This is a genomic window from Oxyplasma meridianum (assembly GCF_038024865.1).
Taxonomy (GTDB): domain Archaea; phylum Thermoplasmatota; class Thermoplasmata; order Thermoplasmatales; family Thermoplasmataceae; genus Oxyplasma; species Oxyplasma meridianum.
The window spans coordinates 1,321,821-1,379,491 of record NZ_CP133772.1 but is presented as its reverse complement, the minus strand read 5'-3'; the positions used below and the strand labels follow the sequence as shown (position 1 = coordinate 1,379,491).

General features: G+C 41.6%; 46 protein-coding genes, 1 tRNA gene and 1 pseudogene (2 of these 48 cut by a window edge). 21 read left to right on the top strand and 27 right to left on the bottom strand.

Translation table 11 applies throughout. The annotated features are described in order from the left end of the window. The 3 genes from OXIME_RS07220 to OXIME_RS07210 all read left to right on the top strand — a co-directional run. Nucleotides 1-1,046, top strand: the 3' portion of a protein-coding gene (locus OXIME_RS07220) for an RtcB family protein (protein WP_393971172.1). 403 nt of this gene lie to the left of the window's left edge; 1,046 of the gene's 1,449 nt are visible here — the last part of the coding sequence; its start codon lies off the left edge, out of view; the stop codon is at nucleotides 1,044-1,046. Continuing rightward, nucleotides 1,043-2,077, top strand: coding sequence for an amidohydrolase family protein (locus OXIME_RS07215; protein ID WP_393971171.1), 1,035 nt, complete (start codon nucleotides 1,043-1,045; stop codon nucleotides 2,075-2,077). Before OXIME_RS07220 ends, OXIME_RS07215 begins: the two co-directional genes overlap by 4 nt. 171 nt (nucleotides 2,078-2,248) lie before the next feature. Continuing rightward, entirely contained in the window at nucleotides 2,249-5,179 is a 2,931-nt protein-coding gene (locus OXIME_RS07210) for a CARDB domain-containing protein (RefSeq protein ID WP_393971170.1), read from the top strand. 24 nt (nucleotides 5,180-5,203) lie between these two features. Here OXIME_RS07210 and argS read toward each other — a convergent pair whose 3' ends face one another. The 5 genes from argS to aroB all read right to left on the bottom strand — a co-directional run bounded on the left by argS (nucleotide 5,204) and on the right by aroB (nucleotide 10,957). Further along, on the bottom strand, nucleotides 5,204-6,862 hold the full coding sequence (gene argS, locus OXIME_RS07205; RefSeq protein ID WP_393971169.1) for an arginine--tRNA ligase: 1,659 nt from the start codon (nucleotides 6,860-6,862) through the stop codon (nucleotides 5,204-5,206). 68 nt (nucleotides 6,863-6,930) lie between these two features. Then, nucleotides 6,931-8,202 (bottom strand): 3-phosphoshikimate 1-carboxyvinyltransferase, encoded by a 1,272-nt coding sequence (locus tag OXIME_RS07200; RefSeq protein WP_393971168.1) that lies wholly within the window; start codon nucleotides 8,200-8,202, stop codon nucleotides 6,931-6,933. Continuing rightward, on the bottom strand, nucleotides 8,199-9,041 hold the full coding sequence (locus OXIME_RS07195) for a shikimate kinase (RefSeq protein ID WP_393971167.1): 843 nt from the start codon (nucleotides 9,039-9,041) through the stop codon (nucleotides 8,199-8,201). The genes OXIME_RS07200 and OXIME_RS07195 overlap by 4 nt, the downstream gene beginning before the upstream one ends. After that, nucleotides 9,028-9,864, bottom strand: coding sequence for a shikimate dehydrogenase family protein (locus tag OXIME_RS07190; RefSeq protein WP_393971166.1), 837 nt, complete (start codon nucleotides 9,862-9,864; stop codon nucleotides 9,028-9,030). Before OXIME_RS07190 ends, OXIME_RS07195 begins: the two co-directional genes overlap by 14 nt. 1 nt (nucleotide 9,865) lies before the next feature. Continuing rightward, the gene (aroB, locus tag OXIME_RS07185; RefSeq protein WP_393971165.1) at nucleotides 9,866-10,957 is read right to left on the bottom strand and encodes a 3-dehydroquinate synthase; all 1,092 of its coding nucleotides are present in this window, start codon (nucleotides 10,955-10,957) and stop codon (nucleotides 9,866-9,868) included. Nucleotides 10,958-11,385: 428 nt separating this feature from the next. Here aroB and OXIME_RS07180 point away from each other — a divergent pair, with 428 nt between their 5' ends. The 4 genes from OXIME_RS07180 to OXIME_RS07165 all read left to right on the top strand — a co-directional run bounded on the left by OXIME_RS07180 (nucleotide 11,386) and on the right by OXIME_RS07165 (nucleotide 16,038). Next, nucleotides 11,386-13,257 (top strand): glycoside hydrolase family 15 protein, encoded by a 1,872-nt coding sequence (locus OXIME_RS07180; protein WP_393971164.1) that lies wholly within the window; start codon nucleotides 11,386-11,388, stop codon nucleotides 13,255-13,257. Between the two features lie 98 nt (nucleotides 13,258-13,355). Further along, nucleotides 13,356-13,808 (top strand): hypothetical protein, encoded by a 453-nt coding sequence (locus tag OXIME_RS07175; protein ID WP_393971163.1) that lies wholly within the window; start codon nucleotides 13,356-13,358, stop codon nucleotides 13,806-13,808. Further along, complete coding sequence (locus OXIME_RS07170; protein WP_393971162.1) at nucleotides 13,790-14,032, top strand: hypothetical protein; 243 nt, start codon at nucleotides 13,790-13,792, stop codon at nucleotides 14,030-14,032. The genes OXIME_RS07175 and OXIME_RS07170 overlap by 19 nt, the downstream gene beginning before the upstream one ends. Further along, complete coding sequence (locus OXIME_RS07165; protein ID WP_393971161.1) at nucleotides 14,029-16,038, top strand: type B DNA-directed DNA polymerase; 2,010 nt, start codon at nucleotides 14,029-14,031, stop codon at nucleotides 16,036-16,038. Before OXIME_RS07170 ends, OXIME_RS07165 begins: the two co-directional genes overlap by 4 nt. Here OXIME_RS07165 and OXIME_RS07160 read toward each other — a convergent pair. The 7 genes from OXIME_RS07160 to OXIME_RS07130 form a co-directional block, all read right to left on the bottom strand. Continuing rightward, nucleotides 16,019-17,134 (bottom strand): Cdc6/Cdc18 family protein, encoded by a 1,116-nt coding sequence (locus tag OXIME_RS07160; protein WP_393971160.1) that lies wholly within the window; start codon nucleotides 17,132-17,134, stop codon nucleotides 16,019-16,021. The two genes, OXIME_RS07165 and OXIME_RS07160, sit on opposite strands and share 20 nt — an antisense overlap. 76 nt (nucleotides 17,135-17,210) lie before the next feature. Next, nucleotides 17,211-18,890: a B12-binding domain-containing radical SAM protein gene (locus tag OXIME_RS07155; RefSeq protein ID WP_393971159.1), complete on the bottom strand. Its 1,680-nt coding sequence runs from the start codon at nucleotides 18,888-18,890 to the stop codon at nucleotides 17,211-17,213. A 157-nt stretch (nucleotides 18,891-19,047) separates the two neighbouring features. Further along, nucleotides 19,048-19,200 (bottom strand): hypothetical protein, encoded by a 153-nt coding sequence (locus OXIME_RS07150; RefSeq protein ID WP_393971158.1) that lies wholly within the window; start codon nucleotides 19,198-19,200, stop codon nucleotides 19,048-19,050. Between the two features lie 197 nt (nucleotides 19,201-19,397). Beyond that, complete coding sequence (locus OXIME_RS07145) at nucleotides 19,398-20,399, bottom strand: alcohol dehydrogenase catalytic domain-containing protein (protein ID WP_393971157.1); 1,002 nt, start codon at nucleotides 20,397-20,399, stop codon at nucleotides 19,398-19,400. A 92-nt stretch (nucleotides 20,400-20,491) separates the two neighbouring features. Further along, the gene (locus tag OXIME_RS07140; RefSeq protein WP_393971156.1) at nucleotides 20,492-21,421 is read right to left on the bottom strand and encodes a phosphotransferase family protein; all 930 of its coding nucleotides are present in this window, start codon (nucleotides 21,419-21,421) and stop codon (nucleotides 20,492-20,494) included. Between the two features lie 430 nt (nucleotides 21,422-21,851). Then, the gene (gene merA / locus OXIME_RS07135) at nucleotides 21,852-23,282 is read right to left on the bottom strand and encodes a mercury(II) reductase (protein WP_393971155.1); all 1,431 of its coding nucleotides are present in this window, start codon (nucleotides 23,280-23,282) and stop codon (nucleotides 21,852-21,854) included. Further along, complete coding sequence (locus OXIME_RS07130) at nucleotides 23,279-23,512, bottom strand: heavy-metal-associated domain-containing protein (protein WP_393971154.1); 234 nt, start codon at nucleotides 23,510-23,512, stop codon at nucleotides 23,279-23,281. Before OXIME_RS07130 ends, merA begins: the two co-directional genes overlap by 4 nt. A gap of 146 nt (nucleotides 23,513-23,658) precedes the next feature. On the opposite strand from OXIME_RS07130, the gene OXIME_RS07125 reads away from it, so the two are divergent. The 4 genes from OXIME_RS07125 to OXIME_RS07110 all read left to right on the top strand — a co-directional run bounded on the left by OXIME_RS07125 (nucleotide 23,659) and on the right by OXIME_RS07110 (nucleotide 26,536). Further along, nucleotides 23,659-24,039, top strand: coding sequence for a winged helix-turn-helix transcriptional regulator (locus tag OXIME_RS07125; protein ID WP_393971153.1), 381 nt, complete (start codon nucleotides 23,659-23,661; stop codon nucleotides 24,037-24,039). 257 nt (nucleotides 24,040-24,296) lie between these two features. Beyond that, entirely contained in the window at nucleotides 24,297-25,346 is a 1,050-nt protein-coding gene (gene asd, locus OXIME_RS07120; RefSeq protein ID WP_393971152.1) for an aspartate-semialdehyde dehydrogenase, read from the top strand. Nucleotide 25,347: 1 nt separating this feature from the next. Next, nucleotides 25,348-26,262, top strand: coding sequence for a hypothetical protein (locus OXIME_RS07115; protein WP_393971151.1), 915 nt, complete (start codon nucleotides 25,348-25,350; stop codon nucleotides 26,260-26,262). 82 nt (nucleotides 26,263-26,344) lie between these two features. Next, nucleotides 26,345-26,536: a 4Fe-4S binding protein gene (locus OXIME_RS07110; protein WP_393971150.1), complete on the top strand. Its 192-nt coding sequence runs from the start codon at nucleotides 26,345-26,347 to the stop codon at nucleotides 26,534-26,536. An 822-nt stretch (nucleotides 26,537-27,358) separates the two neighbouring features. Here the strand turns inward: OXIME_RS07110 and OXIME_RS07105 are convergent. Next, nucleotides 27,359-27,529, bottom strand: a complete 171-nt coding sequence (locus tag OXIME_RS07105) for a hypothetical protein (RefSeq protein WP_393971149.1) — start codon at nucleotides 27,527-27,529, stop codon at nucleotides 27,359-27,361. 117 nt (nucleotides 27,530-27,646) lie between these two features. Between OXIME_RS07105 and OXIME_RS07100 the strand changes: the two genes are divergently transcribed. Together OXIME_RS07100 and OXIME_RS07095 are read left to right on the top strand one after the other, a co-directional pair. Continuing rightward, nucleotides 27,647-27,922, top strand: coding sequence for a hypothetical protein (locus OXIME_RS07100; protein ID WP_393970714.1), 276 nt, complete (start codon nucleotides 27,647-27,649; stop codon nucleotides 27,920-27,922). Nucleotides 27,923-28,010: 88 nt separating this feature from the next. Continuing rightward, nucleotides 28,011-28,502 (top strand): annotated as a pseudogene (locus tag OXIME_RS07095) (transposase). A gap of 68 nt (nucleotides 28,503-28,570) precedes the next feature. Here OXIME_RS07095 and OXIME_RS07090 read toward each other — a convergent pair. Further along, nucleotides 28,571-29,725, bottom strand: coding sequence for a citrate/2-methylcitrate synthase (locus OXIME_RS07090; protein ID WP_393971148.1), 1,155 nt, complete (start codon nucleotides 29,723-29,725; stop codon nucleotides 28,571-28,573). Between the two features lie 139 nt (nucleotides 29,726-29,864). On the opposite strand from OXIME_RS07090, the gene OXIME_RS07085 reads away from it, so the two are divergent. Then, nucleotides 29,865-30,242 (top strand): NifB/NifX family molybdenum-iron cluster-binding protein, encoded by a 378-nt coding sequence (locus tag OXIME_RS07085; RefSeq protein ID WP_393971147.1) that lies wholly within the window; start codon nucleotides 29,865-29,867, stop codon nucleotides 30,240-30,242. Nucleotides 30,243-31,519: 1,277 nt separating this feature from the next. On the opposite strand, the gene OXIME_RS07080 is transcribed toward OXIME_RS07085, so the two are convergent. The 6 genes from OXIME_RS07080 to OXIME_RS07055 form a co-directional block, all read right to left on the bottom strand. Beyond that, nucleotides 31,520-31,594 (bottom strand) — tRNA-Glu (locus tag OXIME_RS07080). Between the two features lie 78 nt (nucleotides 31,595-31,672). Next, nucleotides 31,673-32,737 carry an mRNA surveillance protein pelota gene (locus OXIME_RS07075; protein ID WP_393971146.1) on the bottom strand — a complete coding sequence of 355 codons (1,065 nt, stop codon included), beginning with the start codon at nucleotides 32,735-32,737 and terminating at the stop codon, nucleotides 31,673-31,675. Then, nucleotides 32,724-33,200: a Mut7-C RNAse domain-containing protein gene (locus OXIME_RS07070; RefSeq protein ID WP_393971145.1), complete on the bottom strand. Its 477-nt coding sequence runs from the start codon at nucleotides 33,198-33,200 to the stop codon at nucleotides 32,724-32,726. Before OXIME_RS07070 ends, OXIME_RS07075 begins: the two co-directional genes overlap by 14 nt. Continuing rightward, nucleotides 33,193-33,750, bottom strand: coding sequence for a UbiX family flavin prenyltransferase (locus OXIME_RS07065; protein WP_393971144.1), 558 nt, complete (start codon nucleotides 33,748-33,750; stop codon nucleotides 33,193-33,195). The genes OXIME_RS07070 and OXIME_RS07065 overlap by 8 nt, the downstream gene beginning before the upstream one ends. Nucleotides 33,751-33,863: 113 nt before the next feature. Continuing rightward, nucleotides 33,864-34,424 carry a hypothetical protein gene (locus OXIME_RS07060; RefSeq protein WP_393971143.1) on the bottom strand — a complete coding sequence of 187 codons (561 nt, stop codon included), beginning with the start codon at nucleotides 34,422-34,424 and terminating at the stop codon, nucleotides 33,864-33,866. Between the two features lie 59 nt (nucleotides 34,425-34,483). Beyond that, on the bottom strand, nucleotides 34,484-38,224 hold the full coding sequence (locus OXIME_RS07055) for a hypothetical protein (RefSeq protein WP_393971142.1): 3,741 nt from the start codon (nucleotides 38,222-38,224) through the stop codon (nucleotides 34,484-34,486). Nucleotides 38,225-38,390: 166 nt separating this feature from the next. On the opposite strand from OXIME_RS07055, the gene OXIME_RS07050 reads away from it, so the two are divergent. The 3 genes from OXIME_RS07050 (at nucleotide 38,391) to OXIME_RS07040 (ending at nucleotide 41,152) form a co-directional block, all read left to right on the top strand. Continuing rightward, nucleotides 38,391-39,407, top strand: coding sequence for a type II glyceraldehyde-3-phosphate dehydrogenase (locus tag OXIME_RS07050; RefSeq protein WP_393971141.1), 1,017 nt, complete (start codon nucleotides 38,391-38,393; stop codon nucleotides 39,405-39,407). A gap of 1 nt (nucleotide 39,408) precedes the next feature. After that, the gene (gene radA, locus OXIME_RS07045) at nucleotides 39,409-40,386 is read left to right on the top strand and encodes a DNA repair and recombination protein RadA (RefSeq protein ID WP_393971140.1); all 978 of its coding nucleotides are present in this window, start codon (nucleotides 39,409-39,411) and stop codon (nucleotides 40,384-40,386) included. Nucleotides 40,387-40,636: 250 nt separating this feature from the next. Continuing rightward, entirely contained in the window at nucleotides 40,637-41,152 is a 516-nt protein-coding gene (locus OXIME_RS07040) for a regulator (RefSeq protein WP_393971139.1), read from the top strand. Between the two features lie 20 nt (nucleotides 41,153-41,172). Here OXIME_RS07040 and OXIME_RS07035 read toward each other — a convergent pair whose 3' ends face one another. From OXIME_RS07035 to OXIME_RS07025, 3 genes are read right to left on the bottom strand one after another with little or no spacing between them, the layout of a single operon-like run. Continuing rightward, complete coding sequence (locus OXIME_RS07035) at nucleotides 41,173-42,264, bottom strand: 5-(carboxyamino)imidazole ribonucleotide synthase (protein ID WP_393972263.1); 1,092 nt, start codon at nucleotides 42,262-42,264, stop codon at nucleotides 41,173-41,175. A gap of 15 nt (nucleotides 42,265-42,279) precedes the next feature. Beyond that, entirely contained in the window at nucleotides 42,280-42,753 is a 474-nt protein-coding gene (purE, locus tag OXIME_RS07030) for a 5-(carboxyamino)imidazole ribonucleotide mutase (protein WP_393971138.1), read from the bottom strand. A 28-nt stretch (nucleotides 42,754-42,781) separates the two neighbouring features. Then, nucleotides 42,782-43,876 (bottom strand): L-threonylcarbamoyladenylate synthase, encoded by a 1,095-nt coding sequence (locus OXIME_RS07025; protein WP_393971137.1) that lies wholly within the window; start codon nucleotides 43,874-43,876, stop codon nucleotides 42,782-42,784. 798 nt (nucleotides 43,877-44,674) lie between these two features. On the opposite strand from OXIME_RS07025, the gene OXIME_RS07020 reads away from it, so the two are divergent. The 4 genes from OXIME_RS07020 to OXIME_RS07005 all read left to right on the top strand — a co-directional run bounded on the left by OXIME_RS07020 (nucleotide 44,675) and on the right by OXIME_RS07005 (nucleotide 52,637). Beyond that, nucleotides 44,675-45,205 (top strand): transposase, encoded by a 531-nt coding sequence (locus OXIME_RS07020; protein WP_393971136.1) that lies wholly within the window; start codon nucleotides 44,675-44,677, stop codon nucleotides 45,203-45,205. Nucleotides 45,206-45,759: 554 nt separating this feature from the next. Then, entirely contained in the window at nucleotides 45,760-48,144 is a 2,385-nt protein-coding gene (locus tag OXIME_RS07015; protein WP_393971135.1) for a M1 family metallopeptidase, read from the top strand. Nucleotides 48,145-48,377: 233 nt separating this feature from the next. Further along, entirely contained in the window at nucleotides 48,378-50,753 is a 2,376-nt protein-coding gene (locus tag OXIME_RS07010; protein WP_393971134.1) for a M1 family metallopeptidase, read from the top strand. Nucleotides 50,754-50,981: 228 nt separating this feature from the next. Next, nucleotides 50,982-52,637, top strand: a complete 1,656-nt coding sequence (locus OXIME_RS07005; RefSeq protein WP_393971133.1) for an APC family permease — start codon at nucleotides 50,982-50,984, stop codon at nucleotides 52,635-52,637. 433 nt (nucleotides 52,638-53,070) lie between these two features. Here the strand turns inward: OXIME_RS07005 and OXIME_RS07000 are convergent, their stop codons facing one another. The 4 genes in view from OXIME_RS07000 to OXIME_RS06985 are tightly spaced (at most 40 nt apart) and all read right to left on the bottom strand, a layout consistent with a single transcriptional unit that may run on beyond the window. Next, nucleotides 53,071-53,967 carry a mechanosensitive ion channel family protein gene (locus tag OXIME_RS07000; protein WP_393971132.1) on the bottom strand — a complete coding sequence of 299 codons (897 nt, stop codon included), beginning with the start codon at nucleotides 53,965-53,967 and terminating at the stop codon, nucleotides 53,071-53,073. Nucleotides 53,968-54,007: 40 nt separating this feature from the next. Then, nucleotides 54,008-55,363, bottom strand: a complete 1,356-nt coding sequence (locus OXIME_RS06995; RefSeq protein WP_393971131.1) for a metallopeptidase TldD-related protein — start codon at nucleotides 55,361-55,363, stop codon at nucleotides 54,008-54,010. Then, the gene (locus OXIME_RS06990; protein ID WP_393971130.1) at nucleotides 55,315-56,700 is read right to left on the bottom strand and encodes a TldD/PmbA family protein; all 1,386 of its coding nucleotides are present in this window, start codon (nucleotides 56,698-56,700) and stop codon (nucleotides 55,315-55,317) included. Before OXIME_RS06990 ends, OXIME_RS06995 begins: the two co-directional genes overlap by 49 nt. Continuing rightward, a protein-coding gene (locus OXIME_RS06985) for a CBS domain-containing protein (protein ID WP_393971129.1) crosses the window boundary here: on the bottom strand, nucleotides 56,701-57,671 show its 3' portion. It continues 130 nt past the right edge of the window; only the last 971 of its 1,101 coding nucleotides appear in the window; its start codon lies off the right edge, out of view; its stop codon occupies nucleotides 56,701-56,703. It lies immediately after the preceding gene.

Below are 57,671 nucleotides of genomic sequence, written 5' to 3'. Positions count from 1 at the left end.
GGAAGGCATCGTTTAAGATAAACGACCATCAGATGGATGAGATTCTTTCCACTGGTCTGCAGTGGGCCGTCAGTGAAGGATACGCCACAAAGGATGATATACTGCACACTGAAGATGGTGGAAGGATGCAGAAATCAGACCCTGTAAATGTCTCACCCGAGGCAAGAAAACGGGGTCTCAATCAGCTTGGAACACTTGGATCTGGAAATCATTTTCTCGAGATTCAGGCGGTTGAACAAATAATGGACATGGAAAGGGGATCATCGTTCAACCTGCATGAAGGTAAGGCAACGATCATGATACACACAGGTTCAAGGGGGCTTGGCCACCAGGTTGCGACGGATTTTGTTAGGGAGATACAGACCGGTGGAGAAGGGGTTGTGGCGGATGTTAATGACAGGCAGCTCTCATCGGTATATTTTCAGTCAGATATGGGGCAGAGATATTATGAGGCAATGAACGCAGCCGCAAACTTCGCATTCGTGAACCGACAGATTATAGTTTCAGAAATTAGGAGTGTATTTGGAGAGGTTCTGCACATTGATCCTCAGGAAATGGGTATGAGGATAGTATACAGTCTTGCACACAATATGGCCAGGGTAGAAAGGCACAATGTAGGGAAAAAGTCTATGGATCTGGTTGTACACAGGAAAGGTGCTACTAGGGCTTTCCCAGGTTCTAAGATGGAAAATGGATCCATTTTTCGGAGATATGGGCATCCTGTGATAATACCGGGAGATATGGGCACTGCATCCTATGTTCTTGCAGGAACCCAAGAGAACCTTGAAAAATCATTTGGGTCAACATGCCATGGGGCAGGAAGGCTTCTCAGCCGCAAGAAATCATTTGAATCGTTTAGCAGTTCAGAGGTAATAGAAAAAATGAACAGATCAGGAATCTTTATAAAAGCGGCATCTCCCGGGGTTGTTTCTGAAGAGGCACCTGGAAGTTATAAAAATATAGACGAGGTTGTTGCTACTGTTGCTGGATCAGGGCTGAGCATACCGGTTGCAAGACTTATACCGGTTGGAGTGGTGAAGGGATGAATATAAGAAAAATTACGGAAGCTTCAGGTCACATCTACAGGAATGGCAGGTTTCAGGAGGGATCAATTTCCTTCCATAATGGGGAAACAGTATTCATCCCGGGGGAAACAGGTACCATGAACTTCGGAACATTGATTCCTTTGCCGGTCAATTCACACACTCATATAGGTGACTCATTTGTCAGGGATGAACCAATGGGTGACCTGCCCGAAGTTGTTGGGCCGGATGGTTTCAAGGTGAGAAAATTTAGGGAGGCCAGTGAGAAGGAGATATACTCCGGAATGAAAGGAAGTATATCTTTTATGAAACAGAATGGAACGGGTGCATTCATAGACTTCAGGGAATCTGGTCTAAAAGGTGCTTCGCTTATAAGGAGCATAAAAGCAAGGGGAATTAAGAAGGTAATATTAGGAAGGCCGGAAAACCCTGATGAAGCAAAAAAAATACTTAAATTTGCAAATGGTATAAACTTCAGTGCAGTATCTGATGTTAATTATGACAAAATAAGTAAGATAGCCCAGATAGCACATGAATACGGAAAAATAGTGGCAATACATTTCAGCGAGAACGTGCATGAGGATATTGATCTCATCATGGGGATCCATCCAGATCTCCTGATCCACGGTATCCAAGCTTCAGATCATGATCTGAGGACAATAAAAAATTCCGGGATACCGATTGCGGTAACTCCAAGGTCCAACTATTTCTTCGGGAAGAGGCCAGATTATTCTGTATTTATAAAAAGATCAATAAACCTTATGCTGGGCACGGATAATGCCATGATATCAGAACCAGATATATTTTCAGAAATGTCCTTTCTTTACAGGATTCAGAGGAGTATTAACAGAATTTCCCCTGAAGAAATACTTAAAATGGTAATCGACACCCCATATTCCTTTCTTGAGAAAAATAACGTTGTTATGGATAATTCAAGATACATATATTTTCCAGGCCGCATGGTCAGTGCATACGAAATAGTGACCAGGTTTCACACACTTGAAAGGTCAATTGTCGAGATTGCAGCAATTTAGAAAACAAGGAATCCAATATAAGTCCTGTCAGGGAAGGGGAAATACGGTTTGAAACAGTCAGAAAACTTAGCGGATGCTCTTCTATAGCATTTATTTCAAGGGTATGATTAAAAAACTTTTCACGATAATATTTATATCGACTGATTTGCTTAGCCCTCTACGCGAATTAATATGAAGGCAAAAAGATCTACTATACTGGCGCTACTGGTAACGGTCGCGATAATGACAAGCACATTCGCTGTCCTGGGTACCGCAAATGCCGCTACCCCACAGACAGGTAAGGTGACCATAGACATGGATTTCGTCCATGATGGTAATACCTATCTTGCAAAGGCAAGCACAACCGCGAAAATAACCACCCTAAGCGGCCAGTATGTCACTTCAATATCAGGACCGGTTAACACATTTAACCTCACACAGGGGCATTATTACGTGAATGCGCTGCCTCAGGACACTTTCATTAGTGGAATTGGCAGTGCGATTACCAATGCCACACATATGGAAATTGATGTAACGACCACACCAACAATTTACACTGTCAATATTTCCGCTTCAAGCGCTAAAACCGGACATTTCAAGGTTATAGATGTACCAGCGGGAAGTTCGGTGCAGGTTGCACTGAGCACCACATCAGGTTTCAATTTCTTTTCTACAACCCTTTACAATAATCTGACATCATCATCAAACGAAACATTTAACGCTACTGTTCCAAGCGCTGGCTTTTTCTATGCAAATTTAACCTACGAAGGATCAGAGTATTCAGTATTGGAGACATACGGTACAGGAAACATTAATCTTTATCTGAACTCCTCAGCAGTTGTAAGTGGAGTAGTGAAATCGGCAGCTGGAACTTATATCTCTCCAGTAAGCGTAGTGGTTGTCAACACAACTCTGAAAACATACCAGGTATTTCACTTTTCCACATCTTATTTTACTGTAGTCTCAAATAATGATTGGAAAAACCAGACATTGCTGGTAGGATCCCCGGGATATCAGTCATGGGAAATATCAAGTCCTTCAGCAATAACTCATACATTGTCAATTAAGCTTAACATGTCTAAAAGCGACATAAACTACACATACAATCTTTCAAGCAATCCAAAGTATCTCAACCTCTCTGTTGGCTATTACATAACAAACGGAACCACTATGCCAACATTCGGAAACTCAAGTGTGAACTCGCTTTACTGGCAGGAAAAGATGGATGGCACATCTATCTTTTCAAACACATCTCTTGAAAGCTACCTTTCCAACCTCAGTCTGAACAACACAGCTAATACAATCAATATAAATGGCTACATATACGACCTGAAAAGCAAAGGTTCTGCAACAGCAACATCAACCTTATCATATATAAACGGGAGCGTAACATTCTACTATGAAAACTCATCCATTACCCTATCTTCAGTATCTTCTGGTTTTACAGTCCAGGTTCATACCCTTCCAACCAGATACTTATCAGGTATGGTAAGTTACAACTATACATTCATGTACTCATTCAAAAATCTGTCCCTCACATCATCTTCCCTATCTCTTTCCTCATTTATGAGGTTTACAAATCCAGTATACATCCCAACGCCTACATCAAACCAGACAGTGAGAATGACCTTTTCAAAAGCCAATTTACCTGTTATAACCGACGCTGACGTTTCATTATACTGGAAAAATATGGTATCAACTAACTATCTTCTCAACTCCTCCCAAAACAACACAATATTTGCAATACCAATTAACACGAGTGTATCATTCAATGCCTCAGGTGCTTATTATAATCCTTCAACAGGATCAAATGACTATCAGAAAGCACATTTCTCCTGGTATTCTCAATCATCCACATATAAAAACAATGGAACATACAACGCAACATTCTTTTTCAATAAACAAGGTACATATGCAATATATCTTAATGCAACCAGCCCACAGGATATGACCAACAGCACGGAATTTAATGTAACTGTTGTAAACGCCAGCCCGTCTGTCCAATATAACATATCGCTCAGTGGAAAAGCCATTGTAACCGGAACAGGCGATCAGACAAATGTAAGCGTTCCTCAATCCTCCCTTTTGCTCTTCAGTGCATACAGATCGTCACTTAAGGCAGCAGGTTACAACGTTTCTCTCATCTACACATGGTACCTTCCATCATATACAAGCTCTGCTAAGAATGTAACCTATTCCTTCTCAACTCCATACATAAAGACTCACACTCTTCAGACAGGTTATCTAAACATAACAAGTGTGGTGGGAACATATTCCAACGTATCATTCAAGTTCTTTGTAAATGATACCACACCGCCATCACCTGTAATAACTCTAACAAACGCAACGGGTGTTGCAGTATCCCAGCCAGTTGCCGGTCAGGTCACATACTTTTCCGCCAATACATCATCTGATCCTTATTATCCTGAGAGCAGTCTTGTATACCACTGGGAAGTTATGTACACAAACGGTACCATCGCATCCCCTGGATCCAGTACATATAATATAGTTGGAGGAAGCAATAACAGATCCTACATCGGACTTAAAGTCAACACTCTGGACGGATTGACCGTATCGCTTAGTGCAACCAATCCCTCTAAAGTCACAGGCTTTTCAAACAAGACCTACCTCCCAATAGTCGATACTTCAAGACTGGTTGTACAGGGAGTTTATTTCCCTCATGCACTTTCTCAGGGTTCAAAGTCTACCGTGTATGTTAATGTCTCCAACAATGGAACAGCAACTGCAAACAACTTCACAATATATGTGTACGTGAATGGTAAGGAGGTTGCCAGTGAATTCTACAGTAAACCACTGGCTGTTGGATCTTATATGAATGTAAGTTTCAACATGACCCCATCCTCATCGGGAAACTTGCCATTCGAGTTTGAAGCAAGTTCTTCATTGCAGCCATCTTTCTATCAGACACTCAGTGCATTCACATCAACACATAGTGTTAATCCTCCAGCCTACAGAACTCCTCTTATCATAGGAGTGGTAATAGCCATAATAGTTGTGGTGGGAATAGTCTACTACAAAGTCAGTTCAGGTGGGTCAAAGGAGTCGAAGACAACAGCAATAAAGAAAGTTGACCAGAAGAAGAATCCGCCCCAGAAAAAATAGTAATTTTTTAAATGCAAGGGGAGATTACATCTCCTCCAGCAACTCTATACCAAGTATTTTAGAAATATCTTCTATTATATTTTTGTAAATCTGTACCATTCTGATGCGTTTTCCCATTGTTTTTTCATCAGAGCCTGAAACAGGGCATTCCCGATAGAATTCATTGAACTTCTTGACCAGATCCAGCGTGTAATTTGCAATGATATCAGGTCTCAGTGAATCCTTTGCCTCAATTATCCTGTAAGGGTACTGGTACATTGTTACTATTAAATCCCTCTCCTGAGGTACAATATTTTCATAGTTCGGCTTCGCATTCCCTGCATGTTTAAGGATACCGCAGGATCTGGCATAAGAATACATTATGTATGGTGCAGAATCACCTTCAAAATTGAGGGCTTCTGACCACTTGAATACAACCTGCTTGCTGGCATTTATCCTGATAATATTGAATCTTATGGAAGACTTAGCCACTGATCTGGATATGCTCTCAAGTTTCTCCCTGGGGAGATCAGGTCTCTTTTCAGACACAATCTTCAGGGCTTCCTCCTTTGTGCGTTCCAGCAGTTCATCCACTGTAACTGCATTGCCCTTCCTTGTTGACATTTTTCCAGTTTCCAGTGAAACGTATGCATTGAAAACGAAATCTATGCGATTGGGGAGATCCATAAGATCCTTGAGAACAAACTGAAGATTCTTGGCATGCCCCTTATGGTCCTCGCCAAGGATATCTATGATCCAGTCGTATGTTCTTGCCTTGTATTTATGGTATGCAATATCTCTTGTAAAATAAAGGGAAGTGCCATTTCCCCTTATCAAAAATATCTTTTCCTCATCTGGATTCAGGATGTATTTGGCACTATCCTCATCCTTCAAAAATTCAGAAAAGGATTCTATTATTTCTGCCAGTTCTCCAGATCTTATGAAATCAGATTCCCATGTATAATCGTCAATCTTCACATCAAGGCTTTTCAGGGATCTATTTATGTTGTCAAGCGCAACAGATGCAATTGCCTTGATCTTGTCCATTAGTTCCAAATCTCCGTTCTCGTAGCTGTTCATAAGATTCCTGATATCATTCTCTATTGTTGGGTCCTTATCCATCTCAGCATATATCCTCTGATATCCCCATAGAATCGTCTCCATGTCAGGCTTCTTTCCGGAACTGTATCTTCTGTAGGCTTCATAGAGGGCCATTATCTGCCTGCCGGAATCATTGACAAAATACTGCGTTGTGACCCTGTACCCATATCTTGCCAGAATTCTGGCTATGGAATCCCCTAGGAGGGTATTTCTTATTCTGCCAACATGTAAGGGGCCTGTGGGGTTGGTGCTGGTGTGCTCCACCGAGACTCTTTCAGGATCCTGGAAAGTATCCGGAAACTGTCCCTTGATCTCCACGCTTTCATCAAGATCTCTGAGAATTGTCGATGGATTGATCCTTATATTTATGTATGGGCCCTCCAGTGAAACGCTTTCAATATAGTTTTTTCCTGAAAGAACAGATGAGACTTTGGAAAATATCTCCTCCCCCTTATTTCCCGTTGACTTGGCAACACGAAATGTCCTGAAGGCAAAATCGGCATGGCCGGTTCTGTCAAACCCCACATCTGATGGATCCAGATCAGCATATACTGTCTTTATGTCATCAGTTATTTTCGCTCTGTAATCTTCAAAAAGCAACATAATGGTTTATTTTCAAAGTATATAAACAGTTTTGCTAACTTTCTCTATAAATGCATAATAAAAATTCTTCAGGGTTTTATATCCACTGAGAGTTTTTCAAGCTCCCAGAAGAAATCAGGAAAACTCTTGGATACCTCATGATGGAATTTAATAGATCCTGTACTTCCGGATAATATCATTGCGCATACTTCGGCCATTATAATCCTGTGATCCTTGCTTTCTACTGTTATATTCAGAGGTTTTATTTCCTTTCCAGGGCGGATTTCCAAGGAATCATCACTGAGAAGTATATGCGATCCATATCTCTGGGCCATCCTGACAATGGCATCAAGACGATCACTCTCCTTCTGGCGGAGCCTTCCAGGATTCTTTATTTCCACCCCACCAGAAGAGAATATACCCAGTATTGAAAGGCCTATTGCTAGATCGGGATACAGATCTGCGTCTACAGTTATCTTTTTCAGTTCTGATTTTCTGCAGATTATGTAATCCCCATCCTGGTCGGATTCCCAGCTTATCATGGATCCGGCATCAGAAAGTATCTTCACTATGACAGAATCACCCTGTGTGCTCTTCCTGTTAAGTCCCCTTACTATGATTCCACCATCAGACCCAATAACGCCTAAGACCAGCATTACTGCAGCAGAGGAAAAGTCCCCCTCAATTTCAATATAAAGCTTCTCCGATTTTGGTTTTCTTGTTACAGTGTAATAGTCACCATCCCTTCTGGCAATAACCCCGAACTGATCAAGAGTTTCCTCGGTGATCTTGAGATAGTCCGGTGAGACAGATTTTCCAAGGACATGTATATGTGATCTGTCTGCCTTGAGAGAAGATGCCATGACAACTGAAGTGACATACTGGGAACTCAGAGACCCGTCAATGGCGCAGTTCTCAATATTAGCCCCCTCTGAATCTATTACGGGAAAACCATCCAGTTTGAATTCAAACCTTGCACCGCATCTTTCCAGACTCTCAACCAGCGGCCTTATGGGCCTTGCGGCCAGGAGAGCATTGCCAGTTATCTCTGTCCTGCAGCCTTTTGCAGCAAGCAGCCCCAGGGAAATGCGGTATGAAGTTCCAGATTCGCCCACATTGATAAGGGGAGGGCAGCTAAATTTTCCTGAAATCTCAATATACCTTCCGGATATAACCAGATTGAGGCCGCAGTTTCTTATGATATCTATTGCAATATTCTCGTCATTTGAGAATGCAAGCGGTCCAATTCTTGCCTCTGTTTCAGAAAACCCAGCATAGAGTATGCATCTCTGGGAGAAACTCTTGGAAGAAGGCACAGAAACAGTCCCGGAAATATCGGGTCCCCTTCCCAGTATCCTCATGCCTCTACCCTCCTTGAAGTCAGCCCCTTATTTGTCAGGGAACTTTTTATTATGCCCCACCCCTGGGATGATTCATTGAAGTCCCTGTAAGCTGAATCCATTTCGTCCAGATCTGCAAATATTGCAAAAACTGCAGGTCCTTTGCCGTTCTGTGCACTATGGGTTGCTCCATGTTTCAGGAAATAAGAGACTTTTTCCATATTGGCACCGTTAATGGCAGATATTATAGTTCCGTTATAGACCATTGCCCCATATATGTCCCCTCTCTGTATGTGCCTCTCTATTTCCAGTGACCTTTTCCTGTACAGGGCAAATGAAGAGATATCAATATCGCCGCTCTTCCTTCCATTCAATGAATAGGAAACCAGCACAGGGTCGTTATCAACCGGCCTTCTTTCAATTATTTCCATTGAGGTATTGTCTGTCAGGCAGAACCCACCGAAGTAACAGGCGCATATATCATCAAGTGCACCTGTGACAGAAGTGCCATTGTAAATCGATGCTTCCGCCACTGTTCTGAGAAGGCATTTCTCTTCAAGATTAAGTTTATTGATAACAGAAAGGGCATATATGATGGACAGTGTCATGGCACTGCTGCTCTTCATGCCATTTTCCATGGGTATCATACTTTTTATGGATACTGAGTAATCCATGCCTGTTCTGTATCTCTTATCTATGAATTCAAGGGTTTTCTGTATAACAGTGTTGGTTTGAGATTTGCCCGCTTCCCATACGGTGGTTACCATGGGAAGATCCATGGCAACAGCAGCCCCTCTGCCGTTGAAGAAAGCTGACATAACGGAAAGACCGCCGTTGACGGTAACTTCAATTTTTTCCAAATTCTCTTGATTTCCAGGCTTCTTCCACAAGACCCCTGACCTCACTGTACGTGGAGGCAATACCTGTCAGGATCTTAAGGCTTTCCACTGCCTGGTATATGTATAGATCAAGCCCTGTGATACATCTCTTCCCATTCCTGGCCCCGGTCTTTATAAGTGCAGTCTCGTATGGATTGTAAACCGTGTCTATGACAGTTTCAGACCTTAAAACCATTGATTCACTGAAGGGCATAGAAAGTACATCCGGATACATTCCAACCGGTGAACAGTTTATGATCACATGATATTCTTCGTCAATGTTTTCATAGTTGGATATCCTGATCCTGTTTAACCATGGGAGGGAGGAAAGTTTCATCTCAGCCGCTTCAGGATTCCTGGAGAGTGCAGTGACACTTTCAGGTCTGAACTCAGAAAAAAGTGCTGTACAGACAGATCTGAATATGCCTCCTGTTCCGGCTATGAGGATCCTCTTTCCATTAATTTCATTCTTTAGTGATACAATGGACTTCAGGAATCCAGAATAGTCTGTGTTATATCCATTTAGATTTCCTTCACTGTTCACAACTGTATTGCATGAGAGGGTTGAAGTTACCACTGGATCATAACTGTCCAGCAGTTTGATTATATCCACCTTGTGGGGCATAGTAACATTGAACCCGGACATGGTTTCACTTGCAAATTGTGCGAACCGCTGCAGATTCTCCTTTGCAATATCCATTGAAATATATATTGAATCATATCCCTTTGACGAGAAAATTCTGTTGAAGATAAACTGTCCAGTTGACTGGCCAACCGGCCTCCCAATCAGTCCAAAAAATTTCATTTTATCGCGTTCCCGTCACTGTATCAAAAGTTTCCATGAAACTCCTGAGGTGGCTCCTGAGATTTTCAGGGGTAAGCTTTACATTCTGGTGGGTCCCGAAATCCTCAGGAATGGACATACTTATTGAACCCTGTGACATCTTCTTGTCATTCTTCAGGTATTCCATCATGTTGTCTATGCCAACTTCCCTCAGGGAGATCTGCTTAATGGAAAACCTGTTCATCTGGTTCCTGATCTCCTCCCTTATCTCAGGCTTTGTGATTCCCATTCTCTCGCCTATGTATGTTTCCACCAGCATTCCAGTGGCAACGGCCGGCCCATGGCTTATTCTGTTCTTTGTGGCAGACTCTATGGAATGTCCAATGGTGTGGCCAAAATTCAGTACGCTTCTCTCTCCTGTTTTGTCGAAGAAATCTCTGTTTGATATCTCACTTTTTATCTTTACACTCTTTGATATGAGCTTGATAAGGTCATCACCGGATGCCAGTGATTTTATGTCATCATATTTGGCAAGTACCCTCAGTATGGTCTCATCCTTTATGATACCGTATTTTATCATTTCACATATGCCATCCCTGATCTTCAGTGTATCGTCACCCTTAAGAAAATCAGTGTCAATTATTATTGTGCCGGGATTGTAGAATGTTCCTATAACATTCTTGACGCCGGAGAAGTTTATCCCATTCTTGCCCCCTATAGAGCTGTCCACCTGGGAAAGCAGTGTTGTAGGAACAGCAAGAAAATCTGTCCCCCTCTTGTATGTGGAAGCAACATAACCGGCAAGATCACCTACAGTTCCCCCTCCGATATATATGATAAGGGAATCTCTTTCAACTCCCCTCTCAATCAGGACGCCAATTATCTTCTGGTAGTTTCTTATATTCTTCAGATTTTCACCGTCCGTGAGAACTATCCTTGTCAGCTCTCCTCTGAGGGATGTAAGTTTAGGAATCTTGTCTGAATATAGATCGTCAACAGTTTTGCTTATCATGAGCACAACGTGGCTATAACGGTCAGCTTCTGAAACTATGTGATGCATGGTTCCGGGGCCTATGACAACAGATACCTCCTGCCCGTTAAGGTTCACTATCATTCTTTCAGCGTTGACTTCTATTCAGACTCACCAATGAAACGATCGGGTATTGGGATAAATACCTTTGCGAAAAAAATTTAGATACCATGCCACTTCATGGTGGGCGCTTCTCTGGCATCTGTTCTGGTCAAGCCCAGATTAGAAGTTATCTGCGTTGCCAGAAGTGATCAATTTTACTCTGCCACTTAGGCATGGTACTGGCAACTGAATATAGTAGTTCCTATAGATCTTATTTAGTTTCTTATTTAGTTATTTTACTTCAATATAAAAGATAAACATACAATGCGACTTTGTAAATGTCCCCACCCCATCTACATGACAAGATCATCGACCTTCGTCCTCAAAATTGTTTGCAAACTTTTCCCATGCAGGAATTTCTCTGTAAATATTTATTATTGATACATCACTTGCCTCTTATTGGTATTGTTATGAGTTTCAAAGGGTTGAAGAAGATCCAAGATGTTAAAGTTAATGGCTATATCAGAATTTCAGATCATGGGATGATTGCAAACAACAGGACTGCGGCACTTGTCGGCATGGACGGTACCATTGACTGGGCTTGCTTTCCAAATTTCAGTTCCCCTCCAATCTTCTCCTCCATTCTGGACAGGAACAAAGGTGGATATTTTTCAATAATGCCATCCAGTACTGAAGATGTTTATGTATCACAGTATTATAAGGAGTTTACAAACATACTTGTAACTGAGTTTGTGAAGAATGAAAAAACAATCCTGAAGGTAACTGATTTCCTCCCGGCAACAGATTACACAACAATAAGTTTTCCAGAGATTCATAGACTTGTGGAGACCCAGTCTGATGATGTGTCTGTGGAACTTAAGATGAAACCTGTTTTCAACTACGGCACTGTAAACTATAGTGTGTCAAAGAGGAAATCAGGTTATGTTTTCATCAGTCCTGAAGCCAGCTTTGGCATTGTTTCTGATATCCCTCTAGACCTGGATGGAGGTATGGTGTCCACAACTTTCCTGCTTCCCAAAAGGAGATCAGAGTGGTTTCTCACCATATATGGCATAAAACATCTCAACGATGTGGAGGATTACAAATCATATGAAAGGCTGGAGGAGACATCCGATTACTGGCATACATGGTCTTCAAAGAGTATTTACAAGGGTGTTTATGATAGCGAGGTAATGAGGTCAGCGCTGACCCTTAAGGGCCTTTTTTATGAGCCTACCGGACTTATGGTTGCTGCTCCAACCGCCAGCCTTCCAGAATGCGTTGGTGGTGAGAGGAACTGGGACTACAGATTCACATGGGTAAGGGACACGGCATATGTCATTGAGTCACTGGCGCTGCTGGGTTACAAGAGGGAAGCAACAAAATTCCTTTATGATATGATGGAGATCATTGAGAAGGACGGCATGATCCGCACCATATATACAATAAACAATGACCTAGGCCTTGACGAAAAGATACTGGACATGGAAGGTTATATGGGGTCAAGGCCAGTACGTATAGGAAACAAGGCATCCTCACAGCTCCAGATCGACCAGTACGGTTCCATCATAAATGCAATATATGCCCTGAACAGGGTAGGAGGCATAATCAATTCATACCTCTGGAACTTTGTGGGAGAGACTCTTGACACACTTGCCGATATGTGGCAGAAACCTGACTCAAGCATATGGGAATTCAGGACTGAGCCACGCCATTATGTATATTCTAAACTTGTTGCATGGGCCGCTTTTAGCAGGGCAATTGAGATGGGAAAGGATCTGGGTTTCAGCGGACCTTACAGGAAATGGGAGTTCTTTTCCGACAAGATAAAACAGGATATACTTGAGAAAGGCTTCAACCCTGAGATAAACGCCTTCAGCCAGTATTATGGCAGTGACCAGACAGATTCTGCACTTCTTAGGATGCCTCTTTTCAATTTTCTTCCGGTGGACGATTATCGCATTAAGGGAACTATAGAAAAGATAGAGAAGGATCTTATGACTCCGGATCACCTTTTCAGGAGATACCTTGAGGATGACGGGCTCAAAGGACGGGACAATGCATTCCTTCTCCTCTCATTCTGGTATGTGGAGGATCTGGTCATGATGAACAGGGTACAGGAAGCCAAGGACATCTTCGATTCACTGCTTGAGAAAGGTAACCATTTATGCCTGTTTGCGGAAGAAGCCGATCTGGATACTGGAGTCCTTCTGGGCAATTTCCCACAGGCAATAACTCACCTGGGGGTCATAAGGGCAGCATTCAAGCTCAACAAAGTACTGAAGATAAACTCCAGATCAGAGGGATATGGAAAACGCGTGGAAACAGTGGGCAGGATGTAGAGACATGATCTCTGACACACATTCCATGGGCTGATATCTCATTTTCTCACTTTTAAAGCCGCCCGAAAGGCTTTACAACAATACCTGAATATTTATGGGTGCATGGTTCACTGAGAATATACAGGACTGAAAGTTTCCATCCCGGTAATGTGGATCGTTTCCGCATGCAGGAAATCGATGATACGGTTTTTCACCTTCTCATATCAGATGGCATAGTGGTGGATTTCAGGGCTGCATTCATGCCTGAGACACTTGAATCAATGCGTATCCAGAGAATTCTCACATCATATCAGCTTCAGAGAATACTCATGGAATCCGATGATTATCCATACTTTATCGCTGTCACGTCCCATTCAATATCTGATTGGAAAGCTTCCATACTGCAGAGCATATTGGATATACTCAGGATAAAGACATACTACAGGGGATGCAGGATAGACATGAACATAATCGGAGAAAGGGACATACATGAACTTTACATGGGAAGCACAAAGGTTGCCGGAAGAAAGGCACATACGGAGGGGATATTCAGATGGGGCGAACTGCACTGACTGCAAGGCAGATAATGGACATGGTTGAGAAAAGGTACAGATCAATGGAGAAGATCATGTGCCATGATGATTCTGAAAAGCTGGAGGAGATAATCAGATCAGGAAGGAGGCATTCTCCGGAGATATCCTACGCCGGGGAAGACGTTGAAATCGGCATTCTTCTATTTTCCATAATTGAGATCTTGAACCGTCTTAAAAAACTAGAATCAGAGAATAAACCATGAAGGTAATCATCAACGGCACGGGCCTTGACACAATAACAATATGGAATTACGACGGAAGAAATGTAAGATTTGAATCATTCAGGAACAGAACATGGATATTTGTCCATGGTACTCCATATGATGTGGATTTCCTTGCAAACCAGCTTGACAGAGTCCACTGGGTAAGCTACAGCAGGGAAAGAATGAGGGACGTTTATGGATACCTGGACGGTTTAAGGATAAGCCTCAATCCATCCATGGTTCCTGAGATAACCAGGGCCATAGATACTATAGGGATGGGAAGGAAGTATTCCATCTACAACGGAGACATAAACCCTGTTCTGAGGATCATGTCTGAAAAGTCCCTTAATTTCTTTAATCTTGAAAATCCGGAAGACATGGACGTTGAGATCCCGTGGGTGTCAATTGTTCCCGTATACTCATCCGGAGGCCTGAAGCATATTGTCATTGACGGAGATGTTGTAAAACCTCATAGATCCGGGTTGGAGACAGCATACGAAGCCATAAGGAATTCCAGATTCATAATATATGGAAACAGGGGCAACTCATTCACATCCATGCTGGAGGAACTTTCAAACTCAGGTCTATACATAAAAGGGGTTCATGCAGGAAAGATGAGTGTATATCAGTCATATGGGCAGGTGCACTATAAAGGCCCATGGATCAGGATAGATGGGAAGATGTGCATGGATATGGATTCATTCATTCTTCGGGAGAGCGGAATGGAGGGATCATATGCAATGTCCCGCATGTCATCACTTCCGCTGGAATACACGGCGGTTGTAACGCCTGGCACAGCGGTGTCCTCAATGGAAGTTTCCCATGCAATAGGTAGGGGCATACTCATACCACTTTACAAAAATGATCATGAAGAGTGGAAGAGTGTGTGGGATATTCTGGATCGTGACAGGGGTGGTCTTGTTCTGCAGCCTGATCCGGGGCTGTATTGCAATGTCTATGAAATTGACTTTTCATCAATGTATCCCAGCATAATGGTCAATTACAATCTCTCACCGGAAACAGTAACCGGTTCAAAAAGGCCAGTCGTTGGTGAATTTTCACATGGCGGCAACAGGGGATTCCTTTCAGAATCCCTGCAGCATCTCCTTGAAACAAGGCTTTTCTACAAGGGCATAAAATGGAAAAATCCTGTCTATGCAGCAAGAGACACTGCACTTAAATGGATGCTTCTGACCTCATTTGGATATACCGGATATAAAAACGCAAAATTCGGGAAGATTGAGGTGCATGAAGCCATAACATCGCTGGGCAGGGATATACTTGCATGCTCCATAGGAATTGCACACAGGATGGGGTTCCGAGTAATACATGGCATAGTTGATTCCATGTGGATTATGGGAGATGGCGATGTTGACAAACTGATCAGGGAGATAGAGAGTGAAACAGGAATAGGGATAGTGCTGGATGGGTATTACAGGTGGATAGTATTTCTCCCTTCCAGGAGTGGAATTGGTGCTCTGAACAGATACATGGGGCTGAGGCACGACGGAACATTCAAGGTTCGGGGAATAGAGTTGAGGAGAAATGACATACCAAATATTGTAAAGCAGTTCCAGAAGGATGCCCTCAGGCTGTTCAGTCAGTGTATGAACCCTGCAGACATATATTCAAAAAGACTGGACCTCAGGGATCTGGAGAACTCATACATGGAGAGGATAAGGAACTTCTCTCAGGATGATATTGAAAACTACAGGATAAATTTCAAGATAACACGGAGAAGGGAGGAGTACAGTGTAAAGACCATCCAGAAGCAAGCTCTTGACATATTGATCAGATCCGGCATAGAGGTGAATCCAGGAGAGAGGATTCCTGTTTCAGTTGCAGACAGGAAGAGGGGAATTCTCAACCTGCAGCCGGATGAGGCTGGCATAGACAGGAAATTCTACATTAAGTATATGAAAAGGGCATTCGAAAGCTTTGACTACCTTGTCCAGGCATCATCTCCACTCTGTGTACAGAGGGACATCAGAGAATATTTTCAATGATCTTCTCTATCTTCTCCTTCAATACAGCAACAGGAACATCACTTATGCCTATGAGCTTTGATACGCCCTTTCTGTCACCATTTCCCACGATCCTGCCATCAATGATCCCTATTGTTTCAAGTTTCTTCACAATTCGGTAGATCTTGGAGGAATCCATCTTCTTCATCTCATACTGCTCGCAGAAAGAATCTGTCTGAAGTATTATTGAGCTTACCTGTGTCTCTGTTTCATTCATGAGGCACCTGCATATGGAAAGAAGTACAACAAGTTCGTCAATGTCAAGTTCAGCAAGCTTGCTCTCCGTTATATAGGGGTTTATGAGGGCCTTGGCAGCCCTTACATCCTCATTCTCAAGCATATCAGACTTCCTGTATTCCGATATGTACGCAGACTTCTGGAGAAGCTCTATGGCCACCCTGCCGCTCCCAAACTGCTGTGCTATCTCGGAGATGAAGTAGAGAATATCCGGAGTGTATGAAGTCTCTACAAGTGAAAGCCTTGATCTTTCCTCTATAATACCGTAAAGTTCATCCTGGTTGTACCTCTGGAACCTGAGGCTGGAAAATATGCCAACCGATCTCCTGTCATCCCTGGTCATATACATAAGTGGATTGTCTATGGAGATCATCACAGTAGATACCGGAACAGAGTAAAGTTCACGTGCCCTGAGAAGATTATAGAAACCTTCACTGTCGTTCCTCAGTATGTTAACAGCCTCATCTATGACAAGCACAAGTCCAGTTCTCCTGGTCTCAAGACTCTTCTTAATGATTCTGAAAATATCCTTATACGGGAGAGATCTGTTTGCAGTTATGCCTCCAAGTCTGTTTATAACATCAAGGAGAAGTATCTTCAGGCTGCCGAAAGAAAGGGCATTCTCATAGATCATCAGCGGGTTCTTTTCCTCCCTGATGAGGAACTTCACTGACACAGTTTTTCCCGTGCCGGAATCTCCGTATATGACCAGGTTGGTGTATACTCCTGATTTTATTGGATCTATGAGTATCTTCCTTATATCTGCAAGTTCCTTTTCACGGAAAGGAAGCTTTGAAGGGGTATATGAAAAATCCAGTGGTTCAGAATTCTTAACAATCAACAGTAAAGTGTATTGGTAATAAAATATTAGTTTTTCACTCCGGCAAAAAAATGAGTAAATGGTGAAAAATACCGGATCAGGCGCTGCTCATGGAGGCAAGTGAAGTAAACTCGCTCCTGTTCTCAAGTCCAAATTTCTTTACCTTTTCTATGTCAACGCCTTTCTTCTTTGCCACTGATTCAACAAATTTCATCATGGCAAACCCCCCGGACGATATTATCGTGCCAGTTCCAAGCCTTGAAATAAAGTTTCCAGTGCTGTCCCTGTAGCCGTCTCTTGCCGACATTTTGGCAAGATGCCTGTATGAGGCGTAGTAAACGGCAAGCTGCTCAGTTGTCAGAAGATCCTTGTTGAGGCTCCTTGATTTAATCCTTCCCAGTGGCACATTCACGAGTGGGGTAACCGTAAATTCGAATGGTCTCCCATCAACATAGGAATTGCTCAGCCTGTTAATCATGGCAATGGTGTCCCATTCATCCTGCACCGTCTCTCCTTCCTGCCCAACCTGTATGGTGAATGCAGGCCTCCAGTAATTTCTTGTCTGTACGTAAACACCCTGCCACACAATCTGCTCCCATGATCCGTCAGGACCTATCTTTAGCGGCATTGTTTTGTTGGGCATGTGCCTTTTTGCAAGTTCGTCACTTCCAGTTTCAACACCCGTCTGTATACCGATCCAGTTCCTTGGCCCGGCCTTCAGGATCTTTGAGAATTTAGCTATCATGTCAGGGAAACCGGCAGGTATTGAAACCCTTCCATGGGTAGGGTTGGCAGTCTTTATGCCAGGTACATTCATTACTGCAGTGAACATCTCGCTGAGAGCCTCTTCATTGGGAGCGTACATAGGACCATGCTTGTAAGCGAAGATCTCATCAGAGTGAAGCCAGCCGTTTGTTATGCCCGCTCTCTGGTTAACCTTCACTTCATTGACTATTCTCTCAACTGAATTGTATCTCAAGGGCCTCAGTGTAACCTCACAGAAATCACATCCAACACCGCACCCCCTCATAACCTCAACCATACCTTTCATCGCTGGGTTGACTATCTCAGGTATGTCCTCAAGTCTGGGATACGCCTGTTTTGTAATTCCTCTTGCGAGAAACATATCGTCCTTTTTCAGTACCTTCCTGAAATGGTCGTCATATGTCATGTAACCACGGTAGAAAAGCTGAGGGTCAATGCTGTCCTCAGATATCTGCTCGAAAAGCAAATCAGCAATATCGTCAGCTTCACCCTGGAATATGTAATCAAACCTGTATTTATCTATTTCATCCCTGAGCAGGGTGAATTCCCAGACTCCCGGGCCACCAACAATAAGTTTTGCCTTTTTTCCTTCCCTTACACGGTTTATTCTCTCAATTAGAGCATCCCATTCTCTTCTTACCCAGGCGCTCATCTCCCCCCCGAAGAGGGCATAGTAGGACATTGTTGTTGGGCCAACACCAAGTGGATCCATCGTTGTGACTCCTATTATTTCTGTCTCTTCATCAACGAACCTCTCAAGGTAGTCCTCGTGTGCAACCACAACATCCTTTCTGGGATATCTTCTAAGAAGGGCCGCCTCAAGTTTTCTCAATGCGTATGGAGCAAATACTGCTTCACCGCTTGGAAGGGCAGGAGGTGCCGGTCCCTTAAGGAATCTGTATATGCTTCCCGGTACGGCTCTGCTGGGTGCGCAGGGAAGAAAATCCAGTAATGGAAAATTTCTGTATTCATAACTTAAAGTTGTATCTCCAACTAAAACAAATTTCGTCATATTAATTCACCGTACTTTTCTACTTAAATCCTGCTCATTCATAAATATTTTGTTAAACTTTGTTAAAACAAAAGCCGCAGCATGCAAATCCGGAAATATAAAATTTAGGGATTAAACTTATATGGTTCATCCTACAATATTGTGGATAGAATAATTCTCAATCCATATTTCTCAGCATGGCTTCATATTTCAGTTTTTCATAAACGTTGATCTGGTTGGTGCTTCTCAGTAAATATGAGAAAAAATAGTGGTTGCTTCTCCTTATTCTCATAATATGGAAAGTCATTGCTATTAAATGTGTGGCTAACATGCGTCATCTATAATTTAAGTTGTGTTTTTAAGAATTAAAACTAAAATCTCCTTGTAACATGAAAACTATCTCAAGTCATTAGGTGGGATTCATATTGTAGAGAAATGACATTTGAATTAGATATATAGGAAATATATACATCCACAAAAATTTGGGAAGAACCATTTATATAAAAAAAAATAAAGCTGGAAAAAATATTAAGGGATAAGAACAGCACGACCCTTTATTTCTTTTTTTTTCAAAAGGTTGATCACCTCATTTGCCTCAGAAAGCCTGTATTTTGTGGAATGTATCCTGATCTTTCCATGAGAAGCTAGGTCAAGCACGGAATACATATCGCTTCTTGGGCCAATAACGCTCCCCCTAATCTGAATTTCATCAACAAAACTGATCCGATCCATGCCACCATGAACCCCAAGTACAATGTTTCCTCCTGCCTTGACCAATTTTGAAGCGGCATTTATTGCGTCCTGGTTTGGAGAGAAAACAATGACCGAATCTGCCTTTCTTACATGATCTCCCAGCCTGTCATACTTAACTCCCGGATTGAGCACGTCATCTGCACCACTTTCGTAAGCAAGTTCACTGTGTTCCTCTCGTGTAGAGATTGCAACAACCCTAGAACCTGTAAGTTTTGCTATCTGAACAACCACATGGCCCACGCCTCCTATACCCATGACATATGCGGTTTTACCAGGGCCAAGATCAGATCTTTTAACTGCCCTGTAAGCAGTAACGCCTGGACAGAACAGGGGAGACGAAAGATCCGGATCAATTCCCTGAGGTATTGGATATACGTGCATGGCGTTTCCAAGCATATATTCAGCGTAGCCACCGTCAAGAGTCTCTCCTGTGATCTCCTTGTGAGGGCAAAGGTTTTCTCTTCCAGTGAGACAGTATTCACATCTCCCGCATGTGGACCAGAGGGGCTGTATTCCAACTTTCTGTCCTTTTTTCAGCCAATTCACTCCATCACCCAGATCTGCTATCTCACCTATGATTTCGTGCCCCGGAATTATGGGCAACTTTGATGGAACTCCATCATGCAGCCAGTCTCCCTCTATCATGTGCAGGTTCGATCTGCAAACTCCCACTGAAATCACCCTTACCAGTACTTCTCCTGCTTTTGGAACAGGTTTTTCCACATCCTCCAGTTTTAGTGGGTTTGAGCTGGCAGGACCAGTCCTGTTCAACATCATGGCTTTCATGGTTTGCCATTTTATAATGTTTTAAAAAGATTCCCCGGCCCAAGTAAAAATCTGACAAGGTGAAGAGTTACAATGCTTCAGACCTAAAATATCATTTCAATCTCTTCCAGACCATGCTTTATATATGCATTATTACCGGTTTCAATTCCGTATAATGCATCTATGATTCCTGCTATGTTCACATAGAAAGCTGATCTTTTCAAAAAGCCAGGGTCATGTTTAATCCCTTTTTGTTTCATATAATCCATGAAAACAGCTGAAAATTCATCACCATAATCGTATACGAGTTCTGAATAATCCAGGGCAAAATCTGATAGGGATGCGTTACCCCAGTCAAGCAGACCTGAAATTTTCATTGCTTGCCTGTCATAAAGTATGTTCCACCCCCCAAGGTCACCGTGAATGAAACATGGGTTAAAATTGAATACTTCGGGCTTCAGGGTATTCCCAAAATATTCCTCAATCCGACTTTCTGAATTTCGGTCAATAAGATTAAAAATATTCTCACGGGCAAGTCTGAGCATGTCCATGTAATGTTTTATGATGGTTTTTCCGTCTCTTATGGCAACTTCAGGCATACCTTCATTGGAAATCGACATTATTTCTATGGAAATTTCAGAGATGCTTCTGAAAAACTTCAATTTTTCATCTTTTTCCAGGCAGTCAGGCTTAATTCTATCCTCCTGCCTTCCGTATTCTTTATTTGTAATGTTAACACCATCAATTTTTCTGTACAGAGCGGCAAAATTTCCATCATCCATTTTGCCGTAATGCAAAAAAGATGGAATGGGAGCTGAAATTTTTCCCTGCAAAAATCTGGAGACCCTTATCTCAAGGATCATCTGGTCTTCACCTTTATGGTTCAGCGGAGTTTTCACCAGATATTCGTCGCCAATCTGGTAAATGCTGTTATTCCAACCTTCAGCTATTTTCAGTATGGTGGTTGATCCAGAAATTTGTATATACGGATCTGCAAAATTTCTTATTGACGAGATGTTCTGGGATTTCTCCACTCAATGGAATAATAATCCGCAATAAAAACGTTATATCGATTCTAAGGTTATTCCAGATTAACCTATTATGGAAAAGGTTTCATATCATATTTTGACAGATTTCCCATGTATCAATGGTCGTAAACTCCCATGGTTTCAATTACCTAGATGAAGTATTGCGGTCCAGAAAGTATCAGATGGTTGTAACGGTATTTTACTTCTTATTTTTTCGTATGTTTATCTTTTTAATCTTTTCCTGCTGAGGAGTTTACCTGTCTCTATCATGGATTTGCCTTGGGAAAGTTTAGTTTAACACTCCTTGCAATTGTTCAATTTACTAGGTTTAGCATTATGCACTCTATCATTTAATCCGTTTCCTTCTATATCATTCACTTCCGGGAAAAAAAGTCTTTCCCATTAAATGGAAAAATGCCCATAAAAAACGTCATACTTACTCCATGCAGCAGCTCATCTTTGAAAGGTCTCTTGTGAACGACTGGGCTGTAAGTTTTATACCTTCGGCTACTGTTGGGAATATATGGCTATTTTCAACCAGGTCCCTGAATGTAAGGCCATATTTTATAGCGTAGACACCTTCAATTATGAATTCAGCAGCATAGGGGGAAAGGGCATGAACACCCACTACCTTCTCAGTTTCAGAGTCGACCACGATCTTGAAAACACCATGATCCTCCCTGAGTATTCTCGCCTTTGGTATGAGATCAAGTGGAACAACTCTTGTGTTTGCCTTTCTTCCTGTTGCGTTATACTGTGATTCAGATAATCCCACGGATGCGATCTGTGGTTCCGTAAAAACAGCCCATGGAACCAGTTGCAGTTTTACTCTCTTTTCATTGCCTGAGTATATGTTGTAGGCGGCTATGGAACCCTCACTGGCTGCAAGCGTCTCCAGTTTGTATCTCTGATCAACAACATCCCCGGCGGCATAGATAAGTGGGTTTGATGTTTTCATTGTTTCATCTGCAGATATACCTTTCTCTGAGTACTGGACTCCAGCCTTTTCAAGGCCAATATCTGCCACATTTGGCGTTCTTCCAGATGAAACGAGTATTTCATCTGCCTCTACCTCTTCTTTTCCCAGATCAGACTGCATTTCAACTACTTTTTTTCCATTGCGGGAATAGACTCTAAGTACCTTTCTGCCATTCATGAAAACAATCCCTTCAGACGCCAGTATCTCCATGAGTCTCTCCCCTATCTCCTCCTCAATTCCCGGGGCAACTGAGTTATGCTCCTTTATGACGGTAACATCTGTGCCAAGTCTCTGCAGCGATTGCCCTATTTCAAGCCCTATAAAACCTCCCCCCAGTATTGCCAGATTTTTGGGAAGATTGTTAAGATCCCAGACTGTATTGCTTGTTATGTATCCCGTTTCTTCGAGACCCTGTATTTTTGGTATTTTTGCGGAAGAACCGGTTGCAATTATAAAGTTATACCCTTTCAGTTTTTCAGTGTGTTGATTGTTCTTTACAATTATGGTTTTGTTGTCCACAAATTGAGCTTTACCATCATATAAATCAATATTCCCATAAGATTTCACGACATTCTCATACTTGGAGATTCTCTCTTCTCTAACCGCCCCGCGAAGAGACTCCATAAGTTCCCTGAAATTTATGGAATTTCTCTGAGGTTCAATTCCGGGATATCTGGGATGAGACTGTATATGTGCTACTTTGGCCGCCTCTATAAGATACTTGGACGGAACGCATCCAACGTTCACGCAGGTTCCCCCAAGTGGACCATAACCTATCATGGCTATTGTCGCCTGTCCGGATGTTAACTCACTGGCTTTGATTGCGGCTGAGAAAGCTGCGGCTCCCCTTCCGAGGATTATGAGATCATATTCACTTCTCAAGATCACTCCACCTTTCTAACCTGTGCCTTGTAGTGTGATTTTTCGCCGAAAACCGGTATCCTGGAAAGATCATCAGGCTTTATTTTGTTTTCGTCAACTAAAGCAGATGCAGTGCCATCTTTCAGTGACACAGAAATCTCCCAAGCCCCTGCTTCCTTAAGCCCTTGGCTTACCGTTCTCACGCAGTCATCGCAGGTCATTCCAAACACACGCAGTGTTACTTTTTTTGATGCCATGGAACTCAATCATAAAATCTTATATATACCAGAAACTAAAGAAAAGTTTACCTGACCTGAATCAGACCATTATTTTTTCATAACTGATCATCTACCAAAAAAATGAAAAGGGATTTAGCTATATATCCAGTACTGGAATAACAAACATGAATATTGAAGAAAGGGAGAGGGAAAGGACAAAGAAAAGGGGGGACATATGCATGATCAGAAGCGAAGATGGCATCATATGCATAGATCCGGCACTTCCCATTTTCTCGCAGATAGGTAAAAAGTATACCATGCTTATCCTGGCAATTCTTGAACATGAAGGGTTGAGGAAAAATTTCAACGAAATACTTAGGAGTATTCCACATTCAAGTTCAACAATAATCTCTAAACGCCTGAAAGATCTGGAAAGCATGAAGCTTATAGTTCGAACAGAAAGCAGGGATAGCGTTACCTATTCACTTACCCAGAAAGGGAAGGCAGTAATCGATTCCCTTATTCCATTCCTTAAGGTCTCCGAAAAACTAGAAGATATAATCTAAAAGATGACAGTGTCAGTTCATCTCCATGCCATAAATATAGTTTCCTTAAAAGGGTGTAATGCACATCGCAGCGTGATTGAAATATAAATATTTATTTTGCATAAAAGAAATTACTGCAGGGAATATAATAGCAGCTAATTTCTAAATAATCCGGCATAATCGGAAACCTGTCTCATGCTGTCAATTGGATATCTGCAGTACGCTTACGAATATGCAAATTTCTCTCTGTTGTACGGGATGAGTAAGGCGGTGGTGTGATGGAAAAGAGGAATGCCGTTATATTGGGTGCAAGTGGACTTGTTGGCCAGAGATTCTGCCAGATGCTATCCAATCATCCGTATTTCAATGTCATCGGTCTATTTGGCGGATGGGCAAGTGACGGAAAGAAACTTTCGGATGTACTGAAACTACCCGATTACTGTATACCTCAATCCGATCTTCTCAGCGAAACAATAAACCAGCTGGATATTGAAAAGGTAAAAAGAATTGACCCGGATATCGTGTTCAGTGCCCTTCCAAATGATCTCGCAATGGAAGCCGAACTGGAACTGGCATCACACAGTATCCCAGTATTTACCAACGCTTCGGCAAACAGGATGAGGGATGATGTACCGCTTGTGGTCCCAGAGGTAAACAGCGAATTTCTTGACATTGTAACAGAAAAGGATGGCTATATTGTGGCGAACGGTAACTGCAGTTCCATAGGTCTGGCACTTTCCCTTAAGCCCCTGTTAAAGTATGGGATGAGGGATGTAAATGTAACCACATTCCAGGCGGCGAGTGGAGCAGGTTATCCAGGAATACCTTCAATGGACATAATGGACAATATCATTCCATATATCAGGGATGAAGAAGAAAAGATGGAAAAGGAAATACCAAAAATGTTTGGATCGCTGGAATCTGGCAGGATAAAGAATTCAGATGTAAAGGTTAACCCCACATGTGTCCGAGTGCCGGTGAGAGATTCCCATCTTGAGGTTGTTAGTGTAACAATCCATGAGGAAGTTACCGTTGAAGAGGTATCGGAAGCATTCATGAACTTCAGATCCCATCCTCAGGAGATAAATCTTCCTTCTGCTCCTGAAAAGCCTTTAATACTGAGGAAGGAAGAAAACCGCCCTCAGCCTTATCTGGATTCTATGGCTGGCTATCCGGTTCGTGCCAGAGGCATGGCAGCAACAGTGGGAAGATTAAAGATATCTGGAAAGGTGATAAGATATGTCACACTCTCCCACAACACCATAAGGGGGGCCGCTGGAGGTTCAGTGCTAAATGCAGAACTTATGTTTAAACGGGGGATGGTCTGAAATGGAATCTGGGGACATAAGGGTGATGAAATTCGGCGGATCCTGCCTCGCAGACGCAGAAAATCTTTCAAGAGTTCTTGACATAATATGGGGAGAAAAGAACTGTATTGTCGTTATGAGTGCTTTCAAAAGCGTTACGGATACCATCAGGAGTTTTATTTATTGTGATGGGGGAAACATAGATGTGAGAGGACTTTCCAATTTCCTTTCAGAAAGGCATATGGCAATTGCGCGTTCATTACTTACCGGTCCACATCTGGCAGAATTTGAAGAAGGCCTGAGTTCATGCCTTGACCTGATAAAATTATATGTTTTGACCATAACAGAAGACCCAGCAAATATTGAAAAGCATTCGGCTTTTCTTCAGAGCTTCGGTGAGAAAATTTCTGTGCTTCTGGTGGCTGCAGCTCTGAGGCAGAAGGGTCTGCCTGCAGAAAAGTACTTTGCAGACTCTCTGGGAATAATAACCAGAGGGGGGCATCTTAACGGAACTGTATCAATGGAGGAAACAGCAGGAAATATCAGGAGGCCACTGACAGAAGCTGTTTTTGATGGTAAAATTCCAGTTGTCACAGGATACATTGGGAGAAACGATAAAGGTGAAACCACCCTTCTTGGAAGGGATGGCAGCGATTATACAGCCTCTATCGTGGCATCATGCGTTGGATCAGTCAACCTCATTCTGTGGAAAGATGTTGACGGTATAATGAGCGGTGATCCGAAAAGCAGCAGTTCATGCTCTATTCTTAGGGATATCACTTATGATCAGGCTGAAAAACTTTCACTGGAAGGTGCAAAGGTGCTTCATCCACTTGCGGTTTCACAGGCAGAAAAATACCTTGTCAATATTAGAGTAAAAAACTTTTACTACCCATTTTCTGAGGGTTCTCTGATTCATAGGGCATATACCACATAACGCTGACCTTTAAACCAGCATTCTTATTGGCTGGACTTATGAAAAGATGAAATAGTTTTATATGCATAATTCTATGATTCTCTTGGAAAATGGAATCAAAGAAGCACCCAGAAACAAATTGATCATGGACAGGGTCATAATTGAAACTGAAAGGTGCATAAATTGCGGTTTCTGTGAAATTGTATGCCCCACATACGTTGCTTCAGGGTATGATGCAACTCATAGTATTCGTAAAAGGGTGCAGCTGGCAAGGGCAATCTGCAATGATGTATGAGGAAAAATTCTGTAAGTTTCAGGTATCAGGGTGAAAACGGCATTGACTGTGAGATTATCTTCGTCTAGAAAATAGAACATTTCGGGTAAAGAAGCATGGGTGTGTTTTTAAGTCTGCATATGAAACTACGGGAGTTATTTCCACAGAATGTAAAATGTATATAAATTATAAACTCTATGTTTCATTTATAAGGGAGGTTTAACGCCATGCTTAACCTTTTCAGCACTCAATGTTTTGGTAATGTTGTATTTTCAGGCAAATTCCATTACTAAAGTTCTTTCTTCCAAATATCTTAAATTTTTTCTGGATAAATAAGGCGTTCTGTTGTTGAAACAACAATATGTATTGGATAGATCAATGGAATAATTTGGTTAATAGGCCTTGCGGTTAAAATCGCCGTGTAACCACTTAATTTAAAACCGGATTTAAAGTCTGACTTAACAACACACAATATATTTCAGGAATGCATTGAAAACCTTACAATCCATTGAAATGCAGTGTCTGCTTGTAAATTATGGAAAAAAGAAAGTCAATTGACGAATATTTGAATCGTAAATTTTATAAACATCCCATGGTTTATTTTGACAATGAAGGGGGTGAAGGTTCTGGAAAAAGGAAAGTATGAATGTTCAATGTGTGGGGCAGAGCACCAGAGGGAAATAGACGCCATACAGTGTGGCTGCGGCTACGATTAATTATTTTTAATAAAAAACTCACCCTACAATATTTGTGATAGAATAGTAATGGGTATTCCATTGCATTTTCATGTACTAAAAAAAATTGATAGAAGACCTATAATCAACCACCATACCGTATTTTCTCTCAAAGATCACCCTCACTCCAAATAACCTTAGAATAGATGCCCATCTTGACCATGAGGAAAACTGCAGATGGCAGCGTCATATCTGCAGTAAAGAATACTGCATCTTTGATCATATGAAGGAGAGAGTATGTAGGGATCTGGACAGTGGAGTATATCATGTATGCATTCATGACCATATACCCAGAGTGAAATGAACTGATCATGGAAAGCTTCAGGCAACACCTCCACGGTGGGCGAAGCATTCCCGGTTTTCAACACGTTTTACCCTTGTATATATCATGAAAAACATGGACATCAAGAACTCTGCAACTATCCTCTGGTTCACATGGAATCAGGCACATGGGATCATGAAGAGATCTGTGGATTGGTGTATTGAAAGAAATTTATCCATACATGAAAGCATGGGAATAGATGAAAAATCATATGGGAAGTATCTTCGCTATATCACGGTTATATATGATATCGACAGATCCGGAGTGGATCATGTGGAATTTGACAGGAAACAGAAATCCCTTGATCTATATTACAAAAGCATTTGTGACAAAGCGCTTGATATGAGATGAGTATCCATGGATATTTAACATCAACTTGTAGCATCTACAAAATTACATGACACAGATGCTGAATCAAAGATGGTATTGATTCCACATAATGAAACACATGAATTCAGCGGTTGATGACGTTAGAAGATCTGAGTCCAGGATTGCAGATGCAAAGTATATACTGAAGAAGACAAGATACATATGGATATATTCTTAAGAAAATTTACCTGAAAGATACAGAGAAAGATATGAAGATCTAAAGAAATATCATCTTAAAACAGCAAGGGAATATGCCATTAAGGAGAATCTAAGGGACTTCTGGAATTCAAGCACTCAAGAGGAGGTGAGATCATTCTGGAATAAATGGTATCAGCGGGCATTGCATTCCAGGCTTACACCAGTGAAGAGGGTAGCAAAGATGATGACGAACTATCTCTAGGGAATACTTTCATATTTCACACTTCACATCACAAACGCAATAGCAGAAGGCATTGGATCTAAGAAAGCAACAATCCAGAAGATGGCCTATGGATACCGGAATAGGGATCACATGAAAACAGCAATATACTTCCACTGTGGAGATCCCGACATGGGGTTCTGATATTCGCAGAATAATATATATCCCAAAAATTTGTGGAAAAACGAAAAAGAGAAGTTATTTTTACAACTTCATCTCTTATCTATTGGCACATATTCTATATCTAGTTTTCCAGTGTAATTGTCAAGAGGCCTGAAAAGCCTGTTGTTCTGCCAGTATTCAAAAAGATGTGCAGTCCAGCCCACCACTCTTGCTGCGGCGAAGACAGGAGTAAACAGATCAGATGGTATGTTTACCGCAGTGTATAATGGACCTGAGAAGAAATCAATATTCGGCCATATCCCTTTTGTTTTGCTCAGTTTTTCCTCCATTAGCTTCTCCGATCTCAGGGCAATTTCCAGCAATCTCTCAATGGTGGGATCTGTGGTCTTTGTCATGAATGTTTTGAGATAGTTGTAAACAATTTTGGCCCTTGGATCGTAAGCTTTGTAAACTCTGTGACCGAAGCCCATTATTCTCTGCTTCCCAGCCAGTGCATCCTCAATATATGTTTCTGTGTTTTCCGGATTTCCAATTGCTCTCATCATGTTCAGGGCAGCTTCATCTGCTCCACCATGCAGAGGTCCTCTGAGCGTTGATATGCCTGCAACAACTGAGGCGTAGACATCGGCAAGTGTTGATCCCGTAACAAGAGTTGAAAATGTGGAGGCATTGCTTCCATGCTCTGCATGGAGCATAAACATCAGATCCATAAGTTTTGCCGATTCGCTGTCAGGTTCTACTCCGTTGAGCATGTAAAGGAAATTAGCTGCGTGTGAAAGGGTTGACGATGGTGCTAAAAACGGTTTTCCTCTTTTGTATCTGCCAATCATCGCCACTATGGTTGGAAGTTTGGCCGTGAGCTTTATTGCCCTCTCCAGATTTGCTTCTACGCTCTTGTCATTCATATCCACATCAAAAGCGGGAAGAGCTGAGACACATGTCCTGAGAACATCGTTGGGGTGCATCCTCCCAGTAAATGTCCTAATTATGTCTGCAATCGATTCGGGAACTTCTCTTTCCGAAATCAGCTTCTTTCTAAAAGTCTCAAGGTCTTTCTTTTTTGGAAGATTGCCGTAAAGGAGAAGGTATGCAACCTCTTCGTAATTCGATTTATCCGCAAGGGTTTCAATGGGGTATCCTCTGTACCAGAGCTTGCCATGCGCACCGTCTATCTGGCAAAGTGTGGTATTTGCTATGTATATTCCTTCAAGTCCTTTGCTTATAGTTACGTTGTTATCTGCCATGCTACAGGTACGGTTTCCACATAATTATATGTTTACTTCCATCATGTTATCGGCAGAAACATCCCACAGGTGATCATATTTATATGGAATTTTTTACAATTTCCTTGAAAAAATTTTTGGGTAACAATATTGTACCACATTGGCATTAAGGGTTATGAAAATTGCATTACCGGAAACCGGTGGAATTGTAAGTGGTCCCGGGGAGGCTGAAATGGTTCGCATTTATGAAACAGAACCTTCAATATCTATAATTGAACAATACGAAAATCCTGCACTCACCGCACCTTCTGCAAGGGGGATATGGATGTTGAGATCGGCACTTGACAGGGGGGCTTCAACAATCATCGTATCAGGCATAGGTTCACATGCGTTTGAATTCCTGGAGGGGAAAGGAGATCTCTATATAGCTGCAGGTATGGGCATAGAAGAGGCGGTTGAAAATTTCAAATCAGGAAAACTTCCCAAACTGGATCATCCAAATCATCAGTCAGATCACAGTCACAACAATGAACAATGAGGCAATGTCAAAATTTACCTAATTTCTACCCATGATCTCTCTACAGCCTTTAAGGTCAAAATAGCACAATGGAGAATTTCACTATATTAATGAACCTAAAGTACCTCTGACTAACGCATGTTGCTTTATTCGACTGAACCTGGGGTTTAAGCTCTCCATATGAATTCTATCTTATTTGCACTTAATCTCTATGTTGTTTTCCAGTCCTTTATTTCAGCCACATTCAATAAAAACATGTAAATAGTATTGACACAAGTATAAACGCATATGTCATTTCTCTATACCGTTCCGGATTCATTTAGAGACACATACCTGAAAATAAAAGATGAACATGGAAGAGAAGGTATCAAAGTAATTTATATAATGACGAATGGCTATTATTTTTATCTATGTTCGTCAAACTATGTAAAGCGAATACCTACACACTTCTAAGCTTTTCATATTATAAAGAATATCATGAAAAAAGAATATGATTCTGTCCAAATGCGTGTTTCGCGTGTTATCACATGAGTTGAACTGACAATACTTAAAACGAAAATGAAAGTTGAAAATAGAAGATGGGTAAGTATGGCGAGATCATACAATTAATTCTAAATAATTTTGAAGAGGTGCCCATTTAAGGGGAAACCGAGAAGCAGGATGTCTCTGAATGTTCTTTGCACCTCAGGTTCCGTCAGTGAGAGAGTGGAAAACATTTACGAGAGTCAGTGAATAAAATTTTCCTATGACAATATGGGTCATAGAGAAGATCTTCTGTTGACTGATCTGTGGGATCACTCCTGCAAGACATCCAGAAGGCGCGGGAAGAGGCAATGCAGGCTGGCAATCATCTCCACTAAATTAGGATTTAATCAGTACCTGCATGATGCATACTGTAGGGCGGCTAACAGGTTGGAATCAATGGTTGCACAATGGGATAGTTGTTTTTCGGCAAGTCCTGCATGAAGGTGGCCGAACTTGTTCCGGTGGTAGCTTTCTGGTGCTTGAGGACGAAAAATTATGTTAGTTCTTGCCGAATTCACGGACTGGATGGTCAAGGAGATGCAAAATTGTAACAATGAAGGCAGGGTTGAATTTCCATCTGCATATGTCAAGACACACATGCGCAAGGGATATGCTGAAACATGGTGTATCCGTATACTATGTATAAAGGCTGCTTAGCCATAAGGATATGTTGCCGACACAGATCTATCTGTATCATTCCCAGAACGCTGCAGTACAGGAGGCGAAAAAAGTGGGGTTCTTTACAGGCAGAGTTCCAGTTTAAGTAGAATTGATGCTCCGACCGGGATTTGAACCCGAGTCGTCGGCTCGAAAGGCCGAAATGCTTGACCGGACTACACCATCGGAGCGTTCCTGCGTATAACGTTAGAAATTATATTTACCTTTTCATTTCAAAAATTATGAGGTATATGGGGAATTATTGAAAATTATGCATTTTGAAAGTCCTGATCAGGCAGCTTGTATCTCAAGATTCCACAATATCCTCCAAAGCTTTTCACAACATTTCCGGGATCGCTGTGAGAGCTGAACACATGTACATTTGAACCGGAACTCTTCATTTTCTCCAGTATTCTCCTTCCCTCATCTGTCTTGAATGCATCTTCCGAGAGAAGCAAAGTTTCTATTGCACCGGATTCAATGGCCTTTTCAACCATTTCCTTCCCATAAACGGCGAGTTCATTGCCTTTAAGATTCTTAAGGAAAATTTCCAAAAGTTTCTGTTCTTCAGCTAGCCTCATGGAAGAAAATATGCTCTCGCTGTCCTTGGATGCAAGGAATTCATAAATCGCTGCTTCGTCGGATCTGTTGGTTGGGAATGTGACAATTTTAACATCAAGTGACTTTTGCCTTGCCTTCAAATATTCAGCCAGAGACTCCCTGGTAAACCCCTGCCCCAGAATCAGAAGGAATTTCCCTGTAACAGATTTGCTGATAAGTGTTTCATATATCTCCTGGAAATAGTGATCCCCTTTTCCCGATGATGAATAATCCTTTCCGGATTTCCCTGATCTGATCCTGGCAACAACCTGAATGCCATAGTTTCTCAGGACGGATATTACAGCTTCCTCATCGTCAAGACATATTATGTGATATTTTACCTTGTAAAGCCCCTCTGTAGCCTCAGTCAGCATTTTTCTCTGCTGATCCGACCACGAATCTTTCTTAATGTATACAGTATCCTCCAGTCCCAGCTGGAAAGAATGGTGTTCGCCAATAATGCCTTCATCTCCTTCCACAATCTTTCCCAGAACCTTTAGGTTGCTTGAGAACTCCTGGAAATGTATGATCTCAACTACAATTGTCAGAGTAACGGGCTTTCGCTGTGTTTCCTTTGACCTGGTCATATCTTCCTTCTTTTCCACCCTCCTTAGAGTGGTCATTCTAACAAGATCTCCTGAAGTAATTATATTCTGCAGATACCAGAGATCATCCAGGTCTTGTATGTAAAGCGCCATGAATCCATCCTCTTTCTCCTGTTCAATGATTTTCATTAGAAATAATCTCCATTATTGACCTTAGTTTTATTTCAATGCTCTTTCTGTGCGTTCCATTCCAGTAAATTTTGTGGCAGTTTCTGCACACATTTACTTTCAGTCCACGATGGGCAACACTTTTTGGTACGGTGAGTCCACAATATGGGGGGTCGACAGGATCCAATATTCCGTTGCAGACAGTGCATCTTGTAAAAAATTTTGAAGGCTGTGGTGGATATTTCCTCAAAAACTCCAGAAGCTGTTCATCAGATCTATGGCTTTTTATAAGTAAAGAATGATCTGATCTCAATGAAAGTTCCCTGTCTCTAGTAATAAGTATCCTTCCGGATTTTGTTATCTTAACCAGAATATCTGAATCTCTCATTGTTGAATCTGTATAGCACGTGTCAAATCCGCATATCCTGATCCATCTGGAAAGTTTTCCAAGCATTGCATCCGCTAAGAAAAGATATTCATCCACTCTTCCACCTTTTCATAAGGCTGTTTTCAATCCCCATCAGATCTAGTATCCTTGAAACAACAAAATCTACCATCTCTTCCGAGGTTTTTGGTCTATTGTAGTATCCCGGTACTGCAGGGGCAACAATAACTCCGTCTCTGGAAAGCTTTACCATATTCTCCAGCACTATGGTGCTGAGAGGCATCTCCCTTGGAACAAGAATCAGGCGTCTTCTCTCCTTCAATGCAACCGCTGCTGCCCTTGTAATGAGAGTATCGGAAATTCCGGATGATATCTTACCAAGGGTTGAAATGGAACACGGCACTATTACCATTGTGTTGAACCTGAAGCTTCCAGAACTGATCCTGGCAGCAATATCCCTGTCATCATAGATATACGGGGCCAGGCTTTTAATGTACTCCATTGTATAATCAGTTTCCAGTTCCAACACCCTGAATGCACTTTCAGATACGGCAAGGTGCACTTCATAATTCCTGAGACTCTCCAGTAGACGTATTCCCAGTATGCTCCCTGACCCGCCAGTAATCCCAACAACATAAACTTCTTTCATATTTGGCACCTGCGTGTTGATAAAAGAACATTACTGCTGTTTATTTTAGGGTTGGGTTATAAGGGAGAATACGGTTGAAAGGATCAGGCAATAATGATTTCTGATTTGAGAATTTAGCGTTTTCTGTTGAACACGAAGTATAGTATAAATGTCACGGCAACTATCCCAACCACTATTGCTATGTTCCTCTCGGTAACAGCCATGGGCTTTATAGCTGGAGTGGACCAGGAGAATCCCGGATAAGCCCCTGCATCAAGGGCTCTGATATTTGTGTAGCCGCTGACCTGGGAGGAATCATTTGCCACTACCCAGAATGCCTTTGTCATGTTGGCCACTGTTGGGGAACCTATGTGGGAGAGTGCAACGACAAGTGAACTGCCATATATGTTCAAACCTGTATAGGATAGATCAAAAATGATAAGGTCCTGTGTTGCGTTTGCACTCCAGTTATATGTAACAATTGTCCTGTTGTCCAATACGTCTGTGATAAAGTTATTCCAGTCCGTTGAAGATATGGTGTATTTTTTAACATTGTGGTAGTAGTAGTTTATGGATGGCAGAGTTGAAGGGGGTGCTGAAAGAGGTGGAGTTGATGCATAAGCAGCAGGCATAATAAATAGCCCTGCAAGGATAACTGCCAAAATAATGCCCGTTAAATATCTTCCTCTCTCCATTGGATTATCAACTACTCGATTTGGGTCAATGCAAACAGGTAATATAATTCTTTTGCGGATCAGCGCTTCCTTATGTAAAGGTTATTGTCCAGATCCCTATCAAAGGATATTTCCCCAGCCGATGCCAGTTTCCATACAGCCTTCTTAACGGCAGATCCAGGTATACCCATGTTCTTTCCAGCCTTTACAACCTCTTTTACTGATTTTCCCCTATTGTTTAAAACCAGATCAATTCCAGATTTCAGCTTTCTTCTTATCCTAAAGGTTCTCATTGTAAATATGCCGGCTACAGACACTAGTGCCGCAATTTCTGGAATCCATCCCACAACCAGTACTCTTTTATTTACTTCAAGCATTTTTCCATTGTAGTAGACAATCAACGTAACGTTGCTGTAGCCATATGGAAGATTCAGGTTAATCGTGCTTGAATTTCCCTCGTACTTTCCGTTAAGATACCATGCAAACTGCAGATTATGGGAATAATTCCCCATTTCCAGGCCCTCCAGCCGTGCAGAGTTTCCAAAAATGTTAATTCTGATATCTGATCCTGTTATCCTGTCATAATATTTTACGGAAACATTTTCTGGTTTTGAGGAATTAAAGTTGCCGCACCTGTCCACTGCAGTCAGGAAAAAACTGTAATTCCCGTTCTTTGCAAAATCTATTCTTATAGTTCCTGAATCGTTTGCAGCAGGAAGTGCTTCCGTTATGTTATTCTCATGCAAGGTCAAGTTAACAAGAGGCACACTATCATTGATTTCATAGTTTAAACTGGTGAAATTGCTATAAACAAGTTTCACGTTGGATATATGCATTGATAACGCGGGCGGATTATAGTAGAAATATATAACCATTTGAGAACTGGCGTGGTTGCCGCTCCTGCTGTAGGCTGTGAAATGTATTGAATATACTCCTTGCCCTGCACTCAGATTAAAAATCTTTCCTGTAATACTTTCACTTTTCAGTAAAATACCGTTTTGTGTGATATTTGCAGAATAATCTAATCCTGCGGCGATATTAAAGGGCAATTCTATGCTGGTCCGGTTTGTGTAGGTTGTTGTGGGGAACGATGGGAATTCTGGAACTGTATTGTTCACTCTTATGGAAAAAACCGTGGAATTTAAAGTACCGCTCTGGCTTTGAGATCTTATGAGGAATCTGTAAATGCCATTAAAACTGTATGTAAAGTTCCTTCCTATTGCTATCTGGACACGGGAATTTCCATGGAGGCTTAAAAAACTGGTATTATCCGGAAGAAATCCCTCAACTGCAATCTCTGATGTAATGTTGGAAGCAACAACCATATGAAAAGTGGAATTTGGGGAATTTCCATGGAACGAATAGTATGTCTCATTTTCTGCTTGTATTATAATCTCCGGCCTGTACGTTATTACGGTTATATTGGATATTCCGAGAACTATGCTTATGCCGTCACGTAACTGTCCATGCATTACAACTGAATAATTGCCATTGGGTAGAGACACATTCAGTTGGTCCGACTGGGTGATAAATGTCTCTTCAATATCTCCACTGAATTTTATGGAATACTCTGTTGTATTTGCAACCGGAACCCACTTAATGCTTAAATTGTCTGACGAAAGGTAGTTCTGTGAATTCAAATTCCATGAAAATCCATTGACGGTTTCATTCATCACATTGAAAACAAAATATCTTGTAAAATTATAGTCCAGATCATCCTTGATGAAGACAGTAACATTCAGGACACCGGTAAAGTTGTAAAGTTTTGGGGAGATAACGAAGCTACTGTCATAGTAGGTTTTGGTTTGGTTAAGAAATGTAACATTGACATAATCCACTGGTACAGAATCAGTTACGGTAACATTGAAAGAGGCATTCTGTGGTATATAAGAACCGGAGGATGGGGTGATATTGACATAAGGAATTCCGTTGTCAACAATGAAACTGTAATTGAAGTAAAAACTGTAACCGGCAATGTTATGGATCAGACTTTTTAGCACCTTGTCACCGCTTCTCGCAGCTGAAAGATTAAAGGGCAAAAAATCTCCTTCACCAGTAATGAATGTCCTGTTTCCAAGGGTGCTTGTAATGGTGTAAGGAACAAAGGAAGTTACATTGAATATAAATCCCTCGTCCTTATAAATGGCTATTCTGTTAATCCTATCATGGTAGTCTGAGAAATAATCTGCATCAACATGATATATGGTGATTCTGTCACCGGCTATATCAACACCAAATGTTCCATTGGATGAAAAATAAACGGCTTCAATTCCAGAAGGTAGGTCAACATCCGTGTTATAAGTTCTATTGCCAATGAGAATAAATGTGCAGGTTCCGTTGCTTAACAGAGTGGAACTGCTGCCGGAACTTAGGGCGCTGAAACCTCCTGGGATATAGTAAACTTGCCCGGAAGGAGTAAGAAGATCACTATCAAGGATGAAGCCGTCTGGCCGGATCTCCATCATGGATCCATAATTGCCTTCAACGTAGCTAACCAGCTTAAATTTAACCCAGTAATTACTTAAATTGTTCTGACCGATTACTGAAAAGGAAAGTGACGGTAGTCCAACCTTATAGTCAACTATCCTCATGCCATCTGTTGAAGAAAAATAGAGTGAATCATTGCCCTGTGATACTGTCATAACAGTATATCCGTCCGGAAGTATGTGTGTTGAAAGTATGCCTCCTGATTCAGATGTATTAATTACATAAATGTAACCGGAAGAATTGTAGAGGATAGTGGTGTTGGAAACAATAAGGGAACTGAATCCCGAAAAATCCCCACTGAAAGTTTTATTCTCAACTGCAAGCGTCAATGTGTCGATGTCCTGAACAATCAGGCTTCCGTTCTGAAACCATAAAACCTCATATGTATGCCCATACTGGAGTGTCTCTATATATTGAAAACTTCCCATCGTATACCGGGATATGATATATGAAAGGTGTTCAAAGTAATTGTACCCCTCTATTGATCCATTTTCCAGAACATAAATTACAGTGTTCAGAGGTATATCCAGGAAAGGATGAGTCTGGTTCCCTCCATAGGATCTATTCTCTGAACTTATTATGCTGTAATTTGAAATATATTGGATGTTTCCTGCAGTGTTTTCCGGCAATTCTGTGTCGAGGTTTTTTTCAACCGTTATGTTGTATACGTAAATTGCCGAAATCAATCCACCAAAAAGAACAGAGACATTGCTGTTTTTCTCCGTTGTTATGCCGTTAAAAAACATGGGAAATGAAATATGCCCTGTATTTTCATTCCTTAGTTCAAATGTCATTTCTCCAAGTGACGGATCAAATGAGGCACTTGCCTTATATATATCATTATGCATCGGTACGATTGATGAAACGGTCCCATCCCTAGATGTGTTGAAAACAGAGCACATGCTGTCGTTCTTTACACCAAAACTGTACTCAAATGCATCTGCGCCACCTTCCATAAATAGGATGTGGTCGAAGCTGTATAGTTTGGGACTGGAATCATTCCACATAAAGTAAAAGGAAAGGGATACCGGCATTGAATAATTGATCTGCATATCCAGGTAGGATCTGACACTATCACTTGATGAGACAATGTGAAGGGCGTTTCCGTAAGAGGTACTCTTAATGTAATAGGCGAAATTGGGAGTATTATTCACTGTTTTAAAATCTACCCAGCTGTTTCCTACCGGTATGGATCCGACAGAAAGTGAAGAAAAATCATAGAAACTATTAATTTGCGGTATTGACGCAGCCAAGGGTCCCTGTAGTGATCCCAGTGCGGCCGGCGTTGTGATAAGAAAAATACCAATTAGTACAATTAATGTACTTTTATCCATAATGACCACAAGTTCACAATATTGAAAATATTTTCCATGTAAGTATACTAAAAATCCAAGTAACACTGGTAGGACATATTGATGAAAATCTGTATTATACATCATTTCACTCATTTTGCAAAAACATGGAATATCTTTATAATATGAGAAAACATAGTAAGCAGAAATGATCAAGGTCGGTATAAACGGCTACGGAACTATTGGCAAAAGGGTGGCATACGCCGTATCACTCCAGAGGGACATGACAGTAGCTGGTATTGTAAAATCCAGCCCTGACTTCATGTCCAGGATAGCCAGCAGGAACTTCAGGATATTTGTGCCGGATAAAGAAAAGGTAAAACTGTTTCAGGAGGCCGGGATAAAAACTGAAGGAACCGTGGATGATCTCATGGGCGATTCTGATGTTGTGGTGGATGCAACTCCTGAAGGAATGGGAAGGAAAAATAAACAGTTATACGAAAAATTTCATGTGAAAGCCATCTTCCAGGGCGGAGAGGACCACAACACAGCGCAGGCCAGCTTCAATGCATATTCCAATTATAATGAATCATGGGGCAAGGACTTTGTCAGGGTAGTTTCGTGCAACACCACTGGTCTTGCAAGGACGCTTTATCCTCTCTCAAGTGAAATTGGAATTGAAAGCGTCAATGCAACGCTGGTAAGGAGAGGAACTGATCCAAATGACCATAAAAAAGGTCCCATGAACGCAATAGAACCCAGCCTAAAGATTCCATCACATCATGCCCCTGATCTTAAGACTGTTCTGAGTATAGGAGAGGTCAATACAGTTGCAATGAAGGTTCCAACAACCCTAATGCATGTGCATTCAGTACAGGCTGTATTGAAGAGAGAAGTTAAAGCAGAGGATGTGCTTTCATCATTCTCAAGCTACAAGAGAATCTTACCGGTATCAGGAAAGGACGGAGTCTATTCAACAGCGCAGATCATGGAGATGGCAAAAGAAAGGTCTCTGAACAGATCAGACCTTTATGAAATAGCCGTTTGGAAAGAATCTGTGTCGGTAAAGGGAAGGGTTGCAAGCTACATTCAGGCTGTTCATCAGGAGAGCGATGTAATTCCTGAGAATATTGACGCAATAAGGTCAATGTTTCAGCTTTTGGAAAGAGATAAATCAGTCAGCACTACAGATGAAACTATGGGCATAGGAAGAAAGGTGTATTAATTTGGCAGAAACAAAAAAAATAGAGGAAGGAGAAGAGAAAATAACAATTGAAGATTTGCCGGGAGTTGGAGAAGCCACTGCTGAGAAATTGAGAGAAAACGGGTACGACGATATAATGACGCTTGCAGTAGCGTCTCCCAAGGATCTTTCAGAGATAGGGGGGATTGCAGAAGGTGCGGCTGTGAAAATAATAGCTGCTGCCAGGAAGTATGCGGACGTTGGAAATTTTGAAACTGGTGAGGAGATACTTGAGAGAAGGAAATCAATCAAGAAGCTTACAACCGGAAGCAAGAATCTTGATGATCTTCTCGGCGGTGGTCTAGAAACACAATCAATAACCGAATTTTTTGGTGAATTTGGGTCCGGGAAAACACAGATAATGCTCCAGCTTGCTGTGAACTCAACCCTCCCAGAAGAAAATGGAGGGTTCGATTCCGATGTGCTCATAATTGATACTGAAAACACCTTCAGGCCAGAAAGAATCATCCAGATGTCAAAATATAAAGGACTTGATCCCGATACTGTCCTGAAGAGGATTCATGTGGCAAGGGCTTACAACTCCCACCACCAGATACTTCTTGCGGAAAAGGCAGCAGATCTTTCCAAGGAATTTGATATAAAGCTTCTTCTTGTAGATTCCCTCACATCCCACTTCAGGTCTGAATACATGGGCAGGGGATCACTGGCAGAAAGGCAACAACTCCTTAACAGGCACATGCACGATCTCCTTAAATTCGGGACAATAAACAATGCAGTCATAGCAGTCACCAATCAGGTTTCAGCCAGGCCTGACATATTCTTCGGTGATCCAATGACACCTATAGGGGGAAATATAGTCGGCCATACCGCCACCTTCAGGATATACCTTAGGAAGAGCAAGGGTGGAAAGAGAATTGCCAGGCTCATTGATTCGCCCTATCTGCCCGAAGGGGAAACCGTAATCCAGCTTTCGGAAGATGGAATAATGGATGGTTCCTGATAGTCTAACATTCTGAAAACAATTTTTTTACTTCATATTATATTTTAGCTGAACCTAATTTACTAATTTTTATGAATCATCTCATTGCAAAATTTTTCATCTATCAGGCGCTCTATTAAAAAATGAAACTCTGTCATTGATAGGAAAAACTCAGATGCATAAAATTGTGGGATCTTAACGCAAGTGCAATCTAGAATCATTCAATCTGGGAATAGAAACATTTTTGTTTTAAAATCCCATTGTTAATTATATGTGGGAATACTTGAGGAACAAATTTTACGGTTATCCATCCCAGATTAAAGTTGTAGAAAAGATTATAAGTCTGGGACTTAGCGTGTTTCCCAACCTGGATGGTCAAGGGTCCTTACGATGCGACAATATTGACATCACTGCGGCCTCATTTGCAAGATCACTATCAATTGACAGAAGAGTTGTACTGGAAGTTCTGAACAAGATTGTTTCCGATCCAGCTCTCAGGGAATTTTTCCAGAACCTCAGGCCAGTCGCAAACCTTGGAAAGGTAAGTTCCAATATGGGCCTGGGGGTGATAGAGATAGTGCCGGAATCTGCCAGCAAACCCGGTATCATTTCAGCTATTGCATCGATAATTGCCAGGGAAAATATTAGCATCAGGCAGGTAATAGTTGATGATCCTGAACTTGTACTGGATCCAAAGGCGCTAATAGTGACAGACAGTAAGATACCGTCTAACCTCCTTCCGGAAATGAAGAGCGTCCCCGGAGTAATGGCAGTTGTAATTCTCTGATATTTGTCTAATTGGAAAAATTACAGGTAGTTTTCCAGGCCATCCGGATAAACTAGTTCCATTGTGGATGAGATCTTTTCCCTGAGTTCATCAACAGTTTCAGCAAGAAGGTTAACGTGCCCCATTTTCCTCTTTCTTCTTGCATCATTCTTTCCGTACCAGTAAACCCTGGTGCCACTGTTACTTAGAAGCCTATTGAGGAGATCAGAATCAAGTCCTCTTCCTATTATATTTACTATGCCACTAGGTCTGATCAGGTTTGCGTCTGGAACAGGGAGGTCAAGTACTGTCCTGACATGCTGCTCAAACTGTGAAATGGAGGATCCTGACAGAGTGTGATGTCCTGTGTTATGCACCCTTGGGGCAAACTCATTTATCATGACATGGTCGCCTTTCAGGAAAAACTCGACACCTATAACTCCTACATATTCCAACCTGCTCAATAGACGGGAGGTTATCTCCATCGCCTTCCTGTTTGGAAAAGGGGCATAATTGTATGCCAAAATTCCTGACTGGTTGTAATTGAAGGATGGAGTGTGCATCACAATCTTCCCACTGGAATCCCTGGATCCTATTACGGATATCTCACAGTCGAAATCAATAAGTTCTTCCACAATGCACTTTCCATGAATTTCCACCTTTTCAATATCATCTTCATTCCTGACATAAATCTGCCCCTTCCCATCATAGCCGCCAGAAGTGTATTTTATTACTGATTTCCCAAAGTCGCGGCACGATCTTCTTGCTTCGGAGGTTGTTTCCGCAACAGTAAAAGGTGCAGTGGGGAAACCTCCTGAAACAAAGTAATTCTTCTCAAGCGACCTGTCTTTCTTCAGATTTACCGGCAGAAGGCCAGGTCTTAATTTATCCTGTTCATCTGCATATTCCAGCCCGTCTTTCCTTACATTCTCAAATTCATATGTCACAAAATCGCATTCATCCACAAACTTTCGGTAATCATTAGGTCCCATGTAAAAATCGCAGATTGCTGCTGCGGAACCCTTTTCTCCGGAATCCATCACACCAAATTTTACAGGAAGTTTTCTTCCCTCCTGTATCATCATCCATCCAAGTTGCCCGGACCCCATAATCCCAAGTTTCAGGTCATCCATTGATATCACAATTTTTTAATCCAGTTTGTCTGCCAAAACCTTGTTTCTCATTGACTGGCTGAACTCCTTAAGTTTTGTGGCAAGATCAGGATACTTAATTGAAAGAATCCTCACAGCAAGAATGGCTGCATTTCTTGAATTCCCTATTGCAACAGTGGCAACCGGTATACCTGAAGGCATCTGAACTATGGAAAGCAGGGAATCCATACCCTTAAGATGTCTTGTAGGCACAGGTACGCCTATTACAGGAAGATCTGTCATAGACGCAGTCATTCCGGGAAGGTGTGCTGAACCACCTGCACCGGCAATAATGACTTCGATCCCATTCTCCCTTGCGGTTCTTGCATAATCATACATTTCCTGAGGGGTTCTGTGTGCGGAAATAATTTTCTGCTCGAAATCAACCCCAAACTCCGTCAGTGTTGTTGCAGCCTCTGACATGTATTCATAATCGCTTCTGCTTCCCATTATAACTCCAACCTTTGGCATGGTTGTGAATTTAATGTTCCTATATTACTTAATTCATTTTATCTGGGTTCTCAGAATGGTGAAAATTACTTCCTTTTTCAATGACCGTAATGACCTGCTTCCCGTCGCTGATTGTTGATATGGATGCCTTGGTTAGTCTGTTCATTATTGCTAGACCTATACCATTCAGGGGGAAAGTGGGTGCAAAAGCAACAGATCCTTCAGTGTGATCAACAGCATTAAGGGCCTGGAAAAGCCTGGAGGCAACAATGTTAAGATCAGAACCGTCACCTAGGCTTACACACGGTACCTTTGATTTTCTGCACAGTTCCTCTGGAGCAATTAATGAAATGTTTTCTCCATATTTTCCGTCAGCAATATCATTCATGATGGCCGGATTATCCACCAGATATAGGGGTTTATCTGGAGAGTAGTGCCGATATTTCATACCGGGTGTAATGGGTATATCCCTTCTTTCTGATATTTTCAGAGTCTCTAGAAGTGTTATTTTTCCAAAATATTTTTCTAGGAATTCAATTCCATATGATCCTGGGCGAAGAAGAACAGGCACTTTTCCACTTACATCCAGAATTGTTGATTCCAGTCCATACCTGGTATTGCCGGAGTCATAAATGAGATCAACTTTTCCCTCTAAGTAGGTTAGTGCATCAAGTCCGTTGACAATACTTGGCCTTCCTGAAACATTTGCACTGGGGGCTGCTAAGGGGACTCCTGACATGGTTATAAGATCCAATGCAAGTTTGCAATCCGGCATTCTAACGGCGATATATTCTGATCCTCCTGTAACCTTCAAAGGAATCTGGGAAGATTTCCTCAACAGCAAGGTAAGGGGTCCTGGCCAAAGTTCATTGATCTTTTCGATGATCGATTCAGGAACATTTTCAGCAACTTTCCAGATCATATCCATGGAGCTGATATGAACTATAAGGGGGTTATCAGATGGTCTTCCCTTGGCTTGGTATATCCTTCCACACGCATCAGAGTTGAGGGCATTAGCTCCAAGTCCATATACTGTCTCCGTGGGGAAGACCACAAGACCCCCCCTCTTTATTATCTCAGATCCCTCTCTAACAGCATCAGGTGAAGGATTCTCAGGATTGGCCTTTATTATTCTGGTATGCACGGCGGTTCATTGAAGCGTGGTTTATAACCCATACTCATGCATGGTGAACGCCGGGAGGTTTATTGAGATAAAGTTCTTTAATATTTTTGATAATGTCAACTTTTAGTTGATATCTGCTCATCTGTTTTTAGTGGCAGTTTCTTATTATCTATTTCCAACGTTCCACTTTATAATTTTTTCAGCTTCACATATAACTTGGGTTTAAAATTCTAACACTAATCAACTATTTTTTGATAATGTCCTATTTTTCCACATTGGCATGATTTAATAAATAAAGATTTGCGCTTCAATACCCATTAGTGTATTGAAATGTGCTATTATATTGTGGTAAGCGATCTACTTAACTCTGGTATCCGCAATTACTGGATAGGAAAACCTCAATCCTGCGAATCTACAAACATGATCAAGATCCTTTATTCTATCATTTCCAAAATAAAGGCAATGCAGAGAAGAGAGAAAATCAACTCAATCCTGCCATTGTTAAAACTTGGTAATTGGTCAGCCTAATGCACATGGTATTATGAGGGACATAGCATTTTCAACCGAAGGATCCTCATATGATACTTGCATTATATTAATACAGTGATTAAACTTCTTGAAGGGACTCCAAGGGATCAGGAGAGAATTGAGAAATTCTAGAAATCTTATTAAAACATCAGTAAGATTGTGGGCAATCTTCAGAAAAAGAATGATCCTATCAGGAATGAATTTGAAGAATACAAGAAAGTGCATCCTGAAACTTTTGGTCTGAAGAATGGTAAGTCATAGGATATTAGTGAGAATAAAAAGATTGAGAATATGCCTGAGATGGTTCCAATAAATACACAATACAGGATCCAGAGGAGGTATTGTAAAAGGTGTAGGATCATAATTAAACCTGATATTTCCAATGCATTGCATAATGCAACCTTGTCCATAAGGACAGTGATCATCCTTGCATATTTCCCTATGAGCATGGGAATGGGTATTGATAATGTATCTGCAACAATGAAGAATGTCTTGGGAATACATATTTCAGAAGGTGAAGCACAGAATATTATGTCACAGATGTGGGATGCACTGGAATCAGAGTATTGGAAATTACTGGATCAGATCCAGAAAGCATCATACATGCATATGATCTCAACCTTATGGAGAATCAATGGAGAGAATCACAACATGTGGGCTTTGGTCACAAGGGGAGAAGCCATATTCCATATAGCAAAGATCAAGGGGCATGAGGTCACGCTTGAGATACTTGGTAAGCAGAATGGCAGGGATATCCATGATGGGCATTCTGCATTTGAAACGCTTGCATCAAAGACAGGCCATCCACAACAGTACTGCTGATCTCACATAATATGCCATGCAAAGGGACTTGAACAGTTCTATGGAAAAGATGGATCAGGGGTAAAGAGATCCCCGCAGAGGATATAGGAATAGGCAGAGGCATTGAGAGGGAAGGGAACCATGGAAGACATGGGTGATCTAAAGAACAAACTGATCTTTCTCCTTACATCAGATTATGATCACCCTAAATGAAGGAATTTCATTGACAATACTCATAAGAGGAATATGGACTGTTTATTCCACTTTGTAATTGATCTGTATGGTAAATGAACAAACAATAGATCTGAGAGATCACTGAGACCTTCCTTTATATTTCAACAGGTTTAAGAAGTATCCTTATACGATGAAGGATCAGAGATATACGAAGCTTTAAATTCTATATATTACACTACAAAGCTGAAAAAACAGAACTTCATAAGTGATGTTCCAAGAATGCTATCCTTTGAAAAAAGATCTTTAAAAATTGTATCCCGGATGATCATGCAGATTAGGCTGAACACTTACAAAACTTGAAAACTTTAATTAAGATGGTCAACCTTTATATCCGATTGATTATGGAAATAGAGACATACAGGATCTCTCTGATGATAGATGAAAATCTTAGCGAATATGAGGGGTTGGAAAACATCAAAATGAAAGTTAAGGACGAGAAAATAGTCCTCAATTCAGTGGATATAGATGTAAAGGAAATATCAGTTAACGGAGAGCCTGTAAAATTCTCCATGAATAAGGAGAAGGAAGAACTCAACCTGGAAGGCATTTACCGCGGAGAACTTGATGTTCAGGTAAAATTCAGAGCAAAGGTTGGGCAGACTCTCATGGGTATGTACCAGGCTGGAAGTTCAGAACACAAAATGATAAGCACACAGTTTGAATCAACTGGCGCAAGAAGATCATTTCCCTGTGTGGATAACCCAGGTTACAAGGCCGTCTTCTATGTTAGCCTCACCATTCCAGAAGAGTATGAGGCAATATCAAATATGCCTGTTGAAGCAACTGAAAAGAACGGTAAATTTAGAAAAGTCTCATTCAAACCAACGCCAAGGATGTCAACATACCTTCTCTATATGGGTGTGGCTAAATTTACCCAGTTTTCAAGGAAATTCCACGACATGGAGATCATTCTTGCCGGCCCGAAAGGAACTCTGGGGGAACCAGATAAGCCAATCAAATTTGCGGAAGAATCCGTAAGGTATTACGAGGACTATTTTGGCATCAAATATGCACTGCCAAAGATGCATCTCATCTCTGTTCCTGAATTTGGAGCTGGTGCTATGGAGAACTGGGGTGCGATTACATTCAGGGAAGTTCTCCTTCTGGTTAACAGCAATACCAGCACATCCACAATGAGGAGAATTGGAGAGGTCATAGCACATGAAATAGCACATCAGTGGTTTGGGGATCTGGTAACCATGAAATGGTGGAACGATCTCTGGCTCAATGAAAGCTTTGCCACTTTCATGGCGTTCAAAGTAATGGATCATGATCACCCTGAATGGGATATGTGGGGCGATTTCCTGCTGTCTGAAACCACCGGCGCAATGATGGGGGATTCGCTGGAGCAGTCTCATCCCATTGATGCTGACGTTAAGGATCCAAATGACGTTGCTCAGATATTTGATGAGATCAGCTATGGAAAGGGTGCAAGCATACTTAGAATGATAGAGGCATATGTTGGCCAGGAGAACTTCAGGAAGGGAATATCGAGATACCTGAGGGAACATTCCTATGGGAACGCAAAGGGATCTGACCTGTGGACAGCAATCGAAAAGGAATCAAGAACCTCAGTAACAAGCGTTATGGAGGCATGGATTAAGAGAATGGGATATCCTGTCATAGAGGTTTCCGGAAAGGATAATAAGATAAGCCTGAAGCAGAAACAGTTCAGGCTCAATGGTACAACAACGGACCAGATTTGGCCTGTTCCGGTAACAGCACTTGGAAAAAATGGAAAGATAAGCATTCTTCTGGACACAGCATCAAAGGAGGTTGATGTTGACGGTTTCATCAAATTGAATGTTGATCAGACAGGTTTTTACAGAGTCAACTACAGCGACAATCTCTTTGAAAACATAAAGTCAAACTTGAGTAAAATATCCAAGTACGACCGGTTTGGGATTATCAGCGATCTGTTTGCCAATACACTCTCAGGGAATATTACCCTGGCAAAATACCTGGAAAGGGTATCTGGATTCTTCTCTGAAACTGAATATATTGTAGTGCAGGAGATAGCCTCCCAGTTGGGGGTATTAAATAATCTCTTCCATGACAGGAAAGATCTTGAAGAAATCTCAAAGAAATTCTACAGAAACCAGTTAAGCAGGCTGGGAGAAAAGAAGAAGGGAGAAGACGGCAATATAAGCATACTCAGGGGTTCCATATCAAATTACCTGGCAGTTCTGGACAATGATTATGCTAAGGATATCTCAAGAGATTTCAACAGGTTTGAAAATCTTGACCCCGATATTAGTGGCGCTGTAGCAGTGGCATATGCAGTATCAACAAATGATCTGGAAGGCATAATGGGGATGTTCAGATCCACAAAGGGAGATGAGAACAAGCTGAAGCTCATTGCTGCGATGGGCAGGATCACGGGCAAAAGCAATCTTGATAAGATCATGGGCCTAATAAAATCAGGCGAGATAAAAAAACAGGACAGTATAAGGTTTTACAGTTCAGCCATAGTCCCGTGGGAAAATAGAGATTTTATACTTGAAAGTCTGAAACAGATTGTGGAAGGCCTGGATGAGATATTTGTGGGTACAGGCTATACAAGCTCATACCTTGAGAGTGCTATACCACTTATAGGGATGAAAAATAAAGCAGGACTTGATACAGTACTTCCGAAAATAACCAGACCAACAACAGAAAAGGGCATCAAGAAGGGAACAGAACTTCTAGCTATATACCAAAAAATGCTGGATAAAAACAAACTTTAAACCTGTACAATAAAACCTGGACAATTTCTATATTTAATTTATATTATTACAAATCATTATTAATTTATTTAACCGCCATAATATGAGATCAGGCCCAGTTAATGTCTCAATCATTCATGGGGCATGGATTAGTTACTATTTCAGATCAAGATTTTTATGTCGATACATCCTAAAATTCACTATCAAGTAATGCAAAGTTTTTCAAAGTTAAAGGCCTAATCATATGATTGAAAATGGACCCGTATGTTTATGAAATTTATCTTAAAATTGATTCGCAAAAGCTGGAATATGAAGGAAAAACCGATATCGTACTCCCAGAAGCTGAAGAGTTCCTGAACCTCGATTCTGTGGATATCACAATAAAGTCTGTATCAATAAATGGGCATAACGTAGAATTTGAAGTTAAAAACCAACTGATCACCGTTCATAACAAAGATCATGGCAAAAATGTGCATATAGAATATAGTGCTAAAATTCCTGAATCTCTTAAGGGGATATATTACGCCAGATCAGGAAAGGAGACAGTCATTACAACCCAGTTTGAATCAACTGGTGCAAGGCACGCATTTCCATGCTTTGACAACCCTTCGGCAAAGGGAATATTCCAGATAACTCTGAACATTGAGAAAGATCTTGACGCCATATCCAACATGAAACCAAAGGAGGTGCACATTGAGGGGGACAGGAAAGATGTGGTGTTCTATGCAACACCAAGAATGTCCACATATCTTATTTATATGGGAGTGGGAAAGTTTGAAGAGAAAAAGAGGCAGTACAGAGATATGGAAATAATCCTGGCAGCTCCTAAGGGAAAGCTTACAAAATCAGATCTTCCACTAGAATGGGCCTCCCAGGCACTGTCATATTATGACATGTATTTTAATTTTGAATACTTTCTTCCAAAACTTCATCTCATATCAGTTCCAGAATTTGCGGCTGGAGCCATGGAGAACTGGGGTGCAATAACTTTCAGGGAAATTTACCTGGATATAGGGGAATCCACCAGCAAAAACACACTTAAGTCCACAATGGAGGTTATTTTCCATGAGATCGTCCACCAGTGGTTTGGGGATCTGGTAACCATGAAATGGTGGAACGATCTGTGGCTTAACGAGAGCTTCGCAACATTCATGTCATATAAAGCTGTGGAGGACATTAAACCTGAATGGCATCCTATTAACGACTTAGTTAAGATGAGGACAAGTCAGGCTTTGATCAGCGATTCTTTGGATCATTCACATCCCATTGATGCTGACGTTAAGGATCCAAATGAGGTTGCTCAGATATTTGATGAGATCAGCTATGGAAAGGGTGCAAGCATACTTAGAATGATAGAGGCATATGTTGGCCAGGAGAACTTCAGGGAGGGGCTCAGGCTTTATCTGTCAGATCATGCACTGGGGAACGCAGAGGGAAAGCACCTGTGGGAATCAATTGAGAAGTCCTCAGGAATGAAGATATCCTACATCATGGAAGCCTGGATAAAGAGGATGGGTTACCCATATGTTACGGTTGAAGTTGAAGGGTCAAAGATAAGGATGGAACAGCAGAGATTTCTCATGTCAGGTAGATCAACAGATGAAATATGGCCTATACCAATGACCTTGCTTCACCAGACCGGAAAGATTCAGAGTATTGTAATGGAGGAGAGAACCATGTCCCTGGAAGCTAATGATTTCTCAAAACTGAATTCCGGTTCCACTGGATTCTTTAGGACACTCTACAAAGGGGAGGCTTTGGACAGGGTGCTATCCAGATGGAATACTTTTAAGGAATTGGACAAATGGGGTATAATCAGTGACTATTACGCATTCCTCAGATCAGGCAAGGCCACAAAGCAAGAATACTTCAGGGTGATGGATAAAGCCATGGAAGACATGGAACACATGGTGGTAGAAGAAATAGCCTCCCAGCTTTATCATATCTGGTCTGTAACACTCTCCCAGGAAGTGAGAAAAAGAGGAGTGGATTACATAAAATCGAAAATGGAAAAGATTGGACCAAAGAGGGAAGGGGAGGATGATGATGTATCAATCCTTAGGGGTGTTCTTGCCGGTATGCTGGTAAGGATGGATCAGGAATATGCAGAATCCAGGTCAGTGGAATTTAAGGATTTCAGGAACATTGATCCGGACATGAAAAATTCGTCTGCACTGGCCTTCTCAGTTGCAGGGGGTTCTTACCATGATCTTATGAAGGCCTACTTCGAGACTGAAAGTGATGAAGACCGGGGAAAATTAATAAATGCTGCAGGATGGATGAAATCAGATGGAGACAGGGAGAGATTCCTTGATGATATTTCTAAGGGTGTGATAAAAAGGCAGGATATGCAGAGGTTCTTCACCGCATGCACTGATTCACCTTATTCTAGGAAATTCATGCTGGGCAATCTCGAGAAGTCAATGGACATGCTTGTAAAGGCATTTTCAGGAAGCAGGACTCCATCAAGGGTTCTTGAACATTGCATTTCAATACTTGGCTTGGATCATGTCAGGGAGATAAACCAAATAGTTGAAAAGATCAGGAAACCTGAGCTTCAGACCGGAATAGACAAAGGAGAAGAACTGCTGGAAATAAACAATGCAATAAGAAAAGCATTCAAGGAATGAAATCCTGTAATATAATAAATATGTAAATACATATTATAAAAAATATAATTTATTATGCATATTTTCAAATGAATTTATATAAAGTGTATGCAAACCCCATTAAAAGGGTTATCTGCGCGTTAATTAGTTCAGGGAATGGTTTTTTTACTGTGTTTTTAACACATCCGTGTCTTCAGTATTTAAATTTTTTTACAACACGCTTATATGGAATAGAGTCGATAATGGATTATGGTTGAGACAGTCCCTAAAAGACACATCCTTAAGAAAGGTCCGAGACTGAAAAAGGAACTGGGATTCTATGAACTTCTGGTAATAGGGGTTGCAGGATCCCTTGGAAATGGCGCGCTTTTCGGCACAGTGGAAATGGTAACCGGTGCTGGACCGGGAGCTATATTCGGGTTTATATTCGGAGCATTCATCTACATGCTGGTTGCCTTTACTTACGTGGAGCTGAGCAAAGTCTATCCAGAAGCTGGAGGGCCAACAAGGTATTCAATGTACACACATGGTCGTTGGACCAATCTGATAAACTCAATGGCCGATATACTCTGGTATCTGTTTATTCCGCCAATAGAGGTTGTGGCAATTCTGACCGGTCTTGATTTCTTCTTTCCAGGTATATTTGTTACCCTTTCAGATTCCCCCACTCTAATCGGGGCTCTTGTGGGTACTGCACTCCTTCTGACATTCATTCCTATTAACTATTACGGCATAAAGCAGTTCGGCAAAACAACAAATATCGTGGGGGTTGTGAAGCTGATCTTTTACATAGCAATGGTACTTGGCTTGATCGCATTCGTATTTAACTTCAAAAATCTCTTTGCATACGGTGTTTTGCCATACAAGGCTGTTTCAATACTGGGGATAATGCCGCTGGCTATGTATGATTTTGGTGCAACTAGAGTTATTCCAGATCTGGCGGAGGAGACCAATCACCAGAATGATGTTGCAAAGGCCATGATATTCACCGTTGTTATAGAAACACTGATCTATATCGGCGTAGCTTTTGCAATACTGATGGGTTTCCACTGGTCTGTGCTACATATAACACCAGGAAATTTTGCCGGTCTCACTGCAAGCGGGAGCATACTCTCCGGAAGCAATCCTTTCTTCATCTTTGCACAGAAGAGCAACTTTGAATGGATATTTATAGCAGCCATCGTCACAGGATTCATGGCGCCTTACGTCACCGGATATATTTACGCAGGCAGTGGTTCCAGGGTACTTTTTGCCATGGGTAGATCAGGGTTTATAACGAAATCTCTGAAGAAGATCGACGTCAAGCATTCCATTCCTCTTATTGCTCTTCTTTCCTTCACCATTGTGGGGGCAATTATAGTGCTCATAACCGCCCCAAACCCCTCAATATTTACATTCATCGACGATGCTTCTGCTGCAGGATATCTCGGTCTTGTCGTCAATCCAGTATCTCTTATGGTTACAAGAAGGCAGGGGGTCACAAAGCCGGAACATAGATTCAAAGGAATGTGGCTGATAGCACCACTTTCTGTTGGGTTGAGCTCCATGATACCATTTTGGGCTGGATGGCCATCGGAACCATATGCAGTGCTTCTAATGACCATCGGTGTTATCATTATAGGAATACTATCAAAGGTCAAAATAGGGGTAAAGAATGCAATATGGTACATAACCTTCATAATATTTGAAACAGTAATGGTTCTAATAGGCACAGATGGCTTTACCGGGACATTGTTTGGAATGAAGGTGGGATCACTTATACCTTTTACATGGGCAACGTTCATAGTGTTCCTTGTATCAATGGGTGTTTTCTATCCATGGGGTGTAATGTCAGGTTTCAAGGAACAGTTCAGGCATGCAGAATTCACAAATGATGTTCTGGACAATATGGATTACACTCAGTAAACAGGTGCAGTGAGAATTATTGCCTAATGGGCAGGGAACTGCAATGGAGACCCTGCCATGTAAATTTTTATCATTTTTAAATCTGGAATCAATCCAATTCCATACAACAGGATCAAGAGATACAAAAAAAAGCTGTTATACTGTTCTCTGTATACTTGTAATGTCTGTTCCAGCCATAAATTAAAAGGCTTTCATCATAAATCTATAGGATGCATCCACCTTATTGTTATGGCTTGGATTTTAACTTTATCTATTTTATTATTGTTTCTCACATTTCACGAAAAATTAGGCATAGTTTTAACATTATTAACAAAATCAAGAATTTCTGTGTTCTGCATCCTTTAATTTCTCCATATCTGTCCATGAAGAAAGTGTCTCCAATAAATCCATGTTTCAAATGTACTTCATGCCATGTTTCAAAAGATACAGGGAATCATTTCTGTGAAAGCTGCGAATTTTTAACTTTCCAGTAAGATTTGTCAAAACACTGATTTACAAAGTCAGTTGCCCTGTTAAGCATTTCAAGTTTTTCAATGTTTATGTTTATGCTGAAGGTGCTGGCTGAGTTTGATCTTCCCAGCATAAAAATCTCGTATCCCTTTATCCCAATTTCTGAAGGCCTTTTATCCATGATCTCAGCCGCTATTTTTGATACGGATTCTGAGGGTACATCCACCTGCACCGACAGGGTAAGGGTAAAGAGTATGCCGTCATCCTTCTCCATATCTGTGAAAGTTGTCGATCCTAGAAATGCACTATTGGGGACCTTTACCGCCCTTCCATTCTGGTCTTCCAGGTATGTAAAGATAACTGAAACCTTCTTCACCTTTCCAGTAACAGGGTTACCAAACAGCCATGAGTAGATGGTAACAGTATCACCAGGTTTCAGGACGTTAGTGGAGGCTACAGTTATGCCTGCAAAGATGCTGCTTGCAACCGTCTGTAAGGCCAGCCCTATTATGACACCTCCAACAGCTCCACCTATAAGGGCGCCTGTGAGGTTGATTCCAAAGGCACTGAGAACAACGGCAATAAGTATTGTGTATATTACAATCCTGACAATTGTGTCAATGTATCTCAGAGATTTCCGCTGGACTCCGCTCCTCGTCATGGCGCGATCTATGATATTAACGGCAAATCTTGCAATAAGGTAGCCTCCAATGCCCACAATTATAGCTGTAACTGCATCCTTCATGTACTGTTCATAAGGTACAAGCTGGGGTAGATAAGATGCAATGTAAGGGATCAAAAAAGTCGATATGAAAAAGACAACAGCAATGATGAGTATGTAAACAAGAATTCTGTAAAATATCCCCCTTTCAGTTGCCATGAAAGTTTATAACGAAAATATTAATAATTATTGGCATCACTCAGAATGCCTTTGATATATTCATGTTTCTGGCAAGCACATATGGCATAATGGCGGGGAAAATCTCCTCCCACCATCTGACATTTTTCCTCTCTTTAGATACATGGGAGATGTTCCTGAGGAATTCCGGGACAGAATCACTGATCCTTATACCGGAAACTAACCCCTTTATCTCGCCATTTTTTACCAGGTAAACTCCATCCCTGGGGACTGTTGAAAACACTCCGTTTACATAGTCCTGGAATCTGGTGTACCAGGCATTGTTTATTATCAGCCCACTGTCAATCTCCGAAACCATGTCCTCAAATTTGCTTCTTCCGGGCAAAAGGGAAATCTGCCAGGCTTTTGGGGATATTATTCCGGCGTTTCCTGTAGTGCTGCTTTCAAAGTTTTTTCCTGTGGAGAAGGAATGAAGATACGTTTTAAGTGTCCCATTATTTATCAGGGTGTTCTTCCTGGTAGGTGTACCCTCCTCATCGAAGATCCTGAATCCGGAACCGGATTTGTTTAGAGGGTCATCCTCCAGTGTAACATGGTCTGAAGCCACCCTTGCCCCAATCTTTCCGGCAAAGCAGCTCAATCCGCTTTCAACTTCATAGGCTGAAAAGAACTGGGAACTGTAGGAAATAAGGTTTCCGGTGACATAGGGTGATAGCAGAATATCGTATTTTCCCGGTGTAATGTCAACCTTTTCAATTTTCCTGGAAGATGTTTTCCCAGCGTTGCGCCCTATCTCCATTGCAGTTTCGGTATCCACCTGATTTTCCGGCCCATAATGGATGGTTTCCTGTCCTGTGGTATCTCCTCTGAATGACCTTACAACCATTTCAATCCCGGTTAGATGCTGTTTTCCATGGTTGTATCCAGTTTTCAACTCTATATCAAGATCCCGGGAATAGACAATGCCGGCAGATCTCTCGGCACCTCCTTCCATGGAACCTTTCATAAGTGCACCTGCAAGCTTCTGTATATCTACCTCATTTCTTGCATCATCCACTGAAGGATAGTTATGTTCAGCGCAGTTTATCCCATTGAATGAAGGGGTTTCTGGTACTTCTTTGCATATTTTCATGAGGTTTGATATCTCGCTGTCCAATGCTGTCATATCTCTGATTGTTGTGGATGCAACTCTTTTTCCCTTTGATACAAAAAGGGTAATAAGCGATCCATTCCATCTGTTGAAAAGATCCATGCTGTCACCGGAGAACCGTACCTGAGAAGTCTTATCCCTGATCAACTGCACCACTGCCTCGTCTGGCCCTTTCTCTTTGACTTTTTTATAAATAGTATCTATGTCCATCATTTCAATCACTGCACATACATGTCCCTGAGCCTGACATGGGGGCCACCCATCCATACATCCACACCCTGTTCAGGATCTCCCTTTCCGCACATTCCAGCATTGAACTGCAGATCATCGCCAACTGCATCTATTGAACTGTAAAATTTCACCGTGTTTGTTTCAAGTACAGGCCTCCTCACCCTTCCAACAAGGTCGCCGTTCTGTATTAGGTAAGCCTCCTTGCCCACATACTTCTCATTGAACCTGATATCATCTATGTTCCATTCAGTGAATGACTTAATGTACACACCTCGTCGTACGCCTTCAAAAAGTTCTTCAAAACTGTGATCTCCGGGTTCGATATATGTGGTGCTCATCCTTGCAAGGGGTTCCATATCCCAGGAGGAAGATCTTCCACCTGCATTTGATTCCACTCCAAGAACCGCCGAACTTTCACGATTAAGGATAAACTCATCTGTGTAACCCTTCCTGTAGAGGTACCTCTTCCTTGAAGGTATGCCCTCGTCATCGTATTTGTAGTAGCCGAAGCTCCCCTTCAACGAAGGGTCGTCGATCACGCTGACCACATCTGATCCGATCCTGTATGGGAATTTCTTTCCTGTAAGGAATGATTCTCCCGCAAGAGCACCCTCCCTCCCTATAATTCGATCGTATTCTGTTGGATGGCCGCAGGATTCATGTGCCACTATGCCAGATATCTCAGGACCTACTATAACGTCAAATTTTCCCGGTGTGATTCTTGGTGCAAGGCTGCTTTGCTTCAAGGACTCCGCATCGTTCTCTATCCTTTCAGGCAGGTGAAGAGTATCCAGATATTCATATCCCGACGTGGACCCGTACTCTTCAGTGGACTGTTCAAATTCACCATTTTCAGTAACACCCATCAGGTAGAAATAGAAGACTCTTGAGATGTCCCCTTTAATATCAGATCCAACCGAATTCAGGTAATGTGATCTTATGTTCCTGTCGGCAACAACATTTATCCTTATTTTTGCCTCAAACCTCTCCATTATGCGGTCATAATCCCGAACTATGGCGATCTTTTCCTCCATGGGCATATCCTGTATTTTCTTTATTTGATCAGATTTCCATCTGTCCTTTATGGGCTTGCCTGTAAAAATCCTGTTCTTCCCCTCTACCATGGACCTCCTTACAGCAACGTCTATGTTTTCTTTTGCAGTATCCCAGGAATCATCATTGAAATATGCCATGCCTATTGATCTGTTTACCACTCTTACCGCATACCCAAGTTCGTGGGATGAAGATATCCCATCAAACTCCCCGTTCCTGTAGGATACCCGATTGTTCCTTATGTCCATGAACCTCGCTTCTGCAAAGCTGGATCTGGATTGTGCATAGTCCATGATCCTGTCAATAAGTTCTCCGGGCAACTATTTCACCGCCAACTTCCTCATCCTCTCCTCATAGGCATCAAATACCTCGGAAAGGGCTCTCCCGAAGTTCCAGCCAAAGTTGTTCACATTTAGATGGTAGTGATCGGTGGAGAGCCTGGTTCTTATGGAATATTTCACATTTCCCTCCGTCTTGTACTTCGCAACGTGGATTCTCAGTGAACCATGGGAAATTTTTCCATTCTTGGGAAGCTTTGATACGAATTTGTCTGCAAGGAAAAATGCCACATCATAAAGATCGTCATCCCAGGAATCAAGTCCCGATATCTCAACCAGAATGCCCTCCTTCTCTTCTCCTGTATTTATGATATCAATTATATCAGAAATACCAACTATCCCAACAACTTTCTCATGTTCATCGACAATGGGTATTATGCGGGTATGATTTTTTATCAACTTCTCTGCAGAATCCAGTATGCTGGCTGTTTCAGTTGACATGACTGGATTTCCCATAACCGATCCGCATTTCACTTCGACTTTTTCTCTATTTCCGACAAGATCCCCTTTAGCCATTTTCTGCTTTTCAGCAAGAATCATATTAAGGGTATATTCCTCAACCCTGAGCAACCCCTTCAGTTTGCCATTTTTGTCCACAACAGGGATTTCACTTTCATTAAGGCCTCTTACCTTCTCGGTTGCTGACTCCAGATCTTCATCTTCCTGCACTGTTATGGGTTCAGTGCTCATAATTGATATATTATTCACTGAATCTGCCTTTGTTATGTCTCTGATATGTGCAACAAGATCAGTCTCAGAGAGTATTCCAACTATTTTCTCCCTATCTATAACAGGAAGTGCAAAGAGTCCAGAATCCCTGAGAATTTTAACTGCTTCTAATACGTCCATGCCCTTATTCAGGTATGGGGTCATCACGGCGAAATTTCCTATTTTGGACTTCATCTGAAGGCTTCTTCTGCGGAGTATATCTCTGTAGTATACCATTCCGGAAT

What these genes read in the sequence shown, in the direction of transcription:
- aroB (WP_393971165.1), bottom strand. Translation starts at nt 10,957, where the DNA reads ATGATAGTGAACCTTAACGGGCAGGAGGTATCTGTTGTCATAGGCCCC.
- purE (WP_393971138.1), bottom strand. Translation starts at nt 42,753, where the DNA reads ATGCCAAAGGTTGGAGTTATAATGGGAAGCAGAAGCGATTATGAATAC.
- OXIME_RS07210 (WP_393971170.1), top strand. Translation starts at nt 2,249, where the DNA reads ATGAAGGCAAAAAGATCTACTATACTGGCGCTACTGGTAACGGTCGCG.
- OXIME_RS07090 (WP_393971148.1), bottom strand. Translation starts at nt 29,725, where the DNA reads ATGGCAGATAACAACGTAACTATAAGCAAAGGACTTGAAGGAATATAC.
- OXIME_RS07190 (WP_393971166.1), bottom strand. Translation starts at nt 9,864, where the DNA reads ATGAAATTTTTTGGACTGATTGGGAGGCCGGTTGGCCAGTCAACTGGA.
- OXIME_RS07115 (WP_393971151.1), top strand. Translation starts at nt 25,348, where the DNA reads ATGGAATCTGGGGACATAAGGGTGATGAAATTCGGCGGATCCTGCCTC.
- OXIME_RS06995 (WP_393971131.1), bottom strand. Translation starts at nt 55,363, where the DNA reads ATGGATGGGTGGCCCCCATGTCAGGCTCAGGGACATGTATGTGCAGTG.
- OXIME_RS07020 (WP_393971136.1), top strand. Translation starts at nt 44,675, where the DNA reads ATGCCTGAGATGGTTCCAATAAATACACAATACAGGATCCAGAGGAGG.
- OXIME_RS07040 (WP_393971139.1), top strand. Translation starts at nt 40,637, where the DNA reads ATGTGGGAATACTTGAGGAACAAATTTTACGGTTATCCATCCCAGATT.
- OXIME_RS07105 (WP_393971149.1), bottom strand. Translation starts at nt 27,529, where the DNA reads ATGAATGCATACATGATATACTCCACTGTCCAGATCCCTACATACTCT.
- OXIME_RS07015 (WP_393971135.1), top strand. Translation starts at nt 45,760, where the DNA reads ATGGAAATAGAGACATACAGGATCTCTCTGATGATAGATGAAAATCTT.
- OXIME_RS07000 (WP_393971132.1), bottom strand. Translation starts at nt 53,967, where the DNA reads ATGGCAACTGAAAGGGGGATATTTTACAGAATTCTTGTTTACATACTC.
- OXIME_RS07130 (WP_393971154.1), bottom strand. Translation starts at nt 23,512, where the DNA reads ATGGCATCAAAAAAAGTAACACTGCGTGTGTTTGGAATGACCTGCGAT.
- OXIME_RS07200 (WP_393971168.1), bottom strand. Translation starts at nt 8,202, where the DNA reads ATGAGGATACTGGGAAGGGGACCCGATATTTCCGGGACTGTTTCTGTG.
- OXIME_RS07060 (WP_393971143.1), bottom strand. Translation starts at nt 34,424, where the DNA reads ATGGAGAGAGGAAGATATTTAACGGGCATTATTTTGGCAGTTATCCTT.
- OXIME_RS07155 (WP_393971159.1), bottom strand. Translation starts at nt 18,890, where the DNA reads ATGACGAAATTTGTTTTAGTTGGAGATACAACTTTAAGTTATGAATAC.
- OXIME_RS07005 (WP_393971133.1), top strand. Translation starts at nt 50,982, where the DNA reads ATGGTTGAGACAGTCCCTAAAAGACACATCCTTAAGAAAGGTCCGAGA.
- OXIME_RS07125 (WP_393971153.1), top strand. Translation starts at nt 23,659, where the DNA reads ATGAATATTGAAGAAAGGGAGAGGGAAAGGACAAAGAAAAGGGGGGAC.
- OXIME_RS07215 (WP_393971171.1), top strand. Translation starts at nt 1,043, where the DNA reads ATGAATATAAGAAAAATTACGGAAGCTTCAGGTCACATCTACAGGAAT.
- OXIME_RS07145 (WP_393971157.1), bottom strand. Translation starts at nt 20,399, where the DNA reads ATGATGTTGAACAGGACTGGTCCTGCCAGCTCAAACCCACTAAAACTG.
- OXIME_RS07035 (WP_393972263.1), bottom strand. Translation starts at nt 42,264, where the DNA reads ATGGATGACCTGAAACTTGGGATTATGGGGTCCGGGCAACTTGGATGG.
- OXIME_RS07100 (WP_393970714.1), top strand. Translation starts at nt 27,647, where the DNA reads ATGGACATCAAGAACTCTGCAACTATCCTCTGGTTCACATGGAATCAG.
- OXIME_RS07075 (WP_393971146.1), bottom strand. Translation starts at nt 32,737, where the DNA reads ATGAAAATCATTGAACAGGAGAAAGAGGATGGATTCATGGCGCTTTAC.
- OXIME_RS07150 (WP_393971158.1), bottom strand. Translation starts at nt 19,200, where the DNA reads ATGTTAGCCACACATTTAATAGCAATGACTTTCCATATTATGAGAATA.
- OXIME_RS07180 (WP_393971164.1), top strand. Translation starts at nt 11,386, where the DNA reads ATGAGTTTCAAAGGGTTGAAGAAGATCCAAGATGTTAAAGTTAATGGC.
- argS (WP_393971169.1), bottom strand. Translation starts at nt 6,862, where the DNA reads ATGTTGCTTTTTGAAGATTACAGAGCGAAAATAACTGATGACATAAAG.
- asd (WP_393971152.1), top strand. Translation starts at nt 24,297, where the DNA reads ATGGAAAAGAGGAATGCCGTTATATTGGGTGCAAGTGGACTTGTTGGC.
- OXIME_RS07010 (WP_393971134.1), top strand. Translation starts at nt 48,378, where the DNA reads ATGGACCCGTATGTTTATGAAATTTATCTTAAAATTGATTCGCAAAAG.
- OXIME_RS07065 (WP_393971144.1), bottom strand. Translation starts at nt 33,750, where the DNA reads ATGAAAGAAGTTTATGTTGTTGGGATTACTGGCGGGTCAGGGAGCATA.
- OXIME_RS07050 (WP_393971141.1), top strand. Translation starts at nt 38,391, where the DNA reads ATGATCAAGGTCGGTATAAACGGCTACGGAACTATTGGCAAAAGGGTG.
- OXIME_RS07055 (WP_393971142.1), bottom strand. Translation starts at nt 38,224, where the DNA reads ATGGATAAAAGTACATTAATTGTACTAATTGGTATTTTTCTTATCACA.
- OXIME_RS07165 (WP_393971161.1), top strand. Translation starts at nt 14,029, where the DNA reads ATGAAGGTAATCATCAACGGCACGGGCCTTGACACAATAACAATATGG.
- OXIME_RS07170 (WP_393971162.1), top strand. Translation starts at nt 13,790, where the DNA reads ATGGGGCGAACTGCACTGACTGCAAGGCAGATAATGGACATGGTTGAG.